Annotated in this window: 52 protein-coding genes (2 of these 52 cut by a window edge); 28 read left to right on the top strand and 24 right to left on the bottom strand. The window is 58.9% G+C overall.

Annotated features, from left to right (window positions below; translation table 11 throughout):
• A protein-coding gene (locus tag AC6I79_RS21360; protein WP_159377742.1) for a PfkB family carbohydrate kinase crosses the window boundary here: on the top strand, positions 1-564 show its 3' portion. Its footprint begins 300 nt before the window's first position; only the last 564 of its 864 coding nucleotides appear in the window; the start codon falls outside the window, past its left edge; the stop codon is at positions 562-564.
• Between the two features lie 35 nt (positions 565-599).
• Here AC6I79_RS21360 and AC6I79_RS21355 read toward each other — a convergent pair whose 3' ends face one another.
• The gene (locus AC6I79_RS21355; RefSeq protein WP_498027880.1) at positions 600-1,550 is read right to left on the bottom strand and encodes an ABC transporter substrate-binding protein; all 951 of its coding nucleotides are present in this window, start codon (positions 1,548-1,550) and stop codon (positions 600-602) included.
• 340 nt (positions 1,551-1,890) lie between these two features.
• Here AC6I79_RS21355 and AC6I79_RS21350 point away from each other — a divergent pair, with 340 nt between their 5' ends.
• The 7 genes from AC6I79_RS21350 (at position 1,891) to psrA (ending at position 9,058) form a co-directional block, all read left to right on the top strand.
• Positions 1,891-2,928, top strand: coding sequence for a LacI family DNA-binding transcriptional regulator (locus AC6I79_RS21350; RefSeq protein ID WP_031280100.1), 1,038 nt, complete (start codon positions 1,891-1,893; stop codon positions 2,926-2,928).
• A gap of 360 nt (positions 2,929-3,288) precedes the next feature.
• On the top strand, positions 3,289-4,035 hold the full coding sequence (locus AC6I79_RS21345; RefSeq protein WP_498027893.1) for an ATP-binding cassette domain-containing protein: 747 nt from the start codon (positions 3,289-3,291) through the stop codon (positions 4,033-4,035).
• Positions 4,036-4,053: 18 nt separating this feature from the next.
• Positions 4,054-5,055 (top strand): ABC transporter permease, encoded by a 1,002-nt coding sequence (locus AC6I79_RS21340; protein ID WP_164861075.1) that lies wholly within the window; start codon positions 4,054-4,056, stop codon positions 5,053-5,055.
• A gap of 3 nt (positions 5,056-5,058) precedes the next feature.
• The gene (locus tag AC6I79_RS21335) at positions 5,059-6,138 is read left to right on the top strand and encodes a phosphotriesterase family protein (protein ID WP_498027879.1); all 1,080 of its coding nucleotides are present in this window, start codon (positions 5,059-5,061) and stop codon (positions 6,136-6,138) included.
• Positions 6,139-6,152: 14 nt separating this feature from the next.
• Positions 6,153-6,908 carry a glutamine amidotransferase gene (locus AC6I79_RS21330; protein ID WP_498027878.1) on the top strand — a complete coding sequence of 252 codons (756 nt, stop codon included), beginning with the start codon at positions 6,153-6,155 and terminating at the stop codon, positions 6,906-6,908.
• Complete coding sequence (locus AC6I79_RS21325) at positions 6,908-8,023, top strand: M20 family metallopeptidase (RefSeq protein ID WP_498027877.1); 1,116 nt, start codon at positions 6,908-6,910, stop codon at positions 8,021-8,023. Before AC6I79_RS21330 ends, AC6I79_RS21325 begins: the two co-directional genes overlap by 1 nt.
• Positions 8,024-8,158: 135 nt before the next feature.
• The gene (psrA, locus tag AC6I79_RS21320; protein ID WP_059012271.1) at positions 8,159-9,058 is read left to right on the top strand and encodes an L-proline-binding transcription factor PsrA; all 900 of its coding nucleotides are present in this window, start codon (positions 8,159-8,161) and stop codon (positions 9,056-9,058) included.
• Here psrA and AC6I79_RS21315 read toward each other — a convergent pair.
• Positions 9,055-10,350, bottom strand: a complete 1,296-nt coding sequence (locus AC6I79_RS21315) for an MFS transporter (RefSeq protein ID WP_498027876.1) — start codon at positions 10,348-10,350, stop codon at positions 9,055-9,057. The two genes, psrA and AC6I79_RS21315, sit on opposite strands and share 4 nt — an antisense overlap.
• Before the next feature lie 348 nt (positions 10,351-10,698).
• On the opposite strand from AC6I79_RS21315, the gene AC6I79_RS21310 reads away from it, so the two are divergent.
• The 3 genes from AC6I79_RS21310 to arsC all read left to right on the top strand — a co-directional run bounded on the left by AC6I79_RS21310 (position 10,699) and on the right by arsC (position 12,851).
• The gene (locus AC6I79_RS21310) at positions 10,699-11,052 is read left to right on the top strand and encodes a metalloregulator ArsR/SmtB family transcription factor (protein ID WP_498027875.1); all 354 of its coding nucleotides are present in this window, start codon (positions 10,699-10,701) and stop codon (positions 11,050-11,052) included.
• 69 nt (positions 11,053-11,121) lie between these two features.
• Entirely contained in the window at positions 11,122-12,405 is a 1,284-nt protein-coding gene (locus AC6I79_RS21305) for an arsenic transporter (RefSeq protein WP_498027874.1), read from the top strand.
• Positions 12,406-12,422: 17 nt separating this feature from the next.
• Positions 12,423-12,851 carry an arsenate reductase (glutaredoxin) gene (gene arsC, locus AC6I79_RS21300; RefSeq protein ID WP_136547786.1) on the top strand — a complete coding sequence of 143 codons (429 nt, stop codon included), beginning with the start codon at positions 12,423-12,425 and terminating at the stop codon, positions 12,849-12,851.
• Here the strand turns inward: arsC and AC6I79_RS21295 are convergent.
• The 3 genes from AC6I79_RS21295 to AC6I79_RS21285 all read right to left on the bottom strand — a co-directional run bounded on the left by AC6I79_RS21295 (position 12,848) and on the right by AC6I79_RS21285 (position 20,454).
• Positions 12,848-13,273, bottom strand: coding sequence for a thiol-disulfide oxidoreductase DCC family protein (locus AC6I79_RS21295; protein WP_498027873.1), 426 nt, complete (start codon positions 13,271-13,273; stop codon positions 12,848-12,850). The genes arsC and AC6I79_RS21295 overlap by 4 nt on opposite strands.
• Positions 13,274-13,346: 73 nt before the next feature.
• Positions 13,347-16,793, bottom strand: a complete 3,447-nt coding sequence (locus AC6I79_RS21290; RefSeq protein WP_136547788.1) for an autotransporter outer membrane beta-barrel domain-containing protein — start codon at positions 16,791-16,793, stop codon at positions 13,347-13,349.
• 355 nt (positions 16,794-17,148) lie between these two features.
• Positions 17,149-20,454: an autotransporter outer membrane beta-barrel domain-containing protein gene (locus AC6I79_RS21285; protein ID WP_498027872.1), complete on the bottom strand. Its 3,306-nt coding sequence runs from the start codon at positions 20,452-20,454 to the stop codon at positions 17,149-17,151.
• Positions 20,455-21,270: 816 nt separating this feature from the next.
• On the opposite strand from AC6I79_RS21285, the gene AC6I79_RS21280 reads away from it, so the two are divergent.
• Positions 21,271-21,894, top strand: coding sequence for a response regulator (locus tag AC6I79_RS21280; protein WP_498027871.1), 624 nt, complete (start codon positions 21,271-21,273; stop codon positions 21,892-21,894).
• Positions 21,894-25,400, top strand: a complete 3,507-nt coding sequence (locus AC6I79_RS21275) for a response regulator (protein ID WP_104187260.1) — start codon at positions 21,894-21,896, stop codon at positions 25,398-25,400. The genes AC6I79_RS21280 and AC6I79_RS21275 overlap by 1 nt, the downstream gene beginning before the upstream one ends.
• A gap of 9 nt (positions 25,401-25,409) precedes the next feature.
• On the opposite strand, the gene AC6I79_RS21270 is transcribed toward AC6I79_RS21275, so the two are convergent.
• Positions 25,410-25,994 (bottom strand): TetR/AcrR family transcriptional regulator, encoded by a 585-nt coding sequence (locus tag AC6I79_RS21270; RefSeq protein WP_088517635.1) that lies wholly within the window; start codon positions 25,992-25,994, stop codon positions 25,410-25,412.
• Between the two features lie 173 nt (positions 25,995-26,167).
• Here AC6I79_RS21270 and AC6I79_RS21265 point away from each other — a divergent pair, with 173 nt between their 5' ends.
• A complete protein-coding gene (locus AC6I79_RS21265; RefSeq protein ID WP_031280103.1) occupies positions 26,168-26,614 on the top strand; it encodes a hypothetical protein in 447 nt (148 codons plus the stop codon).
• A gap of 5 nt (positions 26,615-26,619) precedes the next feature.
• On the top strand, positions 26,620-27,156 hold the full coding sequence (locus AC6I79_RS21260) for an RNA polymerase sigma factor (protein WP_088517637.1): 537 nt from the start codon (positions 26,620-26,622) through the stop codon (positions 27,154-27,156).
• A 41-nt stretch (positions 27,157-27,197) separates the two neighbouring features.
• On the opposite strand, the gene AC6I79_RS21255 is transcribed toward AC6I79_RS21260, so the two are convergent.
• Positions 27,198-28,217, bottom strand: a complete 1,020-nt coding sequence (locus tag AC6I79_RS21255) for an MBL fold metallo-hydrolase (protein ID WP_498027870.1) — start codon at positions 28,215-28,217, stop codon at positions 27,198-27,200.
• A gap of 214 nt (positions 28,218-28,431) precedes the next feature.
• Between AC6I79_RS21255 and AC6I79_RS21250 the strand changes: the two genes are divergently transcribed.
• From AC6I79_RS21250 to AC6I79_RS21230, 5 genes are all read left to right on the top strand, one after another.
• Complete coding sequence (locus AC6I79_RS21250) at positions 28,432-28,773, top strand: gamma-glutamylcyclotransferase family protein (protein WP_136547798.1); 342 nt, start codon at positions 28,432-28,434, stop codon at positions 28,771-28,773.
• 48 nt (positions 28,774-28,821) lie between these two features.
• Positions 28,822-29,625: an MBL fold metallo-hydrolase gene (locus AC6I79_RS21245; RefSeq protein WP_136547800.1), complete on the top strand. Its 804-nt coding sequence runs from the start codon at positions 28,822-28,824 to the stop codon at positions 29,623-29,625.
• A gap of 114 nt (positions 29,626-29,739) precedes the next feature.
• Positions 29,740-30,540 carry a MetQ/NlpA family ABC transporter substrate-binding protein gene (locus tag AC6I79_RS21240; protein ID WP_021509481.1) on the top strand — a complete coding sequence of 267 codons (801 nt, stop codon included), beginning with the start codon at positions 29,740-29,742 and terminating at the stop codon, positions 30,538-30,540.
• A 420-nt stretch (positions 30,541-30,960) separates the two neighbouring features.
• Positions 30,961-32,829, top strand: a complete 1,869-nt coding sequence (kup, locus tag AC6I79_RS21235; RefSeq protein ID WP_498027869.1) for a low affinity potassium transporter Kup — start codon at positions 30,961-30,963, stop codon at positions 32,827-32,829.
• 293 nt (positions 32,830-33,122) lie between these two features.
• Positions 33,123-33,428, top strand: a complete 306-nt coding sequence (locus AC6I79_RS21230) for a YdgH/BhsA/McbA family protein (protein WP_021509483.1) — start codon at positions 33,123-33,125, stop codon at positions 33,426-33,428.
• Positions 33,429-33,452: 24 nt separating this feature from the next.
• On the opposite strand, the gene AC6I79_RS21225 is transcribed toward AC6I79_RS21230, so the two are convergent.
• The 4 genes from AC6I79_RS21225 to leuC are packed head-to-tail and all read right to left on the bottom strand — an operon-like array spanning position 33,453 to position 37,403.
• Positions 33,453-34,415: a LysR family transcriptional regulator gene (locus AC6I79_RS21225; RefSeq protein WP_021509484.1), complete on the bottom strand. Its 963-nt coding sequence runs from the start codon at positions 34,413-34,415 to the stop codon at positions 33,453-33,455.
• Between the two features lie 30 nt (positions 34,416-34,445).
• Positions 34,446-35,360 carry an alpha/beta fold hydrolase gene (locus tag AC6I79_RS21220; RefSeq protein WP_498027868.1) on the bottom strand — a complete coding sequence of 305 codons (915 nt, stop codon included), beginning with the start codon at positions 35,358-35,360 and terminating at the stop codon, positions 34,446-34,448.
• Positions 35,357-35,980 carry a 3-isopropylmalate dehydratase small subunit gene (gene leuD, locus AC6I79_RS21215; protein ID WP_498027867.1) on the bottom strand — a complete coding sequence of 208 codons (624 nt, stop codon included), beginning with the start codon at positions 35,978-35,980 and terminating at the stop codon, positions 35,357-35,359. Before leuD ends, AC6I79_RS21220 begins: the two co-directional genes overlap by 4 nt.
• A gap of 1 nt (position 35,981) precedes the next feature.
• Positions 35,982-37,403 (bottom strand): 3-isopropylmalate dehydratase large subunit, encoded by a 1,422-nt coding sequence (gene leuC, locus AC6I79_RS21210; protein ID WP_498027892.1) that lies wholly within the window; start codon positions 37,401-37,403, stop codon positions 35,982-35,984.
• Between the two features lie 367 nt (positions 37,404-37,770).
• Here leuC and mqo point away from each other — a divergent pair, with 367 nt between their 5' ends.
• The 3 genes from mqo (at position 37,771) to AC6I79_RS21195 (ending at position 40,638) form a co-directional block, all read left to right on the top strand.
• A complete protein-coding gene (gene mqo, locus AC6I79_RS21205; protein WP_159377754.1) occupies positions 37,771-39,417 on the top strand; it encodes a malate dehydrogenase (quinone) in 1,647 nt (548 codons plus the stop codon).
• A gap of 199 nt (positions 39,418-39,616) precedes the next feature.
• Positions 39,617-39,880 carry a hypothetical protein gene (locus AC6I79_RS21200; protein WP_104187249.1) on the top strand — a complete coding sequence of 88 codons (264 nt, stop codon included), beginning with the start codon at positions 39,617-39,619 and terminating at the stop codon, positions 39,878-39,880.
• The gene (locus AC6I79_RS21195; RefSeq protein ID WP_136546541.1) at positions 39,877-40,638 is read left to right on the top strand and encodes a Fic/DOC family protein; all 762 of its coding nucleotides are present in this window, start codon (positions 39,877-39,879) and stop codon (positions 40,636-40,638) included. Before AC6I79_RS21200 ends, AC6I79_RS21195 begins: the two co-directional genes overlap by 4 nt.
• Before the next feature lie 109 nt (positions 40,639-40,747).
• On the opposite strand, the gene AC6I79_RS21190 is transcribed toward AC6I79_RS21195, so the two are convergent.
• The 4 genes from AC6I79_RS21190 to AC6I79_RS21175 all read right to left on the bottom strand — a co-directional run bounded on the left by AC6I79_RS21190 (position 40,748) and on the right by AC6I79_RS21175 (position 44,882).
• The gene (locus AC6I79_RS21190; protein WP_058775056.1) at positions 40,748-41,998 is read right to left on the bottom strand and encodes a flavin-containing monooxygenase; all 1,251 of its coding nucleotides are present in this window, start codon (positions 41,996-41,998) and stop codon (positions 40,748-40,750) included.
• A 108-nt stretch (positions 41,999-42,106) separates the two neighbouring features.
• Positions 42,107-42,925 carry an ABC transporter permease gene (locus tag AC6I79_RS21185; protein ID WP_058775057.1) on the bottom strand — a complete coding sequence of 273 codons (819 nt, stop codon included), beginning with the start codon at positions 42,923-42,925 and terminating at the stop codon, positions 42,107-42,109.
• Between the two features lies 1 nt (position 42,926).
• Positions 42,927-43,781, bottom strand: a complete 855-nt coding sequence (locus AC6I79_RS21180; protein WP_021509491.1) for an ABC transporter permease — start codon at positions 43,779-43,781, stop codon at positions 42,927-42,929.
• Positions 43,782-43,850: 69 nt separating this feature from the next.
• Positions 43,851-44,882 (bottom strand): polyamine ABC transporter substrate-binding protein, encoded by a 1,032-nt coding sequence (locus tag AC6I79_RS21175; protein WP_058758799.1) that lies wholly within the window; start codon positions 44,880-44,882, stop codon positions 43,851-43,853.
• A gap of 364 nt (positions 44,883-45,246) precedes the next feature.
• Here AC6I79_RS21175 and AC6I79_RS21170 point away from each other — a divergent pair, with 364 nt between their 5' ends.
• A complete protein-coding gene (locus AC6I79_RS21170) occupies positions 45,247-46,209 on the top strand; it encodes a LysR family transcriptional regulator (RefSeq protein ID WP_021509493.1) in 963 nt (320 codons plus the stop codon).
• A gap of 5 nt (positions 46,210-46,214) precedes the next feature.
• Here AC6I79_RS21170 and AC6I79_RS21165 read toward each other — a convergent pair whose 3' ends face one another.
• The 9 genes from AC6I79_RS21165 to AC6I79_RS21125 form a co-directional block, all read right to left on the bottom strand.
• Positions 46,215-47,144, bottom strand: coding sequence for a 2-hydroxyacid dehydrogenase (locus tag AC6I79_RS21165; protein ID WP_236569459.1), 930 nt, complete (start codon positions 47,142-47,144; stop codon positions 46,215-46,217).
• The gene (locus AC6I79_RS21160; protein ID WP_058758800.1) at positions 47,141-47,587 is read right to left on the bottom strand and encodes a type II 3-dehydroquinate dehydratase; all 447 of its coding nucleotides are present in this window, start codon (positions 47,585-47,587) and stop codon (positions 47,141-47,143) included. The genes AC6I79_RS21165 and AC6I79_RS21160 overlap by 4 nt, the downstream gene beginning before the upstream one ends.
• 10 nt (positions 47,588-47,597) lie before the next feature.
• Complete coding sequence (locus AC6I79_RS21155) at positions 47,598-48,212, bottom strand: glutathione S-transferase (RefSeq protein WP_058775058.1); 615 nt, start codon at positions 48,210-48,212, stop codon at positions 47,598-47,600.
• Complete coding sequence (locus tag AC6I79_RS21150) at positions 48,209-49,216, bottom strand: NAD(P)H-quinone oxidoreductase (protein ID WP_058775059.1); 1,008 nt, start codon at positions 49,214-49,216, stop codon at positions 48,209-48,211. Before AC6I79_RS21150 ends, AC6I79_RS21155 begins: the two co-directional genes overlap by 4 nt.
• Positions 49,217-49,219: 3 nt before the next feature.
• Positions 49,220-50,362 (bottom strand): ABC transporter ATP-binding protein, encoded by a 1,143-nt coding sequence (locus AC6I79_RS21145; protein ID WP_394521905.1) that lies wholly within the window; start codon positions 50,360-50,362, stop codon positions 49,220-49,222.
• A 38-nt stretch (positions 50,363-50,400) separates the two neighbouring features.
• A complete protein-coding gene (gene argE, locus AC6I79_RS21140) occupies positions 50,401-51,552 on the bottom strand; it encodes an acetylornithine deacetylase (protein WP_498027866.1) in 1,152 nt (383 codons plus the stop codon).
• Positions 51,553-51,567: 15 nt separating this feature from the next.
• Positions 51,568-52,242, bottom strand: a complete 675-nt coding sequence (locus tag AC6I79_RS21135) for a DUF1028 domain-containing protein (protein ID WP_058758805.1) — start codon at positions 52,240-52,242, stop codon at positions 51,568-51,570.
• Between the two features lie 13 nt (positions 52,243-52,255).
• Entirely contained in the window at positions 52,256-52,681 is a 426-nt protein-coding gene (locus tag AC6I79_RS21130; RefSeq protein ID WP_021509501.1) for a RidA family protein, read from the bottom strand.
• 147 nt (positions 52,682-52,828) lie between these two features.
• Entirely contained in the window at positions 52,829-53,542 is a 714-nt protein-coding gene (locus tag AC6I79_RS21125; RefSeq protein ID WP_021509502.1) for an IclR family transcriptional regulator, read from the bottom strand.
• A 170-nt stretch (positions 53,543-53,712) separates the two neighbouring features.
• Here AC6I79_RS21125 and AC6I79_RS21120 point away from each other — a divergent pair, with 170 nt between their 5' ends.
• The 4 genes in view from AC6I79_RS21120 to AC6I79_RS21105 are tightly spaced (at most 38 nt apart) and all read left to right on the top strand, a layout consistent with a single transcriptional unit that may run on beyond the window.
• Positions 53,713-54,405: an RraA family protein gene (locus AC6I79_RS21120; RefSeq protein WP_021509503.1), complete on the top strand. Its 693-nt coding sequence runs from the start codon at positions 53,713-53,715 to the stop codon at positions 54,403-54,405.
• Positions 54,405-55,343, top strand: coding sequence for a hydroxyacid dehydrogenase (locus AC6I79_RS21115; RefSeq protein ID WP_498027865.1), 939 nt, complete (start codon positions 54,405-54,407; stop codon positions 55,341-55,343). The genes AC6I79_RS21120 and AC6I79_RS21115 overlap by 1 nt, the downstream gene beginning before the upstream one ends.
• Complete coding sequence (locus AC6I79_RS21110; RefSeq protein ID WP_498027864.1) at positions 55,340-56,272, top strand: SMP-30/gluconolactonase/LRE family protein; 933 nt, start codon at positions 55,340-55,342, stop codon at positions 56,270-56,272. Before AC6I79_RS21115 ends, AC6I79_RS21110 begins: the two co-directional genes overlap by 4 nt.
• Positions 56,273-56,310: 38 nt before the next feature.
• Positions 56,311-57,127 carry the 5' portion of an MFS transporter gene (locus AC6I79_RS21105; RefSeq protein ID WP_058775064.1) on the top strand. 551 nt of this gene lie beyond the right edge of the window, so the window shows 817 of its 1,368 coding nt (coding positions 1-817); the start codon lies at positions 56,311-56,313; its stop codon lies beyond the right edge, outside the window.

Genomic DNA, 57,127 nt, shown 5'->3' with positions numbered 1-57,127 from the left:
GGCGATAATGCCATTATTACTACCACCGCCGCGGCCGACGCGCTGGCAGCCGATATTATCCTGGCTTACTTAGCCGATGCCGCTGCCGGCGATATTCTGCTGCAGCAGGGCAATTTTTCTGTGGATAAAACCCGCCGGTTATTTAACTGGGCAAAAGCGCACGGCTTAACCACGGTATTTAATCCTTCACCGGTCAATCCGGACTTCGCCGATCTCTGGCCGCTGATTGACATCGCGGTGGTCAATCAACCGGAAGCCGATCTGCTGCAACCCACCGGCGTTAACACGCTGGTGATTACCCAGGGTGCCGCCGGTGCGCTGCTGATGCGCGGCAATCAGCGCGTGTTCTGCCCGGCGAACACTGCCGCGGCCGTCGATACCACCGGCGCCGGTGACACTTTCCTCGCCGTGCTGCTGGCGTCTGCCCTGCTGCGCGGCGTCGCGCCCGACCTGCTGGCGCTGCAGCATGCCAGCGCGGCGGCGGCGATCACCGTCAGTCGCACTGGCACGCTGAACGCGTTTCCCGATGCTGATGAATTACAACGTATTCTGGCGCAGCGCTAAGCCTGGGCGCAGACGTTCGCGTCTGCGCCTGGCGGTTACTTAAACAGCGAACGGTAGCTGTCGACGTTGGCTTTGGTCACCACCGTGGCCGGAACCAGAATGGTTTTGCTCACGGTTTTACCGGCCGTCAGGCTATTCAGCGCTTTCAGTGCTTCTTCACCCATTTTCTTCGGATCCTGCTGCAGCACGGCGGTAACGTAGCCACCGTCAATGCCGCTGATGGCTTTTGCCGTCAGATCCCAGCCGAATACCTTGATGTCCTTCTGCCGCCCCTGGTTTTCTACTGCGGCAATGGCACCCAGCAGCGCCGGCTCGCCGGTGGCATAGATCGCGGTGAGATCCGGGTTGCCGGTAATCAGGTTTTCGGCAGCGGTCATGGCGTTGTCCTGAATATTCTGGCCATCGACCACATCGGCGACCGTTATCTGGCTGTTGCTTTTAATCGTCTCTTCAAAACCTTTCTGACGCTGGTTTTGGATGGCCGAATTGAGCGCGCCGACAATTCCCAGTCGCGCTTTGCCGCCCATCTCTTTCGCAACATACTCGACAAAGTATTTACCGAGGATTTTTCCGCCTTCGAGATTATCTACGCCCACCTGCGCCGCCTGCGGACCGGCAGGCAATACGGCATCAATCGCAATCACCGGAATATTCGCCGCTGCGGCTTCTTTTATCGCTGGCATAATACCGTTGACATCGATTGCATCCACCAGAATGCCTTTCACTCCCTGCTGAATATAGTTTTCAATCGCATCGTTTTGCGCCACAGGATTATCGTTGGCGTTATAAATCACCAGCTGTTTACCGCTGGCTTTAGCCGCTTCCTGCGCGCCCTGATTCATCAGGTTAAAAAACAGCGCCTGCTGATTAATCTGGACTAACGCATAAGTGGGTGCGGCTTTCGCCTGAATAAATAACGAACCTGCGGCGAGTAAACCACTCGCAATGAACAGTGAACGCAGTTTTCCGCTGAAAGATGACATCATTGAGTTCCTCGTCGGGAATAATAATAACCAGCGCTTCTCAGCGACGTACCGCTGAGCGTTTTTTTTGGCAGGTAAATATCAGTTCAATGATTCTGAGCACGGCGATAATGCCGTGTTTTGATGCCGCCGGCGTCGTCTTTTTCGGCATCCCATCCACTGGGAGTGCGGGGTGAAAAAAACAATGTCGGGTTGGGAAGTTAATCCCGGTACTGCGGTAAACGCTTTATACAATTCGCCCGACGAATTTTTTTGTCAAGTGTTTATTTCTCCAGCGACGCAATCGGGAAAGCGCTGTATTAGTCGCGCTTAACTGTGTTACAGATAAGCCACCCCGGCAAACATGGCGAAATGGATGAGTACAAAACGCGTGTTGTTATCTGACGTGGCAAAGCTAGCTGGCCTGTCAAAAGCCACGGTGTCACGCTATCTGAATCACAGTATTGTGCTGCCGCAGGACACCGTTGACCGCATTGAAAGCGCGATCCGCACGCTGGACTATCGCGGTAATTCTCTTGCGCGGCGTTTAAGCAAAGGCGGCAGCGAAACTCTGGGCCTGGTGCTGCCGGATATCACTAACCCGTTTTTTGCCGAACTGGCGGATGCCGCCGAAGAAGCGGCGTCGGCACACGGTTACAGTCTGGTGCTGTGCATCACGCGCAACAATCCGGACAAAGAGGCGCAGTTTATCCGCTGGCTGGATACGCGCCAGGTAGATGGCCTGCTGTTCACCACCAACCGGCCGGACAACGGCCTGCTGCGCGACGAGATCCAGCGCCAGCGCCATGTGGTACTGCTGGATGAAGACATTCCCGGCAGTAACGTGCCGAAGGTCTTTGCAGATAACGTGCAGGGTGGCCGCATGGCCACCGAGCAGCTGATCGCCGCCGGGCACACGCAAATTGCGTTTATCGGCGGCCCGGAGCAGCTGATGAGCGTGCGCGAACGCTATCTTGGCTTTTGCACCGCGATGCAGCAGGCCGGTTTAACCGTACCGCCGCAATGGGTGATGTATGGCAACTACGAGCGCGAATTTGGTCAGCAGGCGTTGCAGCACCTGTTCCGCTGCACGCCGCGCCCTACCGCCGTATTCGCCGCCAGTGACTATCTGGTGCTGGGACTGCTCGACGGTTTGCGCGCCATTGGCCTGCAGGCACCGGCGGCGCTGTCGCTGGTCGGCTTCGATGACGCCAACTACAGCGATCTGACCCAGCCGCGTATCTCCACCATCCGCCAGCCAGCGCGCCAGCTGGGCCACACGGCGGTAAGCATTATGCTGCGCCTGCTCAACAACGACAGCAGCATCCCGATGGAGACACGTTTACCGGTGGAATGGATCGGTCGCGATTCGGTGGGATTTGTTAGCGATGTCCCAAAATGAGGCAAAACTGCACAATCATGGCGCAAAAAGTGAGCGATTTTTTCCGTTAGCGGTATAGTGAGTAAACCGGTTTACTTGCTGATTACATAACATACGATGTATTACAACAAGTTAGCCGCGAGTGCAGTGCCTGTTATTCAGGCTGGCATGGATGCTGCAATGTCATACCTGGCGAGTAAATATCATTGTAGCGTTTACCCTGTTGCTGTGAATTAAGGGTTTATCTGACAGGTAAACCGGTTTACTAGATTGTAAATCGTGTCAGATAGCCTCTTTTTCCCGACCGGCTAAACATTTCCCACAGGCGTTGATGGGAGTGATCCAATGCAGCAATTACCAGCTCTTCCGGCCCGGGTGGAGATGATTAACATCACCAAAACCTACGGCTCAATTCGTTCTCTGCGCGGCGTCAATCTGCAGCTAGCCCCCGGTGAAGTGCTCGGTCTGGTGGGCGACAACGGCGCCGGCAAATCGACGCTGACCAAAGTGCTGTCCGGCGCGGTGATCCCTACCAGCGGCGCGATCCGCATTGATGGCGAACAGCAGTACTTCAGCAATCCGGCGGATTCGCGCCGTTGCCATATCGAAATGGTTTATCAGGATCTGTCGCTGTGCGACACGGTCGATGTGGCCGGTAACCTGTTCATGGGCCGCGAACCGACCAGACGCATCCTCGGCGTGCCGTTTCTCGATCAGGCCACAATGCATGCGCAGGCGCGTGAGATGCTGAAAGGCCTCGGCATCTCAATTCCCGATACCCGTCTGCTGGTGCGTAATCTCTCCGGCGGGCAACGTCAGGCGATTGCTATCGCCCGTGCCGCTGCGTTCGATCCTAAAGTGCTGATTATGGATGAACCCACTGCCGCGCTGGCGGTAGCGGAAGTCGAGGCGGTGCTGGAACTGATTCGCCGCGTGTCGGCGCGCGGCGTCAGCGTGATCCTCATCACCCATCGGCTGCAGGATCTGTTCCTGGTGTGCGATCGCATCATGGTGATGTACGAGGGCACTAACGTGGCCGATCGCCGCGTGGCGGACACCAGCCTGAGCGATATCGTCAACCTGATAGTGGGTGAGAAATTTACCGCGCAGTCCGCGGCAGCACACTGAGGTAACAGGATGAGCATCATGAATTTAGGCAGTTCACGCATGATCCAGCACTCTCTGCCGCGCCGTTTGTTGCATAACCATTCGGGTGTGGTGAGCATCGCGCTGTTTTTTGTCTTTTGCTGCGTGGTGTTTTCATTGATCACCAGCAACTTTCTTACCAGTACCAACTGGCTGAATATCATCCGGCAAAGCGCGCCGCTGCTGATCGTCGCCACCGCGATGACGCTGGTGATTACTACCGGCGGCATCGATTTGTCGGTCGGCTCGACGCTGGCGCTGGTGGGTGCGCTGTCGGCCATTGCGCTCAATAACTGGGGCTTGCCGTGGCCGGTGGTGCTGATTGGCGGGCTGCTGCTCGGTGCGCTGGTGGGCGCCATCAACGGCTTCTTTATCGCCTGGGAAGGGATACCGGCATTTATCGTTACGCTGGCCACGCTGGCGGTGGTGCGCGGCATTGCGCTGCTGGTGACGCAGGGCTATTCGATCCCGGTGCCGGCTGACAGCCTGTTCACCTTTATGGGTCGCGCCTGGGTGCTGGGGATTCCCATGCCGGCGCTGATCGGCATCGTGGTGTTGCTGGCCGGTCACATTGTGCTTAATCACCTGCGCTTTGGCCGCTACGTCACCGCCATCGGTGCCAACGCGGAAGGTGCACGCCGCAGCGGTATCAATACCAAAGCGGTGACCATGAAAGTGTACATTCTCAGCGGCATGGCGGCGGCGCTGGCTGGCATGATCATCACCGCGCGCCTCGGCAGCGGCTCCTCTAACCAGGGCGAAGGTTTTGAACTGCAGGTGATTGCGGCGGTGGTGCTGGGCAGCACCAGCCTGTTTGGCGGCTTTGGAACCGTGATCGGTACGCTGCTCGGCGCGCTGTCGATTGCCATCATCCAGAACGGCCTGATTTTGTCGCATATCTCGCCGTTTTATACCCAGATCGCCACCGGCACCATCATTCTGCTCGCCATCTGGCTCAACACCCGCATTCTCAACCCGAGCCGCGCGCCCGCCAAAGGATAGCCCATGAAAGGATCAATTTTTCGCCATGCGGATCCGTTGCCGCTCGGCGTCAGCAGCGGTCAGGTAATGACGGTACTCGGTCCGCTGCCGGTGGCGGAGATGGGCGTCACGCTGATGCACGAGCACATTTTACTGGATGCCTCCGGTAAATGGGTGCCGCCCTGCTGCTGTAGCGACCGCCACATTGCTGAAATGCCGGTGCGCATCGAGAATCTCGGCGAGCTGTCGCTTAACCCGCTGATGAGTCGCGACAACTGCCAGCTGTTTGACGTCGATACCGCGATTGACGAGCTGATGAAATACCGCGCGCTGGGCGGCGAAACGGTGATCGATCCGACCAATATCGGCATCGGCCGCGATGGTAAAGCACTGCAGCGCATCGCTCGTCTTACCGGCCTGAATATTGTGATGGGCACCGGCCTGTATCTGGAACCGTCGCATCCGGAGTGGGTAAAAACCATCAGCGTGGAACAGCTGACCGACAAGCTGATTTACGACCTCGGCGGACTGCCGGAGAAGCCGGAGGTCCTGGCCGGGCTGATCGGTGAAATCGGCATATCCAGCCGCTTCACGCCCGATGAAGAAAAATCGCTGCGTGCCGCCGGGCGCGCCAGCGCGGCCACCGGCGTACCGATTCAGGTGCATCTGCCGGGCTGGGAGCGGCTCGGCCATAAGGTGCTGGATATTCTGGCGCAGGAAGGCGCCGATCTGCGCCACACCGTGCTGTGTCACATGAACCCCAGCTTTGCCGACAAAACCTACCAGCGCGAGCTGGCGGATCGCGGCGTGTTCCTCGAATACGACATGATCGGCATGAGCTACTACTACGCCGATGAATCGGCGCAGTCGCCGTCCGATGAGGAAAACGCGCGCGCCATTTGCGAGCTGATCGACGACGGTTATTTGCAGCAGATTTTGCTGTCCCAGGACGTATTCCTGAAGACCATGCTGACGCGCTACGGCGGTCACGGCTATGGCTACATCCTCAAACATTTTGTGCCGCGCCTGAAACGTCATGGCGTCAGCGGCGAACAACTCGAAACCCTGATGATCACTAATCCGCAGCGGGTGTTTGGCGGATAAACGGAGAAGTTGGCATGCAAAAGAACGTCTTGCTGGTCGGTGAATCCTGGACCAGTACCGCAACGCACGTAAAAGGCTTTGATCAGTTTGCTACCGCCACCTGGCACAGCGGTGCGGCGGATTTTCTTGCCGCGCTGCAGGAGAGCGCCTATGCCGTCACGCATATGCCGGCCCACGCCGCCGCCACTGATTTTCCGCAGACGCTGGAGGATTTGCAGCGCTGGGACGTGATTATTCTGTCCGATATCGGTGCCAATACCCTGCTGCTGCATCCGGACACCTGGCTGAAAAGCCGGCGCACGCCCAATCGCCTGACGCTGATACACGACTATGTTGCCGCGGGTGGCGCATTAATGATGGTGGGCGGCTATTACAGTTTTCAGGGGATTAACGGCGGCGCACGCTATCGCAATACGCTGGTGGAGAAAGTGCTGCCGGTGCGCTGTCTGGCCTGGGATGACCGTATCGAAACGCCGGAAGGCAGTTACGCTGAGGTGACAACGTCACATAAAGTGGTTGCCGGTCTTCCCGGCGACTGGCCGTGGCTGCTCGGTTACAACGAAGTGGAGATGCAGCCGGAAGGCACACTGCTAGCCACCGTGGCGGGCACCGGTCATCCGCTGCTGGCGGTGCGCGAATATCAGCAAGGCCGCTCGCTGGTGTGGACCAGTGACATGTCAGCCCACTGGCTGCCGGAAGAGTTCAGCCGCTGGTCGGGCTATCGCCAGCTGTGGATCAACTGTCTCGACTGGCTGACGGAGCGTGACTGATGGCACCGCGCTCACTGCCTCTGGCGCAGCAGCTGCTGAGCTTTGACACCATCAATCCGCCGGGCAATGAGCTGGCCTGTGTGCAATTCCTCGCCGCGTGGCTACAAGAGCAGGGCTTCGTTGTCGAACTGACGGGGTTTGGCGAGCAGCGCGCCAACCTGATCGCCCGCCTGCCGGGCCAGATGCCGGGCAAACCGCTGGCCTTTACCGGCCATCTGGACACCGTGCCGCTGGGTAATCAGCCGTGGCAGTTTGATCCCTTTGGTCACGATATTGATGGCGACCGGCTGTACGGGCGCGGCGCCAGCGATATGAAAGCGGCGGTAGCGGCGTTTGTGCTGGCCTGCGTGCAGCACAAAGCTGCGATTATGGCCGGGCGCGGCGTGGTGCTGCTGCTGACCGGCGGTGAAGAGACCGGCTGTCACGGTGCCCAGGCGCTGATCGCGGCCGGGCAGTTGCCCGAGGTCGGCGCACTGATCGTGGGCGAGCCGACTGCTAACCAGCCGGTGATCGGCCACAAAGGCGCGCTGTGGCTGCGCTGCGAAACGCGTGGCAAAACCGCGCACGGTGCCATGCCGGAGCTGGGCATCAACGCCATCTACCTGGCGGGTGATGCGCTGGGTAAGATTCGGCACTTTTCACCGGGCGCGCCGCATCCGCTGATGAAACAGCCGACGCTGAACGTCGGGCGCATTGAGGGCGGTCTTAACATTAATTCGGTGCCGGACCGCGCCGCGTTTGATGTGGATATCCGTAGCGCGCCCAACCTGCAACACGCGGTGATTCGCCAGCAGCTGGCGACCTTTCTCGGTGACAGTGTGCACATCAGCACGCTGGTCGATCTGCCGGCGGTGCTGAGCCCGGAGCGGCACCAGTGGATTCAGTCGGTGTACCGTGCCTGCGAAGCCGTGACGCAGCAACCTGCGGAAGCGCGCATCGTGCCCTATTTTACCGATGCCTCGCTGCTGCTGCCGGCGCTCGGCGATCCGCCCTGCATTATTCTCGGTCCCGGTGATCCGACGCAGGCGCACCAGACTGATGAATACTGTCTGGTGAGCCGTCTGAGCGAGGCAGAGCAGATTTACGGGCAGCTCATCGCTGACTGGATGCGCTGAGTGCCGGCTAAAAACGGATTTTTTCCCGCTGCGCCGCCGGAAACGCGCAGCAGCCTGTTACACTCGTCGGCTATAACAACTTTTTAACGTTAGCGGCGCATTGTGCTGGCGTTATTACGCAGGATAGTCGCGGTTATGCCCGTCAATTTTGACCTCAACGATCTCTACGCCTTCCGCGCGCTGGTGGAGTACGGCAACTTTCGTCTGGCGGCGGAGTCGATCTGCCTGTCGCAGTCAGCGCTCAGCCGCAGAATTGAGAAGCTGGAAGCGGCGCTCGGCACCCGGCTGTTTGACCGCACCACGCGGCGCGTCACGCTAACGCTGTATGGCCAGAACTTTGCTCAGCGCTCGGAGCAGTTGCTGGATAATGTCGAATCGATGCTGGCCGACGTCGAGCGCGCCAGCCAGGATCGCACCGGCCTGATCACCGTCGCTACCGTGCCTTCGGGCGCTTACTATTTTATGCCGGAGGTGATCCGCCGCTTTCAGGCGCGTTACCCGCGCGTGCGCATCAAGCTGATAGACAGCAGCGTCGGCAACGTGATGGATGCAGTCAGCAGCGGACAGGCCGATTTCGGTATCTGCTTTGCGCGCAATCTTCCGTCGGAGCTCACCTTCACGCCGCTGGTGGAAGATGTTTACGTCGCCGCCTGTCGCCACGATCATCCGCTGGCGACGCGCCAGCAGCTCAGCTGGCAGGAGTATTTTGCGCAGGATTATGTGGCGCTGGATAAGGTGTCAGGTAACCGCAATCTGCTGGACAACGCGCTGGCGCACATTACGCCCGCCCGGCAAAGCATCTGCGAAACGCGCCATGTCACGACGCTGCTGGGGATGGTAGAAGCGGGCATCGGCATTGCTGCCGTGCCCGCGATGTCGATGCCGGCGAACGGGCATCCGCTGCTGCGCCAGCTGGCGCTGACCGATCCGCAGGTCACCCGTTCGGTGGGATTAATTCGCCGCAGCGGACGTATGCAATCTTACGTCGCTGCGGAACTGGAAAAGCTGATTATCGAACAGTCTCATCACGCTTAACGCGCGGTTTGCAACGTCAGCGCGCGGCGGCAATACAGGTACAGCGTCGCCAGCAGCGCACAAATCGCCGCAAAGCTCATCCAGTAACCCGGTGACGCTTTGTCGCCGGTGTATTCGATCAGCGCGGTAGACACCACCGGCGTGAAGCCGCCAAACAGCGCCGTTGCCAGGCTGTAGGCCAGCGAGAAACCGGCGACGCGCACTTCTGCCGGCATCACTTCGGTCAGCGCCGGGATCATCGCACCGTTATACAGGCCGTAAATAAACGACAGCCACAGCAGCACGCTCAGCATCATGCTGAAGGTCGGCGTCTGCGCCAGCAGCGTCAGTGCCGGATAGGCGGTCGCCAGCGCCAGCAGCGTCATCGCCAGCAGCACCGGTTTACGCCCAAAGCGGTCCGACAGCGCACCGCCAATTGGCAGCCAGATAAAGTTGGAGATCGCCACCAGCAGCGTCACCAGCAGGCTGTCCGAGGCGCTCAGCATCAGCACTTTTTTGCCGAAAGTAGGCGCATAGACGGTAATGAGGTAGAACGCGGTGGTGGTCATCGCCACCATCAGCATCCCGGCAATCACCACTGGCCAGTTCTGCAACAGCGTGCTAAATACCTGACGCATATCCAGATGATGACGGCGCGCGCTGAACTCCTGCGTCTCCTCCAGACGGCGGCGCAGAATAAAGATAAACGGCACGATCAGGCAGCCAAACAGGAACGGAATACGCCAGCCCCAGGCGCTTATGGCGCTCTGCTCCAGCGCAGCATTGAGCGCGAAGCCCATTGCGGCCGCGACCATGATGGCAACCTGCTGACTGCCGGATTGCCAGCTGGTGTAGAAACCTTTGCGCCCTGGCGTGGCAATCTCTGCCAGATAAACCGACACGCCACCCAGTTCAGCCCCGGCCGAGAAGCCCTGCAACAGACGACCAATCAGCACCAGCAGCGGCGCCCACAGGCCAATCGACTGGTACGACGGGATCAGCACAATCAGGAAGGTGCCCGCCGCCATGATCGACAGCGTGACGATCAGCCCTTTGCGCCGGCCAACCTTATCGATATAAGCGCCCAGCACAATCGCGCCAATCGGCCGCATCAGGAAGCCGGCACCGAACACCGCAAAGGTCATCATCAGCGACGCGAATTCGCTGCTGGCGGGGAAAAAGGTGTGCGCGATATAGGTGGCATAGAAACCGAACAGAAAGAAATCAAACTGTTCGAGGAAGTTGCCGGAGGTGACGCGGAAAATAGCGCCAACCCGGGCTCGGGTGGTCATCGGTAAGGCAGAGGAATGCATAAGTATCTCCAGTTTGTCCCTGGCGCTGTTATCAATCGCGCCTGCTTCGGAAGACTGGATCAGAACGTTAAGGTTAATAAGCGCAATAAACGCATGGCGTGATGCGTGCGGCGCATTAATCGCTGCCGGCAACGGGCCACCCTCAATATTAACAATGAGTTAACAAAGCCAGCCGCGTTTTTACTCCGCTCAGACCTGCGGGCACTACAATACAGATTTGTGACCAGCTTCAAGCCGCCCACCGTGAGCCTGGCGCATCACAGAATTAACACATCTCTTTTTTCGCATATGTAGTTGACTTCATCACGTCGCCGCACGACACTATCGGCTTTCCATTCAGGAGGGATTATGTCGCCGCTAACGCCACTGCAGCTGTTTAAAAACCTTTCCGACGAGACGCGTCTGACGCTGGTGCTGTTGCTGAAAGAACGTCAGGAGCTGTGCGTGTGCGAGCTGTCTGCCATCCTGCAACTGCCGCAGCCGAAGATTTCCCGCCATCTGGCGCTGTTACGCAACAGCGGTTTGCTGAGCGATCGCCGTGACGGCAAGTGGATCCACTATCGCCTATCGCCGCATATGCCGGTGTGGGCAGCGACGGTGATCGAACAGGCATGGCAATGTCAGCGCGATGCGACCCATGCCCTGCTGCTGCCGGTGCAGCGCGACCAGCTGACCACCGATGGCCGGGCGGTGTGTCTGTAAAAAATTTTATCCATACATATTCGATTTTCCATATATGAAACGAACACAACCTGACTTTCCGGAGGAAACATGCTGCTGTCAGGGACTATTTTCGCCATTACTTTATTGCTGGTGATCTGGCAACCGCGCGGGCTGGGCATTGGCTGGAGCGCCAGCGCCGGCGCGCTTCTGGCGCTGCTGACGGGCGTGGTGCATCCCGGCGATATCCCGGCGGTGTGGCAGATTGTCTGGAACGCCACCGCCACCTTTATTGCGGTGATCATCATTAGCCTGCTGCTTGATGAGGCCGGCTTTTTTGCCTGGGCGGCGCTGCACGTGGCGCGCTGGGGCGGTGGCAGCGGTAAAAAATTGTTCTCCTTTATTATCCTGCTGGGTGCCGCAGTCGCCGCGCTGTTTGCCAATGACGGCGCCGCGCTGATTCTGACGCCTATCGTGATCGCGATGCTGCTGGCGCTGGGTTTCAGCCGGGGGGCCACGCTGGCGTTTGTCATGGCGGCCGGGTTCATCGCCGATACCGCCAGCCTGCCGCTGGTGGTGTCCAATCTGGTTAACATCGTCTCGGCCGACTATTTCCGGCTCGGCTTTGGCGATTACGCCGCCGTGATGGTGCCGGTCACGCTCGCGGCAGTACTGGCGACATTGCTGATGCTGCATCTGTTTTTCCGCAAAGAGCTACCGCTCAGCTACGATTGCGCCCGGCTGACGTCGCCCGCGGCGGCAATTCGGGATCGAGCTACTTTCCGCGCGGGATGGCTGGTGCTGCTCTTATTGCTGGCTGGCTTTTTTGCCCTTGAGCCGCTGGGCGTACCGGTAAGTGCCGTGGCCGCCGCAGGTGCACTGATGCTGTGGCTGGTGGCGCGGCGGGGTCAGGTGATTGATACGCGTAAGGTGCTGCGCAGCGCGCCGTGGCAGATTGTGGTGTTTTCGCTCGGCATGTATCTGGTGGTGTATGGTTTGCGCAACGCCGGGCTAACCGTCTGGCTTACCGGCTTGCTGAATAGTTTTTCTGCGACCGGCCTGTGGGGCGCAACGTTTGCCACGGGCTTCTTCAGCGCCCTGCTCTCCTCCATCATGAACAATATGCCGACGGTGCTGGTGGGCGCCCTGGCGATTGATGCCAGCTCGGCGCACGGCGTGGTGCGCGAGGCGATGATTTACGCCAACATTATCGGCTGCGATCTGGGCCCGAAAATCACGCCGATTGGCAGTCTGGCAACGCTGCTGTGGCTGCACGTGCTGGCGCAAAAAGAGATTCGCATCAGCTGGGGCTACTATTTTCGCGTCGGCATCACCCTGACGTTACCGGTGCTGGCCGTGACGCTGGCAGCGCTGGCGCTGCGCCTTTCCCTTTGACCGTTAAGAGACTGACAATGACTAACATTACGATCTATCACAACCCGGACTGCGGCACCTCGCGCAATACGCTGGCACTGATTCGCAACAGCGGCGTCGAGCCCACCATTGTGCTTTATCTGGTTACGCCGCCCACGCGTGAAACGTTGCAGCAATTGATCGACGCCATGGGGATTGGCCTGCGCGCGCTGGTGCGCCAAAACACCGACGCCTGGCAGGCGCTGGGGCCCGCACGTGAAGCGCTGAGCGATGAGCAACTGCTGGATGCCATGCTGGCGCAGCCGATTCTCATCAACCGCCCGATTGTGGTGACGCCACTGGGAACGCGTCTGTGCCGTCCTTCTGAGCAGGTGCTGGATATCCTGCCCGATGCGCAGCGCGGTCCGTTTACTAAAGAGGATGGTGAGGTGGTGATTGATGCGCAGGGCCGGCGCGTCAGTCTTTAGTCGGTCAGAAATCGTCCGGGATAATCTGCTTCAATCGCGTGCACCTGGTCATAACGGCCAAACAGGCGATAGCGATTGCGGGCAATCAGGTTGTAGATCAGATTAGTGAGCCCGTCCGGCAGATAACGCAGAACGCCGCAGGCGCGCCACGGCCAGGGCAGCGAGTGCATAATGCGACAGATAGCCTGCGCGCGCAGCCAGTGCTGCCCATCGCGCAGTAACACGATGGTGCGGATGTTATCGTGCGGTAATCCGGCGCGCTGCAGCAGCTGTTTGCCGCGCTGGCTCTGGATCGCTGCAAAGTGATAATCGCGCGGCAGGCGGTGGCGCAGCAGAAAAATCACCCAGGCATTGCACAGCTTGCATTGTCCATCATAAAGGATGATCGGCTGGCCGGACTCGGGTTGCACGGATGATGACACCTGACCTCCGCATTGCAGATACAAAAAAACCGGTGAGGCGACACGCCCCACCGGTTCTATTATATGTCACTTATCAGAAGCTGACTTTCACGCCCGCCACCGCGCTGGTGTCGCTGTAGCTGTGATTGCCCAGCTGCTGCGCCACGCCGCCCCACAGATTGACGTTCGCGTTCAGCCGCGCGTCCACGCCCAGCTTCACCTCGGCGGCGTTACGCGTGCCCGCCTGCTGGATGTTCACGCCGTTCAGCGCGGTGCCGAACGCCCTGCTGTTGTGCAGCCAGTTGGCCTCGGCGTACGGCTCGATGGCGCTCTGCGCCTGCGGGTCCAGCAGCGTGCGCAGCGAGGCGCGCACGCCGAGGCGGCTCTGCAGGTTGTCCTGGCCGGTGGCCTGCACGCGGCTGCCGTTCTGCTCTTTCACGTCGTCCGCCTTCACGCCCTGCCAGTTCAGCTGCGCCTGCGGACGCAGCCACAGGCTGGTGCTGTCGCTCAGCGTTGCCACTTCGGCGCGGTAGCCGCCGGCCAGCGACGCGCTGATGCCTTTGGATTTATACGACTGCTGGCCGATGTCATCGCCCTTCACGCTGTTGTTGAACCAGCCGTAGCTCAGCGCGCTGTCGACGAACGCGCCGCTCTGCTCTGCCGCATTCTGCTGCCAGCTACCGTACACGCCCAGGCTGTAGCCGTTAACCTGGCCACGTGACTGGTAGCCGCTCACCGCCGAGCGCGACTTGCTCTGCGCGTTGCCGTAGCCGGCCATCGCGCCGAGGCGCAGGCTGTCGCTGCCGCTCAGCGTGCCGCTCGCCACGTCGCCGCCCAGCTGAATGGCGTAGCGGTTGGTGTCTGACTTCAGCTGGCCGCTGCTGTCTGTCACCCGGCTGTGGCCGGCGCTGTTGTGCAGCCACAGGCGCGTGCTCTGCTGCTGGCCGCTGGCGTCGGTGTAGAAGGTTTCCGCCGGACGGTCGTCCATGCTGGTGGTAAACAGCGTGTTGGCCGCCGCCAGGTTGGCGCTGTAGCTCGCCGCTTCCGGACGCACGATCATGTTGTGCTGATTTACCGGCGGCTCGACGATCTGGCCGCCCTCACCTTCGCCCGGCGTCACCACCGGATCGGGTTCGCTGCTGTTTTTATCGCTCACCAGATACCAGCCGTGCTGATCCGCGCCCTTCACCAGGCTGTAATCATAGGCACCGGCGACAATACGCCCTTTCTGACGGAACTCGCCGTTGTTAGCGCCATCCACCTGAATGATGTTCAGGCCCTGAAGGGTCTGCGCACCGCTGCCACCGGCGTTGTTGACCACCACGTCGGTGCTGCCGCTGCTGTCGCCGAGGATGTGCAGCTTATCGCTGGCGGAGTGGTCGTCGCCCAGCGCCGCGTTCATCACCAGCGTGCTGTTGTCGCCGCTGTAGTTGCCGTTGACCGTCAGGGTGCTGAAGCCGGCGCCGTCGTGGGTGAAGTTCAGCGTACTGTTGCTGGCGTTGAGCGTATCGACGCTGCTGTTGCCGGTGATGTTCCACTGGCTGTTGTCGCTGAGCGTCAGCGTATTCAGGCCGGAAGACGCACCGGTCCACGCCGAGCTGCCGCTCAGGTTGATCTGGCTGTCGGTGGTCTGGCTGCGGTCAATGTCTACGTTGCCTTCAAACAGCGAGTGGTTGCTGCCGTTCAGCACCACCGAGCCGGCGGTCGAACCTTCTGCTGTGTTATAGCCGGTTTTCAGCAACGTGCTGCCGCTCAGCAGCGAGTTGTCGGCGTCGATTTTCATGCTGGTGCCGGTCAGCACGTTAACGGCGGTGCCGCCGGTGGCGGTGATAGCGGTATTCGCCAGTTTAATATCCGCCAGCGTGGCCTGCGTCGGGGAGAGAATACCTGTAGCATTCTCGCCGGAAACCCTGATATTTGAATTAGTTAATGACAAGGCATTGGTTAAATCAAAAATATAATTATTCTGCAAGCTGATAGCGGCGTTATACCTTTCGGCATCGATACCGCTTTTATTAATAGTGATGTTATTTCCCGTGAATGTGCTGCCATCCTGTACAAGGATGCCATAGCCACCGCCGCGAGCCACTACGGAAACATCGCTCGCATTGGTCGTGGCAGAAAATGCGGTAAGCAGCGCTGATTTACTAGCATCAGTAACAATCTCAACATTCCTGAGATTAGCAATGCTGCCGTACGTGACATAAGCTACATATCCGGCTTCATGCCCCATCTCAATGCGGCTGTCTGTCAGGTTCAGTTCTGTACCGTCTGCGGACGCAGAGATACCTGAGCCGCTGCCAGTGACTGTAATATTAGTGTTAGCGGCAGTAAGCGTTGATTTCCCATCAGCTTTAAGACCATTGGCTCCGCCACCACTGGCAGCTATGGTCGTGTTATCGATATTTAACTGCGAACCCTCACCGCTTACATAGACAGCATCAGCATTTTGGCCGGAGGTCGTGATTTCTGCTCCTGAAACATCAAGATGTGCGCCGCTCGCGGTATATACACCATAAGCATGGTCGCCATTGGTGCTAACCTGCACATTGCTGGCGTTTAAAGCTGAAGCGCTGCCGGCATACAGACCAATCGCGCTGGCTCCGGCGGTTGTGAACGTACTGTTCTCCAGGTTCACTTTAGTACCGGTATTGTTAGCGGTCACGCCATTCGACTGGTCACCGCTGGTTCTCACCCGTACGCCGCTGGCACTGAGCTTGCTGCCGGAACCCGCGGCCAGGCCGTAGGCTTTCATCCCGGTCGTGGTCACGTTGCCGCCCGTCATCGTCAGTTCACTACCTTTGTCAGCGACCATCACAGCATAAGACTGGTCGCCGCTGGTGTTCACCTGCACATCGCTGGCATTGAGTAGGCCGCCAGATCCCGCCACCAGACCGTAGGCCCTGGTACCGTCGGTAGTAACGCTGCCGCCGGTTAAATCGATCAGCGAACCCGCCGCGCGCGAATAAGCACCATACGCGCCGTCGCCGTGAGTGACATAGTCGGTGTCAGTGCTGTTGATGATACCTGCTGAAGAGGCATACGCGGCGTGGGCGGTCTGGCCGGAAGTTTCCACCTTTGTGCCGTTGGTCTTCACAGCGCCGGTCAGGCTGGCCACGACGCCGTAGCCGCCGGTACCGGTAGTGGTCACGTTGCCGCGCGTCATCTCCGCAGAGGCAGCGCCGACGGTGGAAAACACACCGTAGCCGCTGGTGCCGGCATTCAGCACCGTCACGTCGGTGGCGCTTGCCTTGCCGCCATTCTGCACCAGTAGTCCATAAGCTTTGTCACCGGTCGCCTGCAGCGTCTGATTATTCAGTTCAACCGGCTGCGCCGGATCGCTGATGGTGGCACCGTTGGCCGCCAGCGCCGCCGGTGAACCGGCCAGCAGCAGCGCCGAGCCCAGCGCGCCGCCGATCAGTGCTGATTTATTCGCCGCTTTACCGGAGCAGGATGATTTGACTTTGCCGCGCGCCAGTTCCGAGGTGACGACATAACATTGCAGGGCATAATTCCAGATAACGCGATAGCTCTTGTTCATATTCTTTTCCTGATTCAGGTTAAAGCAATCCCTTCCGGCAATAAGCGGAATAAGCGGTTATTAACGGGCAGGCGCGGAATACACAGCCATCACGCTATTTACGGTGATGCGCTGTCTTACCGGCCTTAATTAATCTCTGCCAGAGCGGCTGATGGGAAAATATTCGCAAAATCGCGGAAGGGTGAATATGAGAGCACCGGCATACGGCTGTAGTCGCAGGACTACAAAAAGTAAGTCGCCGCGCTATGTTCCAGATCAATTAATTCTGTGTTAACACGTCAGGTGAGCAGTAAACAAAAGCGGAGAACGCGGGCGGGCATAAAAAAACGGCCCCCGTTGCGGGAGCCGTTGAGCATCAGAAGCTGACCTTCACGCCGGCGATGGCGCTGGTGTCGCTGTAGCTGTGGCTGCTCAGCTGCTGCGCTACGCCGCCCCACAGGTTGACGTTGGCATTCAGCGTGGCATCGACGCCCAGCTTCAGCTCACCGGCGTTGCGCGTGCCGGCCTGATGGATGGTAACGCCGTTCATTGAGGTGCCCAGCGCGCGGGTGTTGTGCACCCAGCTGGCCTCGACGTACGGCTCCACGCTGCGCCCCTGCTCCAGCCCGGAGCGCAGTGAGGCGCGCACGCCGACGTGGCTCTGCAGGTTATTTTCACCGGTGCCGCGTACGCGGGTGCCATTGCCTTCCGTCAGGTCATCGCCCTTCACGCCCTGCCAGTTCAGCATCGCCTGCGGACGCAGCCAGAAGCCGGTCGACTCGGAGAGCGTCGCCACTTCGGCGCTGTAGCCGCCGGCGAGCGACGCCAGGATGCCCTTCGACTTGTAGGACTCCTCGCCGATGTCCTCGCCCTTGATGCTGTTGTCGAACCAGCCGTAGCTCAGCGTGCTGTCGATAAACGCGCCGCTGCGCGCCGCCGCGTTCTGCTGCCAGGTGCCGTAAATGCCCAGGTTGTAGCCGTGCACCTGACCGCGCGACTGATAGCCGCTCACCGCCGAGCGCGATTTGCTCTGCGCGTTGCCGTAGCCGGCCATCGCGCCGAGGCGCAGGCTGTCCGCGCCGTGCAGCGTGCCGGTTGCCAGGTCACCGCCCAGCTGGATAGCATAGCGGTTGGTGTCGGTTTTCAGCTGGCCGCTGCTGTCTTTCTGATGGTTGTGACCGCCGCTGTTGCGCAGCCACAGGCGGGTGTGCTGCTGCCGGCCGTTCGCGTCCGTGTACTGCGTGACGCCCGGGCGATCGTCCATGCTGGTGGCGAACAGCGTGTTGGCCGCCGCGAGGTTGGCGCTGTAGCTCGCCGCTTCCGGGCGCACGATCATATTGTGCAGCTCCGCCGGCGGCGCGATGATGTCACCGCCGGTGCCTTCGCCCGGTGCGGTCACCGGATCGGTGTTAACCGGATCGGTTTCGCTGCCGTTTTTGTCGCTCACCAGATACCAGCCGTGCTGATCCGCGCCTTTTACCAGGTTGTAGTCATAGGCACCGGCGACAATACGCCCTTTCTGACGGAATTCGCCGTTGGTCGCGCCGTCCACCTGAATCAGTTGCAGGCCCTGAATGGTCTGCGCGCCGCTGCCGCCGGCGTTGTTCACCACCACGTCGGTGTTGCCATTGACGTCGCCCAGCACGTGCAGCCGGTCGGTGGCCGAGGTGTCGCCGCCCAGCGCCGCGTTCATCACCAGCGTGGCATTGTCCGCCGTGTAGTTGCCGTTGACGGTCAGCACCGTGAAGTTCGCGGTATTGTGCGCCACGTTGATCACGCTGTTGTTCGCGGTCAGCGCATCCACGCTGCTGTTGTCCATGATGTTCCACTGGCTGTTGTCGTTCAGCGTCAGCGTATTGAGGCCGGATGACGCACCGGTCCACACCGAGCTGCCGCTCAGGTTGATCTGGCTGTCCTGCGTCTGGCTGCGGTCGATGTCCACGTCACCGATGAACAGCGAGTGGTTGCTGCCGTTCAGTACCACTGACCCGGCGGTTGAACCTTCTGCTGTGTTATAGCCGGTTTTCAGCAGCGTGCTGCCGCTCAGCACCGAATTATTAGCGTCGATGTTCATGCTGGTGCCGGTCAGCACATTGACGGCGGTGCCGCCGGTGGCGGTGACGCGGGTATTGGCGAGTTTAGTGTCCGCCAGCATGGCCTGGCTCTGAGAAAGAATGCCGGTGGCATTTTCGCCTGTAATATTAATATTCGAATCAGCCAGATTAAGGTAATTGATTAGGTCCGGGTTATACACATTCTGGATGTTGAGCGCGGCGTTAAAGCCATCTTTATCGATACCACTTTTATCAATGGTGATATTCTGCCCGGTGAATGTACTTCCATCCTGCACCAGAATTCCGAAACCACCGCTGCGTGCCTGTACAGAAACATTTTCGGCATTGATATCGCCTGAAAATGCTGATAACAGCGCTGAATTGTTTGCATCAGTGACAATATCTACGTTCTTCAGATTTATAGTACTGTTGTCATAGCTAAACGCTGCATATCCGCCCTGCTGACCGACTTTTATCCGGCTGTCAGAGAGACTCAGCACCGTTCCGGAACCATTGGCGGCCACGCCTGAACCACTGCCGGTAACTTCTATTTCAGAGTTCGACGCATTCAGCGTCGATTTTGGATCTGCAAGCAGGCCATTAGCACCGGCGCCAGTAACCACAAATGTACTATTGTCCACGTTGAGCACAGAGCCCTCGCCGCTGGCGTAGCCGCCATGTGCATTCCGGCCAGAGGTGCTGACGTGGGCATCTGAGGCGGTCATCGTCCCCGAGCCACCGACGTACAGACCGTGGGCATCCTGCCCGCCGGTCGCAACCTGCACGCCGCTGGCGTTGAGTTTGCCACCGGAAATCGCTGCCAGACCGTAGGCATTGGTACCGCTGGTCGTTACTGCTCCGCCTGCCAGCGTAACTTCTGTCCCGGCCAGGTTAGCAAAAACACCAAAGGACTGGTCGCCATGGGTGACCACATTTACGCCATCCGCAGTCAGGCTGCCGCCGGAACCCGCCACCAAACCATAAGCCTTGGTGCCACTGGTGGTGACGCTGCCGCCTGTGATATCGATCAGCGAACCCGCAGCGCGCGAATAAACACCATAGGCACTGTCGCCGTGCGTTATATAGTCTGCGTTCTGGCTGTTAATGATACCGGCCGAAGAAGCGTAGGCGCCGTAGGCGGTTTTTCCGCTGGTTTCTACACGGGTGCCATCAAGTTTTAATGTGCCGGTCAGGCTGGCGACCACGCCGTAGCCGCCATCGCCCGTGGTTTGCACGCTGCCGCGCGTCATCTCAATCGCAGAAGACGCAAGGGTGGAGAATACACCGTAGCCGTTATTGCCATCATTGAGCACGATGACATCCGTGGCGCTGGCCTGCCCGCCATTCTGCACCAGCAGCCCATAACGATCGTTACCGGTCGCCTGCAGCGTCTGGTTGCTCAGTTCCAGCTTATCCTCAGGGCCGTTTACCATTGCGCCATGAGAAGAGGCCAGCGCCGCCGGTGAACCGGCCAGCAGCAGCGCCGAGCCCAGCGCGCCAATAATCAGTGATGATTTATTTGTCGCTGCACCAGAGCAGGAAGACTTCACTTTGCCGCGCGCCAGTTCCGAGGCCACGACATAACATTGCTGGGCATAATTCCAGATAACACGATAATTTTTGTTCATGCTTTTTCCTGATTCTGATTATGTCGAACCCGGACGGATACGACCTAACGGTTTAAACGGCGGCGATGCGATAAGAATTTTCTCCTCCACCTGATGCCGCAAAATAATTAAAGCTACGGGATTGGGCTGAATTCTAACGTTGAGACAGGTCTTGACCTCTTTAAGACCTGTCTCAAAACCAATCGCCAGACAAATAAAAACCATCAGGTTACGCTGTAGGCTGAGGACTACAGGTTTACTCACCTTGAAATTTAAATAATTCAAAAACAATGCATCAGCGCAACCTGAGTGCGCAGAGAATAAACGCCACGTCTCCCTTTGCAACCTGCAATGCAGCGTGGTTAATTCAGCGTTTATTCATTTACCCGAATTACTGCACGTCCGGCTTTTCACCTAAATACAACAACAACGGCTAATTTATTTATCAAATAATTCATCTGATGCAGATCTCATAACTTACCCATAACATCAAACATTTAAAGGGTTACGGTAAGTCGCTGTTATTAAAGCGCTAACCTTGCCACCCTCTGTTGCCATGTTAACTTTTTAAAAACTTACGAACCTTTAATCTTCAGCACTTAAGTTTAATAAATTCGCGCCGTTTATCCTTAGTGAATAATCTTTATGCTAAGCAGAAAAGTCGCAGGCGAGATTTTATCGTTGTAAATAAGACAGCCAGTAATCAGCTGTAAGTTATGGACTACATTTAAAAATAAATGCCCATGTACAGAATGATCTTGAGTTGATTAAGATGACATTATATAAGTGTGCTTTTGAACGAGCGTACTCAGTTTAATTAAGAGAAAGGCAGTGCGTATGGCTAACTTTGTTATTGTTGATGATCATCCCATTGTGCGCGTGGCGATAAGACTGGTGCTGGAAAATGCCGGGCATCGTGTTTCAGCAGAGGCTGTTGATGGCGACAATATATTTAGCCTGGTCAAAGAGAATGGCGCCGATGCGGCAATTATTGATATAGATCTGCCCGGCATTGATGGTATTGAAGCGGTCAGGAATCTTCGCACCGCGGGCTCATTAATTCCGGTGATTGTCATGAGCGGGAAAAACGCGGAATTTTACGCCTATAAGAGTAAAAAAGCCGGTGCCAATGGTTTTATCAGTAAAAAGAACAATCTGAACGACCTGGCACAAGCCGTTGACGCGGTGCTTTCCGGCTATAGTTTTTTCCCGCTGCGCCTGAGTCATCAGGCGGAGAGCGATCAGATGGTGCAGGATAGCGACAAGCTATTGCTGTTATCGCACCGCGAATATGAAGTGTTGCGCTATCTCGGCGAAGGCACCGAGATTGTTAAAATCGCCAGCCGCATGAAACTCAGCAATAAAACGGTCAGCACCTATAAAGCCAGACTGATGGAAAAGTTATCGCTGAAAAATCAAAAGGATTTACTCGATTTCACTCGCCGGAACCAGATTAACTGATGCGACTTTTTTCCCTGTGCACGCTGTGCTGCGCGCTGCTGCTGGTCGCCCCACTGCGCGCGGCGGTGCAGCAGCTTAACTATCAGCCCAACGATTTGCCGACGATGCCCGCGCCGATGCTCAATGACAGCGACTGGCACTGGCTGGGACAAAAGCGCGACAGCGTGATTGGCATCTATGGGCCGGATCGGCCACCGATGTTGCGCACCAATCCTGAGGGAAGAGTGTTTGGCTACATTCCCGATGCGGCTTACGCTGCGCTGCACAGCCTGGGTATCAGTTTTCGCGTCAAACATTACGACACCGCGCCCGAAGCCTTTGCCGCGCTGGCGCGCGAAGAGCTGGATATGATATTTGTGCCGGCCGGTGAAGCGGTCCCGGCGCATGTTAACGACACCATCAGCGTAACCGCGCTGAAAGCCAGTCCGGTTCGGGTGGTGCGCAGCAGCAGTAACCCGCTGGCCGGTCAGGAGTTTTTACCCGGCCCGGCGATAACATCTCCTTACAGCCAGCTGCCGCAGGTCGCGATGGGCACCCTGCCCTATGCCGATGTGCCGGCGGTGGAAGCCTATTACCTGATTGAACGCAACTATCTGAATACGCTAACCATCGATCACATTCTGCCCGATCTCAGTTCGCCGTATCGCTTTGTGGTCAACAGCAAAGAACACGTGCTGGCGCGGGCGATGCGCATTGCATTTGACGCCCTGCAGCGCCACGCGGCCGGTGAGATCATTGCCGCACGCTGGGATATCGCTAATATCACGCGTTTTGTCACCACGCCGCTGGCACTGACGCCCACCGAGCAGGCCTGGCTGCAGACGCACAGCCAAATCAACATGGCGGTCACGGACCTGGTGGCACCGTTCTTTATCAAAAACGCGCAGGGCGAAATCACCGGCATCGTGCCGGAGTTACTCAACCTGATTGAAATGCGCACCGGGCTGAGCTTCAACTTTGTTGAGATCAGCGACAGTCGCGATCTGACCGCGCGGATGAAACGCGGCGATGTGACGATTGCCGCACCGCTGATCTGGAGCCAGCAGCGCAGCCGTGACTTTTTGATGACCACACCGTTTATGTTCACGCCGGAAGTGCTGGTGACCAACACCGCCGCGCAGGATGCACCGCCAAAACGCGCCGCGCTGGTGCGCGAGCAGGATGCCTCCCACTGGTTCCTGAAAAAATATCCTGATGTGTCAGTCGATTATGTTGGCAATCCCAGCCTGGCGATGCAGTGGGTGGCGGATGGGCAAACCGACGCCACCATTAATACGCTGGTGGGCGCGCGCTATCTCTCCGAAGGTCTGTATCCCGGCAAACTTCGCTTAACCGAGCTGAAACCGGCGCAGGAAGCGGCTATCGCCTTTGGCATCAGCCGCAGCGAGCCGGAACTGCAGGACATCATGAACAAAGCGCTGGCAGCGATTCCGGCTGGCATGATGACCGATGTATTAACCCACTGGCAGGCCACGCCCGCCGCGCATTTCGACACCTGGAAGCTGTACCGCAAAGAATTTTATGTCGGCGCGCTGGGCGCAGCCACCATCATCGCCGTCACCTTTGTCTGGGCAGTGTTGCTGATGCGGCAGGTCAAACGCACGCGACGCACCAAAGCGCTGCTGCGCCAGGAAATTCAGCTGCGCGATCGCCTAATCAATGGTCCGCCGCGGCCGTTTTATGTGGCCTCGCTGGATGGGATGATCGTGCACACCAATCCGGCGTTTACCCAGTTTTTCACTCCGGAAGAGCAAACCCATCTGGGCTATTCGCTGTATGACTGTCGCCATCCGCTCTATCACGTATGGCAGCAGATCGACAAAAACATCCAGCCTGGCGACATTCCGGAAGAGGCGGAATTTGTTATCGATGACGGGCGGCAGAAGCGCCATATCCGTCACTGGATGACGTCGTACACCGGCGATGAAGTCGGCAGCGGCGGGCTGATTTGCGGCTGGCAGGACGTCACCGACTACCTGCAATTGCTGGAAGATCTTTCGCTGGCGCGCGAAGCCACTGAGCTGGCCAGCCAGAGCAAAAGCGACTTCCTCGCCACCATGAGCCATGAAATTCGCACGCCGCTCAGCGCGGTGATTGGCTTGCTGGAACTGCAGACGCAGGAAGGCCGCGCCGATACCGAACTGATTCGCGTAGCGCACGAAGCGGCGGTCAGCCTGATGGATATCGTCGGTGATATTCTGGATATGGCGAAAATTGAGTCGGGACGCATGACGCTGCAGCCGCAGTGGGTCAGCCTGCATGCGCTGGTGCGCCCGGTGATCTGTGCCTTCGACGGCCTGGCGCGGCAAAAAGGCATCAACCTGAACCTGATGCTGCCGGTCGGCGATGACGATCTGTTTTGCGATGCCAGTCGCGTACGCCAGGTGCTGTCTAACCTGGTCGGTAACGCCGTCAAGTTCACCGATCAGGGTGAAGTGAAGGTGACGGTGGGTCTGACGCCGCTGGAGAGCCATACCGAGCTGCGGATCCAGGTGGCCGATACCGGACGCGGCATCGATAAAGCGGCGCAAAATGCGCTGTTCCGCCCGTTCGAACAGGCGGGCCTGTCGGATAACGCTGGCACCGGACTGGGCCTGTTTATCTGCCAGGAGATTACCCGCCTGATGGGCGGCAGCATTTCTCTGGAGAGCGAACCCGGCGTCGGCACCGTGCTCAACGTCGCCGTGCCGGTCAGCGTGCGTGATATCGCTACCCCGCTGCCGTCTCCGGTCGCGGAACCGTTGCCCGCTGCGCCGCAGGTCGCGCTGAATGTGCTGATCATTGACGATCATCCGGCCAACCGCCTGCTGATTTCGCGTCAGCTGACGCTGTTAGGTCATAGTTTCCGCGAAGCGAACAACGGTGAAGAAGGCCTGGCGCAGTGGCGGCAGCAGAAGCCGGACGTGATCATTACCGATTGCAATATGCCGGTAATGAACGGTCTGGACATGACGCGCAACATCCGCCGGGAAGATAAACACACCTACATCATCGGTATCACCGCCAACGCGCAGCAGTCCGAGCGCCAGCGCTGCCTCGAAGCGGGCATGAACGAGTGCGTGTTCCGGCCGGTTAAGCTGGCGCAGTTAACCACGATTCTGAGCCAGATTCACAGCGCCAGCACGCTGTCGGTCGGTGATGATTTTTCTGACTGGGTGGATATTGCCGAAATCGAGAAATATATGCCCAACAGCCCCGGCGCGATCGCGGATTTTCTCGACATCGTGATTAATGAAGCACGCACCGATCTGACGCAGGCAATTGACGTGGTGCAAAGCGGCGATCTCGCGGCTGCCGCCAGCCTGTTTCATCGCATCACCGGATCGCTGCGCGTCACCGGCATCCGTCAGCTGACGGAGCAGTGCGAAATGCTGGAAGAGCTGGCGGAAATGCAGGAAGACAGGGAAATTATCCTGCTGCATTTACGGGAAGCGCTAACGCTGGTGGACAGGATGGAAGCCTCGTTGCGTCAGCAAACCACATCCGCCCAGGCCGGCACGCACTGATGCGCGCCGTCAGGCGTTTTTGATCAGCTTATGCAGCAGCGGATGAGTAATCTGCTCAAACATCCCGGCGTTATTAAATGCCCGCGCCGCCAGCATCGCGCCGTGCACGCTGGCCATCAGCGTTTTGGCTTCGTTTTCAGCGCTGTCGCTGAGCTGGAAAACGCCGCTGGCGGCGCCTTTGCTCAGCTGGCGCGCTAACCAGCCGGAGAGATCGCTGAAGTGGCCGCTGACTTCCGTGGCGACATCCGGCGGCAGCGTGGGCATTTCCGCCGCCAGCATCGCGCAGATGCAGAAAGGCGAAGTTCCCTCTTTAATGCAGTGCGCCCAGTAATCGACGTAGGCTTTCACTTCGTTCAGCGGATCGTTGATCTGTTCATCCATCGCCTGCATGCCCGCCTGCGCCTCAGCACGATATTCCTCCACCACCGCTTTCACCAAATCGGCTTTGCCGGGAAAATGGTGGTGGATGCTGGCCTTGCGGATATCCACCTGGGCGGCAATATCGGCATAGCTAAAGCTTTTATAGCCGCCGGCGGTGAGCAGCTGGCGGGTGCAGGCCATGATTTCGCGGGCTTTAGAGGAACGGGCAGTCATAACGCAATCCGGTAGAACAACAGAGATCGGTCAACCTACTGGCAGGCAGGGAAGAAGTCAAGCCAGCGGCCTGGCGTGCAGCGCGCACTTTTTTCATTTTTTCAGCAATATTTTCATCGCTGATTCGTCTACCTCATCACCAACCCTGTTTATCACCGTAATGAGGAACCCCAATGAGAGATTTTGACAGGCATCAGCATCCCCGTGGTCACCGCTTTGTTCATCACCGTATGGCGAAACCGCTGCTGCTCGGCGTGGTGCTGTTTGCTGCCCTTGGCCTGCTGGTGATGTCGCTGTGGAATGCGCTACTGCCGGAACTGACCGGCGTAAAAAGTATTGGCTTCTGGCAGGCGCTGGGACTGCTGGTGCTTTGTCGCATCCTGTTTGGCGGGCTGGGCTTCCATCCCGGTATGTTTGGCATGGCGCGTCGCCGCATGCATGAACGCTGGATGCAGATGACGCCGGAGCAGCGTGAAGCCTTTATGCAGCAGCGGCGCGAGCGGTTTGGCGGCCGTGGTCATCATGGCGGACGCTGTGACTGGCACGATCGCCGCAGCCAGCGTGACGATCCGCGCCCGCCCGCTGACGATGCGCCCGCCAAATCCCCGGATGCAGAGTAAACAGCATGGCGCAGGATTCGCGGCTGCTGGCGGCCCTCAGCGCCTGCCGCACTAAGCTCAGCGCCTTTATTCGCGGCCGCAGCGAGCGGCACGATGAGGCCGAAGATATCCTGCAGGAGATCAGCTGGAAACTGCTGCAGGTGGAACAGCCGGTGGAGAACGTCAGCGCCTGGCTGTTTCGCGCCGCGCGCAACGAGATCACCGATCGGTCACGAAAAAAACGCGAGCTCTCGCTGTTTAACGCCGCCGGAGACGAAGACTTTCCCGAGGATGAAATTGCCGAAACGCTGTTTGGCGTGGCGCAGACGCCGGAGGATGAGTATCTGAAGACGCTGCTGTGGGAAGAGCTGGACGATGCGCTCGCGGAACTGCCTGCTGCGCAGCGCGAGGTATTTGAAAAGACCGAACTGCTCGGCTTCAGCTATCAGGATCTGGCCGCTGAAAGCGGCGACAGCGTGCAGGCGCTGCTGTCGCGCAAACATAAAGCGGTTCTGTTTCTGCGCACCCGGCTGCGCAGCCTGTACGACGAACTCACGGCATGACCAGCGCAACCCGTAGCCAAACGGCCATCGGGTTGCGTGCTTTACCACCAGGCCGCGGTGGGCTGCGGCTGTAACAGATCAATGCCCTCGCCCAGCATCGGCAGACACAGTGCAACCTGATGCTCCGCCGCCAGCTGGACGATTTGGGTAAACGGATCGTCCCAGCGGTGAAAAGCTAAATCAAAAGCCGCGTTGTGAATCGGAAACAGCCAGCGCGCGTTGAGGTCCTGAAACGCGCGCAGCGTGTCCTGCGGCAGCATATGAATGTCGGCCCAGCGCGCATCGTAAGCGCCGTTTTCCAGAAACGCCGCATCAAACGGACCGTATTTTCGGCCAATCGCTTTGAAACCGTCGAAGTAACCGGAGTCACCGCCAAAAAACAGGCGGAACTGGTCAGAGATCAGCGTCCACGAACACCACAACCGTTTGTTGCTGTCGAACAGGCCACGGCCGGAAAAGTGCTGCGACGGCGTCGCGACAAAATGGATGCCGCCGATATCCCGCGACTGCCACCAGTCGAGCTGGATGACTTTCTCTGGCGCAACACCCCACTTAATCAGCAAATCGCCGACGCCGAGCGGCGTGAGAAAGTGCTTCACCCGATCTTTCAGCTGCATGATGGTGTGGTAATCGAGATGATCGTAATGATCGTGCGACAAAATAATGCCTTCGATCGGCGGCAGATCGGCCACGGCAATCGGCGCTGGCTGAAAGCGCTTTGGTCCCAGTCGCTTAAAGGGCGACGCGCGCTCGGCGAATACCGGATCGGTCAGCCAGAACTGGCCATTGAGCTTCAGCAACAGCGAAGAGTGGCCGAGGCGAAAGACGCTGTTCGGCGCGGCCTGTGCCAGCGCGGCGGCCGTGATGGGCTGCACCGGCAGCGCGGCCGGCGGCTGGGTATCTTTCGGTTTATTGAACAGGAAATCCCACAGCATTTTGCGGTAGTCGCCAAAGCTCAGCGACTGACGCGGCTGGACATTGCGAAACCTTTTGCCATCAAACTGAGCGGAGTGCGGATACTCCCTGATTGCACCCCGGCAGAGGCTGGAACCCTTCAACATAGCGCGGATACCTCGAAAAAGAGAAAGCTGGCTGGCAGCAGCGGTAAACATCTGCGGCTACGTTAACCGTTTTATGCCGCGCGCGTCCTCACATTACGAGCCATCGCACAACCGGTAACGCAGAATTTCGCTGCCGGTGTGGCCTTTCCCTGGCGGATGACACGGCGGCAGCAGGCAGGTAAAGTAGCGCTTTTGCATGATTTTACGAGGGAAAATGAACACGCTTTTCGTTTACGGCACGCTGCAGCCGGGCCAGTGCAATGCGCATATCCTGGAAAACATCGGCGGTGAGTGGCTGGCAGGGACGGTCGCCGGCACTTACTATGCCAACGGCTGGGGCGCGGCGGCCGATTTTCCCGGCATCGTACTTGATGAGCACGGCCCGCGCGTGCCGGGTTATCTGTTCATCTCGGACCGGCTAGCGCTGCACTGGCCGATGCTGGATGAGTTTGAGGATGGTTACGAACGGGTGCCGGTTGAGGTCACCACGGCCGACGGCCAGCAGCGGACGGCGTGGATTTATCAGCTGCAGCCACAGCAGGACGCCGCGCGCTAACCTCGCACCTTGCCTAAACTGATCCTCACCGGACTGTGAGGAGAAGCCATGATCACCATTTGTACCGCCTGCGGCACGTCTTATCAGCAGCAGCAACCTGCCCTTACGCAGTGTCGCATTTGTCAGGATGAACGCCAGTTTGTGCCGCCCGGCGGGCAGCAGTGGATCGATCAGTCTGCGCTGCGCGCCTCGCATCAAAACCAGTGGCAACAGCTGGAGTCCGGGCTGCTCAGCCTGCAAACCGTGCCGGATTTTGCCATCAACCAGCGCGCCTTTGTGCTGCAAACGCCGCACGGCAATATCCTGTGGGATTGCATCGCCCATCTGGATGACGCCACCGTCACGCTGCTGCGCGCGCTCGGCGGCCTGCACGCCATCGCCATCTCCCATCCCCACTATTACAGCACCATGCAGGACTGGGCCGACGCCTTCGACGCGCCGGTGTACCTGCACGCCAGCGACAGCGAGTGGATCATGCGCGCATCGCCCCGTCTGCAGCCCTGGCACGGCGACAGCTGTGATCTGCTGCCGGGCGTGCGGCTGTTACGTCTCGGCGGCCACTTTGCCGGCGGCACGGTGCTGCACTGGGCGCACGACGGCGGCGTGCTGCTGAGCGGCGATATTTTACAGGTAACGCCCGGTGCCAGTGCGGTTTCGTTTATGTGGAGCTATCCCAATATGTTACCGCTGGCCGGCGTCACGGTGACGGCCATGCTGCAGCGGTTGCAGGGCGTGACGTTTACGCGCCTGTACGGCGCGTTTGCCGGCCGCGAAATTCTCGCGCGTGCCGATGAGGCAGTGCAGCAGTCGGGCCGTCGCTATCTGGCCTGTCTGCAGCATCCACAGCCGTAGCGCTTACACAGACCCGCTGGATAAATACCAGGCGATCGCACTGCGCACGGATGTACAGACGTCTGGACGTATACTATAGTCGGTTTCCTGCAAACATAAGGAAACCTGCAAACAATGAAAAAAACATGGCTTACCGCCCTGCTGGCGGCCTCTGTCACCCTGCTCAGCGCCTGTGACAACCACAACGACAACAAAATTAAAGTGGCGATCAATACCGGACCGGATGAGGCGCTGTGGCAGACCGTGAAGCAGGTGGCACACGATAAATATCAGCTCGATGTTGATGTGGTGGCGTTTAACGATTACGTGCAGCCGAACGAAGCGCTATTCAATAAAGATGTGGACGCCAACGCGTTCCAGAGCCTGCCTTATCTGGAGATGCAGTCCAAAGAGCGCGGGTATAAATTTGCCGTCGTGACCAATACCTTCGTGTTCCCGATTGCCGGTTATTCACGCAAGATTAAATCACTGCAGGATCTGCCGGATGGCGCTACCGTGACCGTGTCTAACGAAGCGACCACCCTGGGGCGTAGCCTGCTGCTGTTGCAGGCGCAGGGCCTGCTGAAGGTGAAACCCGAAGCCGGTCTGCTGCCGACCACGCTGGATATTACCGACAACCCGAAAAAGCTGAAGATTGTGGAAGTGGATACGCCGCAGCTGGCGCGCACGCTGGACGATCCGCAGGTTTATCTGTCGATCATTAATAATAACTTTGCCGCGCTGGTGAATTTATCCGCCTCGCGTGACGGGATGTTTATGGAAGGCAAAGCGTCGCCATACGTGAATGCGATTGTGGCGCGCGAAGATAATAAAGACAGCCCGAACGTGCAGAAGCTGAAAGAAGCGTTCCAGTCCCAGCCGGTGCTGGATAAAGCCAACGAGATTTATAAAGGCGATATTATTAAGGGTTGGTAAGCGTATGCGGTCGCTATTAATCGCAACCCTGCGGCAATTACGGTCGCCATAAATGGCGACCCTACATCAATCGCGGTCATCATTAATCGCGAACCCACCACAATATTGTAGGGTGCGCATTCATGCGCACCTGGACCTGTCCCACCACCGCAACGCCCCCGCTACCCATCCCATTTTCTGCCAGCCAGCCCGCTTCTGCTGCTGTCTGAATCGTCTACACTTCAGGTTGAAAAAGCCGCAGCGGTGTAAAAATGGCGTAAAAATTTGGCCGATTGGTATAAAAATCGCGTACAAAAAAACGCCACCCCCTACCGATTACGCCGCTGAAACGCTATCTTCGCCAGCATAAAAGTGGGTGATTGCGACACGCCAGTGCGGTTGATGGCGCTCGCCCTTTCTCCCTGAAAAAACAGGAAATGTATGAGTCAATCAGAGAAACAGTCTCTGCCTGCTGGCATGCTGGCCGCCGCCGGCATCGTGTTTGGTGATATCGGTACCAGCCCGCTGTATACACTGAAAGAATGCCTGTCGATTTTGCCGGACGGCGCGCCGTCGGCGCTGGCGGTGATGGGCTTTTTGTCACTCATCTTCTGGGCGCTGACGCTCATCGTCACGCTGAAATATGTCTGCTTCGTGATGCGCGCCGACCACGACGGCGAAGGCGGCATTCTCACCCTGATGTCACTGGCACGCCGCAACGTTGGCCGCAAAGCCGGTCATATCATCGTGCTGGCCGGTCTGATTGGTGGCGCATTTTTCTACGGTGATGGCGTGATCACCCCGGCCATCTCGGTGCTGTCGGCCATTGAAGGCATTCAGGTGGTCTCGCCCGGGCTGGAAAAATATGTGGTGCCGCTGGCGCTCACCATTCTCGCGCTGCTGTTCATTATTCAGAAACACGGCACGGAAAAGGTCAGCCGGGTGTTTGGCCCGGTGATGTTTGTCTGGTTTGTGGCCATCGGCGCACTTGGCATACGCGGTATTCTGCTCAACCCGGAAGTGCTGCACGCGCTCAGTCCGTCCTATGCGCTGACCTTCCTGCTCAGCCACAAAGCGCTCTCGCTCGCGGCAATGGGCATGGTGGTGCTGGCGGTGACCGGCGCGGAAGCGCTGTATGCCGACATGGGCCATCTGGGCAAAGCACCCATTCGCCTCGCCTGGCTGGTGATTGCCATGCCGGCGCTGGTGCTGAACTATTTCGGCCAGGGCGCGCTGGTGATCGCCGATGCGCAGGCGCTGAACAATCCGTTCTTTAATCTGGCTCCCGGCTGGGCGCAGATTCCGCTGATTGTGCTGTCAACGCTGGCCACGGTCATCGCGGCGCAGGCGGTGATTTCCGGCGTCTATACCCTGACGCATCAGGCCATTCGCCAGGGCTTTTTACCGCCGATGCGCATCATTTTTACCTCGCATACCGAGTCCGGGCAGATTTACATTCCGGTGGTTAACTGGCTGCTGTTCACCGCCGTGATGCTGATTGTGCTGGCTTTCCGTCAGTCGTCGGCGTTGTCCTCGGCATACGGCATCGTAGTGACCGGCACCATGGTGATCACTGCGTGTCTGGCGGGCGTGGTGGCGCTGCGTAACTGGCGCTGGCCGCTGCCGCTGGCGCTATTGTTCCTGCTGTGTATGCTGGTGGTCGACGTGCCGCTGTTCATCGCCAACCTGATGAAGCTGCTGTCCGGCGGCTGGGTGCCGGTGCTGCTGGCGCTGACCATGATGGGATTGATGCTGATCTGGAGCAGCGAGCGTAACCGCCTGATTCGCCGTTTGAATAACGATCATGACGGTTTACTGGCGCTGGTGAAATCGCTGGAGAGCAATCCGCCGAACCGCGTCGAGGGCACCGCCATCTTCCTCGCGCGCAAGGAGTTTGAAATTCCCCAGGCACTGTTGCACAACCTCAAGCACAACCGCGTGCTGCACCGCCGCGTGGTGCTGTTGCATATCCGCACCACTGACACGCCGCGCGTCTATAACCAGCAGCGCATCAGCATTACGCAATTGTCGCCGTCGTTCTGGCAGGTCACTGCCGCTTACGGCTGGCGTGAAGTGCCGTCGATGGCCGAGATTCTGCATCTGTGCGGACTGGAAGGTTTTGGCTGCACGGTGAACGAAGCGTCATTTTTTACCGCACACGATACGCTGGTGATGAAAAAACGCCGCGGTCTGGCGCGGGTGCGCGGCGGGATTTTTCACTTCTGCCAGCGCAACGCGCTGCGCGCCCATGAACAATTTCATATTCCGCCCAATCGGGTGATCGAACTGGGCGGCCAGCGCGAGTTTTAAGCCGCAGGGCCACGGATGGCCGGATTTACCTGCACACAATGCACCGACTTTTTTAATGGCAAATGTAAGCAGATGAAAAAATATTAGCGAAACATTACCGGAGTTGTGGCGGAACTTTTCTTAACATCTAATTAGCAATTAAAGCTAAAACGCATAACCTCGAAAGGTGTTTATTAACCCTACCGGCATGATGATTCACCGTGCGCTTTGCCGGAATGTATAAACCAATAAACAACGATCTCAGGATCGGTTAATTCACTTCCGGCTCTGTTGTTATTTTGAGGAGTAAGACCATGAAAGCGTTAATTAACGATGTAATTTCCATTTTTACGCCGCAAAATGTTAAACCGGTTTTAATTCGCGCCGATTTAACGCACCGCGAATTATCTTCAATCCATCCGGCGGGTGTGACCTCAGTAAGCTGGGCCACGTCAATGGAAGAGTTAACAGACGCCATTGTGAAAAAAGCCCAGGCGGCCGGAGCCGTCGGTTATCACATCACAGACGTTGAATCGCATGAGCCGGGCCACGACGGCCAGCACGTGATGGCCGCCACCGCCACGCTGTATCACATCAATGACAAGGTGGCTTACGGCTGATGCTGGGATTAACACGTTTTTCTGTTATGGCCTGCCCGTCATTTCCGGCAGGCTTTTTTCATTAAAATAGGCGGCGAGAAAATCGAGAAAAACTTTAATACGCTGCGATTCTGCGGCGCGTTGCGTATAAACCGCCCAGATATTGGCTTCCTGATACCACTGCGGTAATACTGCCACCAGCTCGCCCGTCGCCAGATAGGGCGCCACATCCCACGCTGAACGCAGCGCAATACCATGCCCCTGCAATGCCCAGTGCAGAATCACCTTGCCGCTATTGGAAGAGTAATGGCTGTTCAGGCGACACAATACCTGCTGCTCGCCATTGGTCAATGCCCAGTTACCAAATGAATTATCGCGTTCATTAATGATCAGACAGCTGTGATGAATTAACGCATCCAGCGAGGCTGGCATACCGGCGCGGGATAAATACGCCGGCGCGGCACATAAAATGCGCCGGTTAGCAATCAGCCGGCGGGCAATATAGGAAGGATTGAGATCGTCGCCAACGCAGATTTCCACATCCGTGCCGCTCTGTAGCAGGTCGAATGCCCGATCGCTTAGCATCAGTTTAATATTCAGCGACGGATGCTGGTGAATAAATGCCGAAACCGCATCCGACAAATAGTCCTGACCGAAACCAAACGAGCAGCCGACGGTAATTTCCCCGGTCAGCTCGCCGCGCCACTGACGGAAATTATTGAGAAAGCCATCCATTTCCTGCACTACCTGCAGCGCGCCCTCCAGCGCTTTTTCACCTTCCGGCGTCAGGCGCATCACGCGGTTAGTGCGGAAAAACAGCCGCGTCTCCAGCTGTTTTTCCAGAATGGCGATGCGTTTACTGATGTAAGACGGTGACTGACCCAGCTCAATCGCCGCGCGGCCGAAACCGTCATGCCGCGCCACGCTGATAAACACGTACAGGTCTTCAATCGACGGCCAACCCTGTAACGGCTTCTGATAACTTTTTCCGGCAAGCAGTATTTTCATAACAGCACATGGTGAGTGAACGCCACGTGGTTATAACACAGATCCCAGGAAGCGCTGAAGCGAGTGCAGAAACCGCTCTGGCACCTCTTCCTGCGGTGAATGGCCGCACGGTAACGCCTCGCCCTGCACCTGCAGCGCCTTGTCCTGCCAGGTGTGCACCACATCATACAGCTGACCGACCGTGCCCTTTTCGCCCCACAACAGTAACAGCGGGCAGGCAATGCGCCGGTCGCTGTCAGCGGCATCGTGTTGCAAATCGATGCTGGCGGCGGCGCGATAATCTTCACACACCGCGTGGATCATCGCCGGATCCCGATAGCAGCGCAGATAATCTTCGAATATCGCCGGTTCGGTCGCATCCGGCGTTTTCAGCTGGCCATCAATGTGTTTACGCAAAAAGAACGCCGGATCGTGACCAATCATGGTTTCCGGCAGCGGATGCGGCTGAATCAGGAAGAACCACCAGAAGTAGCGCGTGGCGAACGCCTGATCGGTCAGCGCGTACATGGTGGCAGTCGGTGCGATATCGACAAACACGCAGCAGCTGACTTTCTCCGGATGATCGAGCGCCAGCCGGTGCCCGACGCGCCCGCCGCGATCGTGGCCGACAAACGCCACGCGCTGCAGGCCGAGCGCGTCGATCAGCTGACTGATATCCTGCGCCATGCTGCGTTTGGCATACGGCAGATGTTCAGCGTCACTGGCGGGCTTGTCGCTGTCACCGTAGCCGCGCAAATCCGGCAGGATCACCTGATATTGCTGCGCCAGCTGTGGTGCGATTTTACGCCAGGCCAGATGATTTTGCGGATGACCGTGCAGCATCAGTAAAGGCGAGCCCTTGCCGCCGCTGGCCACGCGTAGCGTAACGCCATTATCCAGCGTCACATCCTGCAGGGTAAAACCGGCGATAAACGGCGACGGGCCGCGGTCGATAATCTTACTCATGGTTGCTCCCTGGTGCGCTGCAGCCACGGACGCTGCGCAAAGTGCTGCGCTTCAAACTGGCTGATATCCGCTTCATATTGCAGCGTCCAGTCCACCGCGCTGCCGCCACCGATCAGCATTTCGCGCTTCAGGGCACTTACCGTAAAGTGAATCACTTCATCCGCGAACTGAATGGTTTGCTGCTCCAGCGACACGCTGATGGTGTTGCGCTGCGCATCGGTGGCCACCGCGCTCAGACGCTGATAATCTGCCTCGCTCAGGCTCAGCGTCAGCACACCGTTACGCTGGCAGTTATCGTCAAAAATGCCGGCGAAGCTGGTGCCGATAATCGCGCGGATGCCCAGCTGATTCAGCCCCCATACCGCATGTTCGCGGCTGGAGCCGCAGCCAAAATTGGCGCCGACCAGCAAAAACGTCGCGTTCTGCCAGCCCGGCTGATTAAGGATGAAATCAGGGTTTGGTGCACCGTCGGCCAGAAAGCGCAGGTCAAAGAACACGCCGCGGTCCAGCCCCTGCCGGTCAATGCCTTTGAGAAACTGCTTGGGCATAATCACGTCGGTATCGATGTTAGCAGCCGGCAGCGGTGCCAGCTTGCCGGTGATGGTAGTGAAAGCTTGCATGTTAAACCCCGGATTGCAGATAGTGACGAACATCAACCAGATGGCCCGCCAGCGCAGCGGCGGCGACCATAGCCGGACTCATTAAGTGAGTGCGCGCGCCCGCGCCCTGACGGCCGGCAAAGTTACGATTGGTGCCCGATGCGCAGCGATCGCCCGGTGCCAGCACATCCTCGTTCATCGCCAGACACATCGAACAGCCCGACTGACGCCATTCGAAGCCAGCGTCGATAAAGATCGCCGCCAGCCCTTCCGCCTCCGCCTGCTGCCGTACCTGGGTTGAGCCCGGCACGATGATGCCGCGCACGTGCGGCGCGATTTTGCGGGTGCCAATCACCGCTGCCGCAGCGCGCAAATCTTCAATGCGCCCATTGGTGCAGGAGCCGATAAACGCGTGGGTGATGGCAATGTCGGCCAGCGGCGTGCCGGCTTGCAGCCCCATGTAGTGCAGCGCATTTTTCATCGCCTGCTGTTTCACCAGATCGGGTTCGTCTGCCGGATTAGGCACGTGGCCGCTAATGGCGCAGGCCTGATCCGGGCTGATGCCCCAGGTGACCTTCGGTTCCAGATCGCTGCAATCAATGGTCAGTTGCCGGTCAAATACCGCATCATCATCGCTGCGCAACGTGTGCCACTCGGCCAGCGCCTGCTGCCACAGCTCGCCCACCGGCATTTGCGGTTTGCCGGCAATGTAAGCGTAGACCTTGTCATCCGGCGCGATAATCGCTCCGCGCGCACCGGCTTCCACCGCCATGTTACATAGCGTCATACGCCCTTCCATGCTCAGCGCATCGATCGCGCTGCCGGTAAACTCAATCGCATACCCCGTGGCGCCGGAAGCGCCAATCTGTTCGATCAACGCCAGCACGATGTCTTTGGCGGCGCAGCCAAACGGCAGCTCGCCGGTGACTTCAACGCGCATGGTTTTCAGCGTGCGATAAATCAATGTCTGTGTCGCCAGCAGGTGCTCGATTTCCGAGGTGCCGATGCCGAACCCCAGCGCGCCAAACGCCCCGTAAGTGGTGGTATGGCTGTCGCCGGCGGCAATCACCATCCCCGGCATCACCAGCCCCTGCTCGTGCGCCACCACATGTTCAATGCCCTGTCGCGGGTCGAGCACGTCAAACAGCTCGATGCCAAAGTGCTCCGCATTTTTGCGGAAGTAATCGACCTGCAGCTGACCGCCAGCGTCGGTCATCGCCGCATCGCGCACTGGCCGCGTCGGGTTCACGTGGTCGACGTTGAGTAGAATAGTGGCCGGATGGCGCACGCGCCGCGACCGGTCGCGCAGACCGCTAAACGCCTGCGGGCTGGTGTATTCATTGAGGATTGACCGGTCGATATAGAGCAGCACGTGCCCCTCATCGTCCAGGTGACGTACCACATGCTGTTCGATCAGCTTTTCATACAGGGTTTTGCCCGCCATGCTCATGTCCACGCGAAAGTTAAACAAGTCATCAGAGACCTTAGGGTAAACCCATTCGGCGTCAGATCATCAACACGCTCCGTGCAGTGATAGTGCATGATTTGTCATCGCTGCAGCGGATTTAATTTGACCTAAGTCGTGCCCGTCGTTATAAATAATAACCGCGCTCCGTTAGCGGATATATTGTTGCTTTTTCCCGCATTTCTGCTGTATTCCTGCCGTTTATTTCGCCATCCCGCTTTTATGAAAGTTAATTAATTGCCATCAATAGTTAATTAACTAAAAACAAGTTAATCTTTTCGTAACAATCTTTTAATTTGCCAACCGAATTTTTAACGTTCATCTGCAAAGAATAAACAGGACTGGCATGACTCAGACCAAAAAACTTGTGTCCGCGCTTTCGCTGACGGCACTGCTTGTCTCTTCAGCGGTTCACGCTGAGAACGCACCAGAAAAAACCGACGTGCTGCTGATTGGCGGCGGTATCATGAGCGCCTCGCTCGGTACCTGGCTGCAGGAGCTGCAACCGGGCTGGAAACAACTGATGGTTGAGCGTCTCGACGGCGTCGCGCTGGAATCCTCTAACGGCTGGAATAACGCCGGTACTGGCCACTCTGCCAACATGGAGCTGAACTACACGCCAGAGCGTGCAGACGGTTCCATCGATGTGAGCAAAGCGCTGGAAATCAATGAATCGTTCATGATTACCCGCCAGTTCCTGACCAGCCAGGTACAGCGCGGCGTGCTGCACGATCCGCGTTCGTTTATCAACTCCACCCCGCACATGAGCTTTGTCTGGGGCGACAAAAATGTCGAATACCTGACCAAACGTTACGCGGCGCTGCAGAAAACGACCCTGTTCCAGGGCATGAAGTTCTCTACCGATCACAAGCAGATCGAGCAGTGGGCACCGCTGGTGATGGAAGGTCGCGATCCGAATCAGAAAGTGGCCGCCACCTGGACGCCAGTGGGTACCGACGTCAACTACGGTGAAATCACCCGTCAGCTGATCGGCAGCCTGCAGAAAGATCAGAACTTCAAGCTGGAAACCTCCTCTGAAGTCACTGATTTCAAACGCAACAGCGACAACTCCTGGCACGTCACCATCAAAGACGTGAAGAGCGGCGCAAACCGTGAAGTGGATGCGAAATACGTATTCATCGGCGCGGGCGGTGCGGCGATCAAGCTGCTGCAGAAAACCGGTATTCCTGAAGCCGATAACTACGGCGGTTTCCCGGTGGGCGGTTCGTTCCTGATGACCGAAAACCCGGAAATCACCAGCCGTCACCTGCAGAAAGTGTATGGTCAGGCTTCCGTAGGCGCACCGCCAATGTCGGTACCGCACATCGATGCCCGTAACCTCGACGGTAAAAAAGTGGTACTGTTTGGACCGTTCGCCACGTTCTCGACCAAATACCTGAAGAACGGTTCGCTGTTCGATCTGCTGAGCGCCACCACCACCAGCAACCTCATGCCGATGACGCACGTGGGCATCGATAACTTTGACCTGGTGAAATACCTGATTGGTCAGGTGATGCTGAACGATGACGACCGTTTTGCCGCGCTGAAAGAGTACTACCCGAACGCGCGTAAAGAGGACTGGAAACTGATTCAGGCCGGCCAGCGTGTGCAGATCATCAAGAAAGATGCTGAGAAAGGCGGCGTGCTGAAGCTGGGTACCGAAATCGTGACCGATCAGCAGAAAACCGTGGCGGCCCTGCTGGGTGCTTCACCGGGTGCATCTACCGCGGCACCGATCACCCTGAACGTGATGCAGAAGCTGTTCCCACAGCAGTTCGCGTCACCGGAGTGGCAGCAGAAGATCCGCGCTATCGTGCCAAGCTTCGGCCAGAAGCTGAACGGCAACACCGCGCTGACCCAGCAGGTATGGGATAATACCGCATCCGTGCTGCAACTGACCAAACCGCCAGTGATTAACATGGACGATCAGCAGTCGGCACCTGCGCAGGCCAAACCGCGCGAAGAGTTCGCGAAGCAGGATATGGCGCTGTAATACGCCATCGCTGAGTCAATCGAACCGATGCCGGTGCGCGAGCAATCGCCCACCGGCATTTTTTTATCTGGAATCTGATGATTGCTATGTCAGACTTCACCAGTGTTACCGCTGAGAGATGCCCTGTGGTTCAGCGACTCTTCCCACTGACTTTGACGATGCAGCGTGCTAAAATTGAACTTCTGACGGGAGATTAATTATGAGCAGAAATGCATCTCTGAGTATTGCCAGCCAGATCCAGAATTTAGCGAAGGCTAACCATATCACCGCAGAGCGTGACGGTGTCAGCCTGATGGCTGCTGCGATTACTCATCTGGCAGGCGACAGAGTAGAACTGGATTACGTTGAACAATTGCTGGTTAATCTCAAAAGAAAAGGTGTGCTGACTAAAGCAGAAACGCTGAAGCTTCAGGGTTCTTATCTGCAGGAAAAACGTGAGCACAAGCAGAACTTCAGCGCATGACGTTTGATCCTTTCAGCGATTTTTCTACTTCTGGCTACCTGAGAAACGCGTTGGGGCTTAAAGATGCGGATGAGGTAAAAAAAGCTGAGCATCTGGCCTTTGAATCGAGCGCCGAAGATGCGCTTCATTTCCTGGCACTTCAACCTGCAATCACTTACAGCACTTTTTTGTCAGTTCATAAAATTCTGTTTTCTGACTTTTATCCCTGGGCGGGTAAAGATCGCAACGAGTTAGTTCCTCATCTTGCTGTGTTTAAAGGCATGCCAGAAGATGCTCATTTTACCATGTTTGAGCAGCCCCACTCGATTCAGCTCGCCGTTGATTATGCTCTGCGCCTTGCCAGCGACTCATCGCGGTTCAGAAAAAAACCGGGTGAGGTTATGGGACAACTGGCTTTTGCTCATCCTTTTCTGGATGGTAATGGTCGAACGTTGCTGTTGCTATTTATGGAAATGACCTACCGTGCTGGCTTTGCCATTGAATGGGCTAGAACCAAAAAAGATGCGTATCTTAGCGCACTCAGCGCTGAGATTCGTGAACCCGCTAAAGGCCATCTGGATAACTATTTACTCCCCTGCGTTGTTGATATTGCCAGTCGAAGCGAATGGCCGGCAATGATTAGTGGCATAAAAGGGTTGGACGGTTTAGATAAAGAAGACATTTACTACGGTGCGGTTGACGATCCCGATATCAAAGCGCTCTATCACAGCTATACGTCATCTTCCCGATTGCCTCATCCACCTGCAGAGTCAGAATAAATACGATTCAGTCACTATAGCGGGTCGCTATTAATAGCGACCCTACATGATACAATTTAAGGGTGAACTTTCTTCGTAGGGTGCGCATTCATGCGCACCTGGAAAATAATTACGACTTTACGTAATCCGAATAGGCATTTTGCAGCGCGATGTGGTCGGCAATATATTTCGCATCGTGCCACACGCCGTAAATAAACGACGACGCCCGGTTGACCAGATTGGGCAGGCCAAGGAAATAAATACCGCGCTCGGCAGAAATACCGCGCTTGTGGAATGGCAGGCCCTGTTCATCAAACGCATCCACCTGCAGCCAGCTGAAATCAAATTTAAACCCGGTAGCCCAGATAATGGTGCTGATGCCCGCCGCCTGCACGTCCAACTGCATCAGCGGATTTAACAGGCAGTCCGGATCCGGCAACAGCTCCCACGCCTGCGGCTCGGCCGGTAAATCCAGCCCGTTGCGCTCAATGTACGCATCCGCATCGCGCAGCACCTCGAAATAGGCTCTGTCACCTTCGGCGATATTCTCTGCCAGCCCCGGCGCAAAGCGCAGCACGCCGTTATCCCAGCGCTCGGTGATGCCGACCAGCGTAATGCCCATATGGGCCAGCCGGCGGAAATCCACGGTTTTACCGCCTTCATAGCCGCTGACGGCAAAGGCCACGTGCTGTTTCTTCGGCTTGATTTTCACTTCGTCCCACAGTCCCAGCGCGCCAAGCCACCAGCAGTAATCACGGTCGCGATAGGCGCGTGGCGGGCGGTAGTGCTCACCGACCGACAGAAACACCTCGCGGCCGGCCTGACGCAGCTCCTCGGCAATCTGGGTGCCGGACGCACCCGCACCCACCACCAGCACCGCACCGGGCGCCAGCTGCTGTGGATTCTTGTACGCCGATGAGTGGATCTGCTGCGGCACCGCGCCTTCAGGCACGATGGCCGGGAACGCGGGCTTCTGAAACGGCCCGGTGGCAGCCACCACGTTGTCCGCGTCGAATTCTCCCACCGACGTCACCACCCGGAAGCCGCTGCGTCCGGGCAGCCGCGTTACCTGCTGTACTTCAACCCCGGTGCGCACCGGCGCGTTGAGCATCTTTGCGTAATCCTCGAAATACTGCGCCATGCGCTCTTTCGGCGGAAACGCCTCCGGTGAAATGTTATCAAACTTCAGCGAAGGAAAGCGGTCGTGCCACGCCGGACCGTTGGCCACCAGCGAATCCCAGCGTTCGGAACGCCAGCGCTCGGCAATGCGGCTGCGCTCCAGCACCACATGCGGGATCTGCATCTGCGCCAGATGTTCGCTCATGGCGATACCCGCCTGGCCCGCTCCGACGATCACGGTATTGATTTTTTCTACTGACATAGGTCATCCCCGAATAGTTGGCATGCCACCAGCGCGGCGCAAATATTGCGCCGCTGGCGATTAACACCAGGTTGTCATGTTTAACGGCGGCTTAATGGCACAGCGAAATTAATGCCCGGCCTCAACGTTTAATATTTTTCCCAACCCGAAAAATTTATTGGCGATAATTAACATCGCGGCGGTCACCACAATATAAATAACCGACAGCGCCGCCAGCGTCGGGTCGGCAAATTCGCGCACGTAGTTGTACATCGCCACCGGCAGCGTCTGCGTCGCCTGGGTGGTAATAAACAGCGAGGCGGTGAATTCATTGAAAGAGAGAATCGCCGCGAACAGCCAGCCACCAAACAGGCCTGGCAGAATCAGCGGCACGGTAATGGTCCATACCACGCGCAGCGGCGATGCGCCGAGGCTGGCCGCCGCCAGTTCTATCCGCTGCTCAAGATTTTTCAGCGATACATAGACGCTACGCAGCACGAACGGCAGCACCAGCACCACATGGCAGAAAATCACCAGCGCGTAGCCGCGTCCCAGATTGAGCTGCGACACCAGCATTAGCAGGCCGAGGCCAATGGTGAAATGCGGAATAAACAGCGGCGACAGCAGAATACTCTCCAGCACCTGTTTGCAGGGAAAGCGATAGCGCTCGATGGCAATCGCCAGCGTGGCGCCGATGACCACCGCCAGCGTTGACGCCCATGCTGTGACAATCAATCCGGACCAGAAGCCGTGACGAAAATCGTCGTAGCTCAGCGCCCGCTCAAACCAGCGCAGCGACCAGCCTTTCGGCGGGAAGAACAGCACGGAGGTGCTGCTGAACGACGAGATAAACACCACGACGGTGGGCAACATGACAAACGTCAGAATGGCGATCACCAGCAGTTTACCCAGCAGCGCGATCAGTTTGTCGTTGTGAGAACGGGTCATATCAGTGCCCTCCCATGGCGTGCAGGAAGCGCGTCATGCGCTTCAGCGCCAGCAGCAGCAGAATGGTCAGCAGCAGGCCAGCAATGCTCAGCGCTGCGGCAAACGGGAAGTTCATCGAGGAGAAGCCCAGCTGATACACCAGCGTAGCCACGGTACTGACGCGCCCGCCGCCAATCAGTTGTGGCGTCGCGAAAGCGCTAAAGGTCCAGGCAAACGCGGTGGTGAGGCTGGCGATGATGCCGGGAATCGACAGCGGAATGGTCACCGTCAGCAGCGCGCGTACCGGCCCGGCACCAAGGCTGGTGGCGGCTTTTTCGTAGTCCGGATTGATGTGTGACAGCGCCGTCGCCAGCATCAGCACCATGATCGGCATGGTGACATGCACCAGCGCGACCACCACGCCGGTCTGGGTAAACATAAACTGGATCGGCTGGCTGATGATCCCCAGCGCCAGCAGCAGGCTATTAAGAAAGCCGCTGTTACCCAGCACGATAATCCACGAATAGGTGCGCACCACTTCCCCCAGAAACAGCGGGGTAATCGCGATGATCAGAATGGTGGATTTGATCCACGCAGTGCGGGTGCGCACCAGCGCATAGGCCAGTGGGTAACTCATCAGCAAACCAAATAAAGCCGTTTTGGCGCTGAGCAGCACGGTATTGAGAAACGCGTCGCCGTAGATGCGTTTGAACAGGCCACTGAAATTGGCCAGCGTAAAGCCGCCGACATCCAGCGAGCCGGGGATGTATGCACGCACACTGAACTGCATCACCGCAAACATCGCGACGACCAGCCCCATCGCGGTCAGCGTGGCGGGAAGAATGAACCAGGGTAAAAATGTCGGTTTTTTCGTCATGGACGTTACTGCCTGCATAGGTGGTACCGGCTACGGCGAGGCACCCGCCCCGCCGCAGCACCAGGACAATCAGTGAGACATGATGTTTTCAGAGAACCACTGACGCCACTCGGCGGTTTTCTCCGCACGCAGTTGGGGATCGGTATTGATGGTGGCATTCCACTGCGCCGGCGTGGTCAGCATGCCTGGCAGCTTCGCCAGCTCCGGATCGATATGCGCGTTGGTCACCGTCGGGCTACCGCGATAGATCTTCGCCACCTGCTGCTGAATTTCCGGTTTCAGTGCGATGTTGATGAACTTGTACGCCAGATCGGCATGTTTGCTGCCTTTATTAATGCCGACGGTATCCACGCCGAGGATCGCGCCCTCTTTCGGTATCGCCAGCTTAATGTTGACCCCTTCCGCAATCATGCTGTAGGCGTTCATTGACAGCATCACCTGCACCGGCGTTTCTCCGGTGGAGATCAGCTGCTGACTGTTGGCATCATCGGTGTAGAACGATTTGATGTTAGGAATCAGCGCTTTCAGCTTCGCCTGGCCCTGCTGCCAGTGCGCCGCATCGCTGCCGGAGAGTTTGGCGGCCACGGCGATGATGTGGCTCGGATCCCAGTCGGGCAGCGCCAGCGTGCCTTTCAGCTCCGGCTTCCACAGGTCGTTCCAGCTGGTGAAGGTTTCCCCTTTCGGCACCAAATCCGGACGGTAGCCAATGGTGTAGACGTAGCCCCACACGCCAAGATGATACGGGCTGACTTTCGCCTGCTGCACCAGGTTGACCGCGTTAGGGATTTTGCTCATGTCGAGCTTCTCGAACAGGCCGCTGTTGGCATACAGATAGCCGACGTGCGCGGTGGTAAAGGTCACGTCAGTTTCCGGCGAACCGCCCGCCAGTTTGGCTTTGTTGAGGCGATCGATGGTGCCGCCGGTGACGAACTGCACTTCGACGCCGGTCTCTTTGGTGAACTCTTTAGCGATGGTTTGATCGATCAGATCTTTAAAGCTGCCGCCCCAGGTGCTGACAATCAGCTTGTCGGCGGCCATGGCATTCCCTGCGCTCAGAATTCCCGTGGTTAACAACGTTAAGGCACACATCTTACGCAACATATTTTTGTCCCCAGTGAATGAAAAGGCTGTTATCGCTGCTCTGAACCACCGTTGATTCGCCACGGCGCGCTGCGCCAAAACAGTGCGAAAGTGAAAAGCAGGTGTCACAGCGATTCTGCCGCTGGCCGCTGCTGCGGTAAAACAGCCTTTTCCTCGCCGTTGCATCGGAATTTCTGACGCTAAAAAAGTCGCTGCTTTGCAACGGATTTTCTTAAGCCTTAGTGAGGCAGAAGCGAATGGGCGTGAAGGCTCAGGCAGGGGATTATGCTGCCATTCGCTGTCCGGCATGATAAATGCATGGAAACAGGGGTAAATAGAAAAGCCGGCGCGACAAGATCGCGCTGGCGACACCAGGAGAATCTGCATGCTCAGTCGCATCACCCAGCGCCAGCTGGAATACTTCGTCGCGTCCGGCGAAGCCGGCAGCATTATTGGCGCATCCGAACGTATTCACGTGTCGTCACCGTCGATCTCGGCCGCCATTACCCACATCGAATCCGAGCTGGGGGTACAGCTGTTTGTGCGCCACCACGCGCAGGGCGTGTCGCTCACCGCCATTGGCCATCAGGTATTAAAAGAGGCGAAGCTGATTCTGGAACAGATGTCGAATCTGTATACCATCGCCTCAGAGTCGCTGAATAACGTGCGCGGCCCGCTGCGCGTCGGCTGTCTCGACACGCTGGCCCCGATGCTGACGCCGGAGCTGGTGTTTGGCTTTGGCCGTGCCTTCCCCGGCGTGCGCATCACGCTGGTGGAGGGCAATCATGAACAGCTGCTGAAACAGCTGCGCGCCGCCGATATCGATATCGCGCTGACCTACGATCTGGTGCCGGCCAGCGACATCGCGTTTCAGTCGCTGGCGCAGCTGCCACCGTATGTGATGGTCGGCGAACATCATCCGTTTGCCAGTCAGTCTGCGGTGACCATTCAGGATCTCGCTACGGTGCCGATGGTGCTGCTGGATATGCCGTGGAGCCGCGAATATTTTCTCAGCCTGTTTAGCGAAGCGGGCGTGACGCCCAACATTGTGATGCGCTCCGGCAATATGGAAGTGGTACGCGCGATGGTGGCCAACGGCGTGGGATTTGGCATCGCCAATGTGCGGCCCAAAGCCAATCTGTCGCAGGATGGCAAACGGGTGATCCGCGTGCGCCTTGCCGGCGTGAACCGGCCGATGTTGCTGGGATACGCCACGGTGGCCCACGTGCAGCAGTCAATGGTGGTCAACGCCTTCGCCGAACGCTGCCGCATGTTCATCTCCGATCAATACATTCCCGGTATGGCCGCGCCAAGCTACTTCGACCCGCAGGTGGTGCGCGTCGCCTGACGCGCTCAGTAACCCCGCGCGGGAAACACCTGGTTGAGCACCGGCTCGCCGCGCATCACCCGCTGGATGTTATCAGCCACCTGACGCGCGGCGCTGGCCGGGATCGCTACCGACGCCAGATGCGGCGTGATCAGCACATTCTCCATGCCCCACAGCGCATCGTCGGGCGGCAGCGGCTCACGATCGAACACGTCTAATGTGGCGTGGGCGATCTGTCCGCTCTGCAGCGCCGCGGTCAGCGCGGGCTGATCGACAATCGCGCCGCGCGACACGTTGATCAGCGCGCAACCCGGTGGCAACCGCGCCAGACGCTGCGCATCCAGCAAACCGTGGGTTTCCGGCGTGAGCGGCAGCATCACCACCAGAATGTCGCTGCTGCCCAGAAACGCATCCAGCGCCTGCATACCGCTGACGCAGTGAATGCCGTCCAGCGCTTTGGGCGACCGCGACCAGCCGCGCACGTCAAAGCCCTGACGCGCCAGCTCGCGCGCCGCATACGCACCCAGTTCGCCCAGTCCCAACACGCCCACGCGAATCGACGCCGGCTCGCGCGGATGCAGATAATGCCAGCGACGTTCACGCTGTGCGCGCTCAAATGCCGGTATGTCACGCGCGTAACGCAGCACGGCAAACAGCACGTAACCGGCCATCATGCGCGCCATATCCGGGTCCGATAGCCGGACGATCGGGATGTCAGGCAGGTCGTCGCGCCCTACCAGCGAGTCGACGCCCGCGCCCAGATTCACCAGCAGTTTCAGCTGGCGATACGGGGCAAAAAAACCGCGCGGCGGCTTCCACGCCAGCGCAAACTGCACGCTATCGGCATCCTCGACCTGGTCGGCACGGCAGATAGTGACATCCGGTAATTGCGGTGCCAGCAGCGCCGACCACGCCTCGAAGCTGTCGAACTCGCTATAAAACACCAGCGTCGTCATGCGCTGGGCTCCTGTAGCAGCGTCGCCAACGCATCGATAGCCAGTTCATAACCCAGCGCGCCCAGCCCGGCGATCACGCCGGTGGCGGCTTTCGACACCAGCGACTGATGACGAAACGGCTCGCGCTGCCAGATATTGCTCATGTGCGCTTCGATGATCGGGCCATCGAACATCAGCAGCGCATCCAGAATCGGTACTGATCGGTACGACAACCCGGCGGCATTGATGATCAGCCCGTCCGCCTGCTGGCGCGCTTCCTGAATCCAGTCCACCAGCACCCCTTCATGGTTGCTCTGACGAAACTGCAGCCTGAGGCCGTGCGCGTCGGCGCGCCGCTGACAGCGCTCGCCGATGCTGGCGAAACTGTCGCTGCCGTAAGTACCGTGGCGATCCATGCCGTACAGATTGGCATTGGGCCCATTGAGAAAGAAAATCTGAGACATGGCGGCTCCGTTACAGGTGTGGGCGCGTCGCGGCCATCGCCGGGTGCGCGTCAAAGAGGGCAAACCAGGCGGCGCTCTGCGGATGCGTGGCGCGCCAGTTGAGTTCAGCAAAACGGAAGTCGAGGTAGCCCAATCCGCAGCCGATGGCGATCAACCCGAGATCGTCGGGCGTGCGGCTGAACGCCTCCGCCTGCTGCTCAATGGCCGCCAGCGCAGCCGCCACTTTGGTCAGCTGCGCATCGCGCCACGCTGACCACTGCTTTTCCAGCGGACGAGCGCTGGTTTCGTAGCGCGCCAGCAGCGCGGCGTCCAGCAGCCCATCACCCAGCGCCTGGCGCGTGAGGCACAGCCAGCGTGCCTCGCCGTCTGCCGGCAGCAACTGGCCCGCGGCGCGCTGGTTAAGGTATTCGCAGATCACCCGGCTGTCGTATAAACATAGTCCCTGTTCGGTGCGCAGCGCCGGCACTTTAGCCAGCGGATTAAACGCGGCAATGCGCGCATCGCGCTCGATGGGGTGCGCCGCCGACGCCAGCAGGGTGATCTCCGGCGCCAGACCCAGCAGCTGGGCGCACACCATTACTTTTCGCACGTAAGGCGAGGTAGAGGCGTAATAGAGTTCCATCATGGCATAGCCTCCGCATCTGGCAGCAGCAGCACTTTGCCGATATTGGCATTGGCTTCAAGGATGCGGTGCGCCTGCGCGGCGGTCATCAGCGGCAATCGCTGATGCACGCGCGGCGTGATGCGCCCGGCAGCCAGTAAAGGCAGCAGATGGGCGCGCACGCACTGCGCCAGACGCGCTTTTTCCGCCGCGCTTTTCGGTCGCAACGTGGAAGAGGTCAGGCTTAAGCCTTTGCGCATGATCAACTGTAAATCGATCTCCACCGTGGCCCGCTGCATAAAGGCGAGGCTGACGTGCCGCCCGCCCGCTGCCAGCACGCTGAGGTTGCGCGCAATGTAGTCACCGCCGACGTTATCCAGCACCACATCCACACCGCGTTCCCGGGTCAGCGTTCGAATCACCGCCACAAAATCTTCGCTATGGCGATCGATGGCGCGCCACACGCCCAGCTGCTGCAGCGCGGCAATTTTTTCCGCACCGCCGGCGGTGGCAATCACCCGCGCGCCACAAGCCTGGGCGCACTGGATCGCCAGCGTGCCCACGCCGCTGGCCGCGCCGTGAATCAGCACGCTGTCGCCCGGCATCAGACGCCCCAGCTCAAACAGGTTGTGCCAGACGGTAAACGCGGCTTCGGGAAACCCCGCCGCGTGGCTGAGCGGCAGCGTGTCCGGCACCGGCAGGCACAGGTCGGCGCGCGCCACGCAGTATTGTGCATAACCGCCGCCGCTCAGCAGCGCCATCACCGCCATGCCCGGCTGCAGTTCGCTGACGCCTGCGCCGAGCGCAACGATGACGCCCGCCGCTTCCAGCCCGAGAATATCGCTGCAGCCTGGCGGCGGTGGCATGCCGTTGCGCTGCAGAATATCGGGCCGGTTAACCCCTGCACTGACGACGCGCAGCAGCACTTCGCCCGGTCCCGGCTGCGGCACCGGGCGCTGCACCGCAGTCAGTACGTCTGCGTCACCCGGCTGCGCGGCGATGATCGCCGTCATGGTTTCCGTTGCCATGCGTTATCCCTGTGCGTCACTGGCGAAGGCGCAAACGCCCTCGTCATCAAACGTCAGCCCCACCACGCTGCCGACCGGCCAGCGCGTCAGCGCCTCCAGTCCGGACTGACGGGCAAACAGCGACGCACTGCCGAGCGCCGGAATATCAAGATGCACGTCAACGTGATCGCCCTGAAACACGTGCGTCAGCACCGTGGCGCTGAGCAGCGCCTGCGGACCGAGCGGCGCCAGCTGCACATTTTCCGGACGCACATACACATCCAGCCGGTCGCCGACGCTGGCCTGCACCCGTTTGGCCGGCAGGCGCAGCGTGTTGCCGCCCAGCTCCAGCAGCGCGCTGGTGTCACGGCCGGCGTAGCGGCCCGGCAGTATGTTGACGTCACCGACGAAGCCGGCGACAAACGGATCCTGCGGGCGGCGATAGATCTCATCCGGCGGCCCAATCTGGCGCACGTGACCGGCCGACATCACTACCACGCGGTCGCTCATGCTCAGCGCTTCACCCTGATCGTGGGTGACGAAGACCGTGGTCACGCCGAGTTTGCGCTGAATCGCTTTCAGCTCGACCTGCATGGATAACCGCAAATTTTTGTCCAGTGCGGAGAACGGCTCATCCAGCAGCAACACTTTCGGGCGAATCACCAGCGCACGCGCCAGCGCCACGCGCTGCTGCTGCCCACCGGACAGTTCACGCGGCTTGCGCTGGCCGTAACCTGCCAGCTTCACCAATGCCAGCGCCTGCCCGACCCGCTCGGCGATTTCCGCTTTCGGCACGCCGCGCATACGCAAGCCGTAGCCGACGTTTTTCTCCACCGTCATGTGCGGAAACAGCGCGTAGTTCTGAAACACGATGCCGATCTCGCGCTGATAAGGCGGGATTTCCGTTACCAGGTCGCCATCGATAAAAATCTCACCGCCGTCGGCTTCGGCAAAGCCGGCCATCAGGTTCAGCAGCGTGGTTTTGCCGCAGCCGGACGGGCCGAGCAGCGTAATGAACTCACCTTCATGGATGGTGAGAGAAATTTTATGCAGCGCGATGGCATCACCAAAGCGCTTCAGGACGCCATCCAGCTGCACCGCCACGTTGGCCTTATGCGGCGCCGATGACAGCGGCTGCGGAAACGGGGTTACTTCTGCACTGACCATACAATCTCCGGATTCGGACGGGGTGGCTCGTCGCGGGTTCATTCGCACATCCAGGTCGCCAGCCGGCGTAACAGGCTGTCACAGGCGTCCAGCTGTGCGAGGGTGATAAATTCGTCGGGCTTATGGCCCTGCTCCATACTGCCGGGACCGCACACCACGCAGGGGATGCCGGCGGCGGCAAACAGTCCGCCTTCAGTGCCAAACGCCACGGTGCTGAAGCTGTCGCTGCCGCTCAGCCGGGCAATCAGCTGTGCCGCGGCACTGTGCGCGGCGGTATCCAGCCCGGGATAGGCGCTGAGCGGCGAGAAGCGGATGGCGCTGGCGGGCTGCACCGCGCGCATCTGCGGCTCCAGCGTCTGCTGCGCATACGCCACCAGCTCCTCTGCCACCTGCTGCGCATCCTCCTGCGGCAGCGTGCGTACTTCGAAATCAAAACTGCAGGCGTCAGGCACGATGTTCAGCGCGCGTCCGCCGTGGATCACCCCGGTTTGCACGGTGGTAAACGGCGGATCGAAGCGCGCATCCTGTCGTTCCGGCGTCGCCAGACGTTCACCGATGACGGTCAAGCGCTGGATCAGCTTCGCGGCGTATTCAATCGCATTGACGCCCTGCGGCGCGTACGCCGAGTGGCAGGCCGCGCCCTGCACTTCGCAGCGCATCGCCAGCTTGCCTTTGTGGCCCAGCACCGGACGCAGTTCTGTCGGCTCACCAATCAGGCAGATCGCCGGTCGATCGCTGCGCTGCGCCAGCGCCTCCACCAGCGAGCGCACGCCGAGGCAACCCACCTCTTCGTCATAGGAGATAGCCAGATGCAGCGGCTGACGCAGCGGCTGGGCGATAAAATGCGGCACGGCGGCCAGCATGCAGGCGAGGAAGCCTTTCATGTCTGCCGTGCCGCGTCCGTACAGCTTGCCGTCGCGTTCGGTGAGCGCAAACGGCGGCACCGTCCACGTCTGGCCATCAACCGGCACCACATCGCTGTGGCCCGATAGCATCACCCCGCCGCTGCCGGCTGGCCCGAGCCGCGCATAGAGATTGGCCTTGCTGCGTTCTGCGTTGTGCATCAGTTCACAGGTCACGCCGAGCCCGCTGAGGTAGCGCCAGCAGAAATCGATCAGCGCGAGATTGGATTCGCGGCTGGTGGTGTCGAAAGCCACCAGATGTTCGAGCAGGTTACGGCTGGTCAGCATCGCGTCTCCTCACGCTTATTCATCACCCGGCACGCCGTAACGGGGTGCCAGCGTGGGATTGAGCGCGCGCGTCAGGTAATCCTGCATCTGCGGCTGATAGGCCAGCCACAGCTGATGAAGTTCTGCGATGGGATCGCCCTCCGTCCAGTCAACGCGCAGATCAACCAGCGGCCACGACGGTTCGCCCACCACTGCCAGCGCCGCCGAATGAACCGGCCCGGCTTCACCTCCGGCGGCCATCCCGGCCTGCATGGCTGCGATTAACCGTGCGGCCAGTTCGCCCGGCTGCTGCGTAAACGCGCTGACCATCGCCGCAATCACCTCGGGATTCGCCAGCAAATTACCGGCCGCTACGCAGTCGCTGCCGCACAGCGCGTGATTCACCCCCAGCGTGTGCGTTCCGCTGAAGCAGGCACTGCTGCCGTCGGCCGCCAGCACCGTAAGCTGGCGATAATCAAAAAAGTCATCGCTGGCAAGGCCGCTCTGCAGCGCCTGCTGCGCCGTCTCGCCCTGACTCAGCCGATCAAGAATGCGCGGGCCCAGCGCCGGCAGCGTGATGTTCTGCGTGGAGACCGCGCCGACACCGGCGCGCAGCCACGGACAGCGTGCGCCGACCGCAATACTCGACGAGCTGACCGCAATGCCCAGCTGGCCGGTTTTCGCACAGCGTCCAACAATCGATAACGTCATGATGCGGCGCTCCTTATTGCGGCTGCCAGTCGTCGGGGATCACCGCAATCACGTCGATCTCCATCAGCCACTGCGGCTGGCCCAGTCCCGAGATCACCAGACCGGTGGAGATGGGAAACACGCCTTTCAGCCACTTGCCCACCACCTGATACACCGGCTCGCGATAGCGCGGGTCGATGATGTAGGTGGTGGTTTTCACGATGTGCGACAGGTCGCTGCCCGCTTCTTCGAGCAGTTGCTTCACGTTTTTCATCGCCTGCTCGGCCTGCGCTGCCGGATCGCCCAGCCCCACCAGGTTGCCTTCGAAGTCGGTGCCAATCTGGCCACGCACGTAAACGGTGTTGCCGGCGCGCACTGCCTGACACAGGTCGTTGTCCAGCGACTGATTAGGATAGGTATCTTTGGTGTTGAATTTGCGGATGCGGGTATGGGTGCTCATGATGCCTGCCAGCGTTTAATTGGTTTCCGCAAGGTATACCGGGCTTAGCGCAGCAGGGAAAACAGCATTAACTGAGGTGTTGCTTTGAAAAATCCGAAGGAGTGCGGCAGGCCTGCTGGCCCGCCGGTGAGTGATTAATGCGCAGCCTTACTTAGCCGCATAAACCGCATCACAAAATGCTTTGCGCGCGCCCAGTTTGGCTGACAGGCGTGCAGCCGCTTCGCGCATCAACACACCTAACTCTTCATCTTTGCGATTCAGCGTCAGACGCGAAACCGGGCCGGTCAGCGCCAGCGCAGCGGTCAGCCGATCATTTTCGGCGAATACCGGCACGGCAAAGGCCGCGATGTGCGGATCGCGCGCGCCTGAGCTAAATATTGGCAGCGACGGCAGCGCATCGAAGAGATTTTCATTCATGCCCCAGAAACGCAGCACCTTACTGATGGCTGAGTTATCGAGCGGAAAAATTGTCCCCGGCAGGCGCGTATGACGCAGGCCATCAGACGATTCAGCACGAAACAGGCACAGACGCTGGCCGTTATCCAGTACGTACCAGCTGGCGCTCTCGTTGGTCGCCGTTGCCAGCGCCTGCAATTCCGGCTGCACCACGCTGGCCAGATGGAATGATTGCTCATAAAGCTTGCCGAGGTATAACAGACGCGGGCCGAGCGTGTAGACACCGCTGTCACTGCGCACCACATAGCCCATCCTTTCCAGCGAGTTCATCAGACGATAGACAGTGGTTTTGTGATAGCCGGAAAGCTGCGACAGCGCAGTCAGCGACAGGCTCTCTTCGCCCGGCTTAAAACAATCCAGCAGCGACAACGCCTTCTCCACCGCATTAACGCCTTCATTTCCCATTTTTTCCTCCTGATTTGTGCCGTCCTGAGTGTACCTGAAAACTGTGAGTCACATCGTGTTTACATCACAAACACCTTCGTAACACTGGCATGCGGCGTCAGATCGTCGATATAGTTGTTTTATATTGTACAACATTGTTGTACCAGGTAAAACAAACCACGAGGTGAATTATGTCTGTGTCTGCAAATAACCTGATCAACCGCAACATCGAGCGCGTCAGCGCCCTGTCCGTCAGCCAGGCCGCCGCATTCCAGGCGGCGATTCTGGCCGATGTCGCCGGTCGTCGCGGCACCCTGCATGGCCGCGTTAAACCGCTGTCGCCGCAGATGAAAGTCGCCGGGCCGGCCATCACAGTGGAAGTGCGTCCGGGCGATAACCTGGCGATTCACGCGGCGCTGGCTATCGCCCAGCCGGGCGATGTGCTGGTGGTGGACGGCAAAGGCGACATCAGTTGCGCGCTGCTGGGTGAAATCATGGCAACCCAGGCCGAAGCGTCCGGCATCGCCGGCATCATCATTGATGGCGCGGTGCGTGATGCTGACGCCCTCGCGCAGGGCAGCTATCCGGTGTTTGCGGCCGGCCTCAACCCAAGCGGCCCCACCAAAAGTATTCCCGGACGCGTTAACCATCCGGTGTCGGTGGCCGGTGCGTCGATTGAGCCGGGCGACCTGGTGGTCGGCGATGCCGATGGCGTGGTGGTGATCGCTAAACAGGATGTGGAACGCATCATTGCCCTGGCGGCGAAGAAGCTGGACGCCGAAACGCGCCGCATCGCGGGTATTAAGCAGGGCGATTTACGTCCGGGCTGGCTGGAAGGTGCCCTGCGCGCGGCGGGTATGTTAGCAGAAGGAGAATCGCTGTAATGAGCAACGTAAAAACTATCCTCATCACCGGCAGCGACCTGGCTGCTGAAGCCGTCGAGCTGCTGCAGGACTATCAGCTGATTTATGCCGGACGCCAGCCGCAGGAAGCCGATTTGATCGCGCTGTGCGAGCGCCATAATCCTCAGGCGATCATTGTGCGCTACGGCAAAATCAACGGGCGCATCATGGACGCCGCGCCGGCGCTGCGCGTGATCTCCAAGCACGGCAGCGGTATTGACGTTATCGATCAGCAGGCAGCGGCGGAACGCCAGATTGCGGTCCGCGCGGCAGTGGGTGCCAATGCCGCTGCCGTGTCGGAGCATGCCTGGGCGCTGATCCTCGCCTGTGCTAAATCCGTGCCGCAGCTGGACCGCCGGATGCGCGACGGACACTGGGATAAAGCGCAGCATAAATCGCTGGAGCTGGAAGGACGCACGCTCGGCCTGGTCGGTCTGGGTGCCATCGGCAGCCGCGTGGCGCGCATCGGCCAGGCCTTCGGTATGCAGGTGCTGGCCTACGATCCTTATGCGCAAACCTTGCCGGCTGGCTGTGAAGTGGTTGAATCACTGGATGAACTGTACAGCCGTGCCGATGTGGTGTCGCTGCACTGTCCGCTGACGGACAGCAATCACCAGATGATCAACGCGGCCGCCCTCGCCCGTTTTAAGCCTGGCGCGATTCTGGTCAACACCGCGCGCGGCGGACTGATTGACGATCAGGCGGTGGCGACCGCGCTGCAAAACGGCACGCTGCGTGCCGCCGGGCTGGACAGCTTCACCAGCGAGCCGCTGACTGCACCGCATCTGTGGCAGTCGCTCAACAACGTGATTATTACGCCGCACATTGGTGGCGTGAGCGACGATGCTTACGTGCGCATGGGCACCGGTGCCGCGCGCAACGCGTTGCAGGTTCTGCAGGAGCAGGAGGCGGTATCATGACCGTGCTCACCGTACCGGAGGTGCGCGAGTTAACGCTGTTTTCGCGCCTGCCGGAAGCGTTTCGCCGGCCGGACGCCGGCAATGTCTGGGCTGCCGCCAATCGCGGCGGTCAGCTTACCGACTCCTTTCTCGAAGGCCCGGTGTGGCATCCCTCCGGCTGTCTGTATGTCACCGACATTCCCTATGGCCGCATCTTTCGCGTTGATATGAGCGGCAACTGGGAGCTGGTGGTGCAGTATGACGGTGAGCCCAACGGCATGAAGCTGACCGATCCGGACACGCTGATCATCACCGATTACCGTAACGGCCTGATGAAGCTGTCAATCAGCAGCGCCACTATCACGCCGTGGCTGACGCGGCGTAATAGCGAAAGCTTTCGCGGCGTCAACGATTTAACGCCTGACAGTCGCGGCAATCTCTATTTTACCGATCAGGGCCAGACCGGGCTGCACGATGCCAGCGGACGCGTCTATCGGCTCATTCCGGATGGCCGGCTGGATCTGCTGCTGGATAACTGCCCGAGCCCGAACGGCCTGGTGCTGTCGCCGGATGAGAAAATCCTCTACGTGGCGATGACGCGCGGCAACTGCGTGTGGCGCGTGCCGCTGCTGGCGGATGGTTCGGTGAGCAAAGTCGGACTGTTCTTTACCTCGCACGGACCCAGCGGGCCGGACGGGCTGACCATCAATCAGCGCGGTGAACTGCTGATCGCCAATCCCGGCCTGGGGCGCGTCTGGCGTCTTAACGATCTGGCTGAACCGGAAGAAATTCTGCTCAGTCCGCTGGGTCGCTCCACCACCAACCTGTGCTTCGGCGGGGCCGGCCTTAACCAGCTGTTTATCACCGAATCGGTCAGCGGCAGCATCCTGACCTGCACCCAGAACACGCCAGGCCGCGCGTTGCCGGCCATCGATACCTCGTTTCTCTGACTACAACTCTGCGTCATCCGAACGCACCGGAGATTACTATGACCCTGCACTCAACATCCAGCCCTGCGCCGGCTCAGCCGGCTGCGGTGCCACCCCGCCATGAAACGCTCAGCGAACAGGATTTCCAGGACAGTGAGCAGGCGGCCGCCAAAGCCTTTCGTCGCATTCTGCCGTTTATCTTTATCTGTTACGTGGTCAGCTACCTTGACCGCACCAACGTCAGCTTTGCCGCGCTGGGCATGAACGCCGATCTCGGCATCACCGCCGAACAGTTTGGCTTCGGCGCAGGCATGTTTTTTATCGGCTATTTCCTGTTTGAAATTCCCAGCAACCTGATCATGCAAAAAGTGGGAGCGCGCATCTGGATCGCGCGCATCATGATTTCGTGGGGGTTGATTTCGATGGCGACCGCGTTCATCAGCGGCCCCGTCAGCTTTGCCGTTGCGCGCTTCTGTCTCGGCGTAGCAGAGGCCGGCTTTACCCCCGGCATCTATCTGTTCTTTACCTACTGGTTCCCCGGCAGCTGGCGCGCCAAAATCACCGCCGCGTTCCTGGTCGGCATTCCGGTGGCCAATATCATCGGCTCACCGATTTCCGGCGCGCTGATGCAGATCACCGGCCATGAGCATATCCGTAACTGGCAGTGGCTGCTGTTGATTGAGGGCTTACCGGCGGTGATCCTCGGTGTTATGTGCCTGTTTGTGCTGAGCGACCGGCCGGAGAAAGCGCGCTGGCTGGCGCCGCGTGAACAGCAGTTGCTGAGCCGGCGACTGGCCGATGAGCAACAGCAAATCGCGGCAACGCACGGTTCCCAGATGCGCGACGCGCTGCGCAATCCACTGCTGTATCTGCTGG

The sequence above is a fragment of the gamma proteobacterium symbiont of Scutellera amethystina genome, assembly GCF_059730845.1.
The sequence above is the reverse complement of the archived record's forward strand: the minus strand, read 5'-3'. Positions and strand labels throughout refer to the sequence as shown.

Excerpts from the sequence above, each read along its gene's own strand:
- AC6I79_RS21290 (WP_136547788.1), bottom strand. The coding sequence starts at position 16,793 with ATGAACAAGAGCTATCGCGTTATCTGGAATTATGCCCTGCAATGTTAT.
- AC6I79_RS21195 (WP_136546541.1), top strand. The coding sequence starts at position 39,877 with ATGACGTTTGATCCTTTCAGCGATTTTTCTACTTCTGGCTACCTGAGA.
- AC6I79_RS21175 (WP_058758799.1), bottom strand. The coding sequence starts at position 44,882 with ATGTTGCGTAAGATGTGTGCCTTAACGTTGTTAACCACGGGAATTCTG.
- AC6I79_RS21170 (WP_021509493.1), top strand. The coding sequence starts at position 45,247 with ATGCTCAGTCGCATCACCCAGCGCCAGCTGGAATACTTCGTCGCGTCC.
- AC6I79_RS21220 (WP_498027868.1), bottom strand. The coding sequence starts at position 35,360 with ATGAGTAAGATTATCGACCGCGGCCCGTCGCCGTTTATCGCCGGTTTT.
- argE (WP_498027866.1), bottom strand. The coding sequence starts at position 51,552 with ATGCTGACCAGCCGTAACCTGCTCGAACATCTGGTGGCTTTCGACACC.
- AC6I79_RS21115 (WP_498027865.1), top strand. The coding sequence starts at position 54,405 with ATGAGCAACGTAAAAACTATCCTCATCACCGGCAGCGACCTGGCTGCT.
- AC6I79_RS21150 (WP_058775059.1), bottom strand. The coding sequence starts at position 49,216 with ATGGCAACGGAAACCATGACGGCGATCATCGCCGCGCAGCCGGGTGAC.
- AC6I79_RS21200 (WP_104187249.1), top strand. The coding sequence starts at position 39,617 with ATGAGCAGAAATGCATCTCTGAGTATTGCCAGCCAGATCCAGAATTTA.
- AC6I79_RS21325 (WP_498027877.1), top strand. The coding sequence starts at position 6,908 with ATGGCACCGCGCTCACTGCCTCTGGCGCAGCAGCTGCTGAGCTTTGAC.
- AC6I79_RS21125 (WP_021509502.1), bottom strand. The coding sequence starts at position 53,542 with ATGGGAAATGAAGGCGTTAATGCGGTGGAGAAGGCGTTGTCGCTGCTG.
- leuC (WP_498027892.1), bottom strand. The coding sequence starts at position 37,403 with ATGGCGGGCAAAACCCTGTATGAAAAGCTGATCGAACAGCATGTGGTA.
- leuD (WP_498027867.1), bottom strand. The coding sequence starts at position 35,980 with ATGCAAGCTTTCACTACCATCACCGGCAAGCTGGCACCGCTGCCGGCT.
- AC6I79_RS21230 (WP_021509483.1), top strand. The coding sequence starts at position 33,123 with ATGAAAGCGTTAATTAACGATGTAATTTCCATTTTTACGCCGCAAAAT.
- AC6I79_RS21345 (WP_498027893.1), top strand. The coding sequence starts at position 3,289 with ATGATTAACATCACCAAAACCTACGGCTCAATTCGTTCTCTGCGCGGC.
- mqo (WP_159377754.1), top strand. The coding sequence starts at position 37,771 with ATGACTCAGACCAAAAAACTTGTGTCCGCGCTTTCGCTGACGGCACTG.
- AC6I79_RS21240 (WP_021509481.1), top strand. The coding sequence starts at position 29,740 with ATGAAAAAAACATGGCTTACCGCCCTGCTGGCGGCCTCTGTCACCCTG.
- AC6I79_RS21135 (WP_058758805.1), bottom strand. The coding sequence starts at position 52,242 with ATGACGTTATCGATTGTTGGACGCTGTGCGAAAACCGGCCAGCTGGGC.
- AC6I79_RS21225 (WP_021509484.1), bottom strand. The coding sequence starts at position 34,415 with ATGAAAATACTGCTTGCCGGAAAAAGTTATCAGAAGCCGTTACAGGGT.
- AC6I79_RS21310 (WP_498027875.1), top strand. The coding sequence starts at position 10,699 with ATGTCGCCGCTAACGCCACTGCAGCTGTTTAAAAACCTTTCCGACGAG.
- AC6I79_RS21110 (WP_498027864.1), top strand. The coding sequence starts at position 55,340 with ATGACCGTGCTCACCGTACCGGAGGTGCGCGAGTTAACGCTGTTTTCG.
- AC6I79_RS21120 (WP_021509503.1), top strand. The coding sequence starts at position 53,713 with ATGTCTGTGTCTGCAAATAACCTGATCAACCGCAACATCGAGCGCGTC.
- AC6I79_RS21255 (WP_498027870.1), bottom strand. The coding sequence starts at position 28,217 with ATGTTGAAGGGTTCCAGCCTCTGCCGGGGTGCAATCAGGGAGTATCCG.
- psrA (WP_059012271.1), top strand. The coding sequence starts at position 8,159 with ATGCCCGTCAATTTTGACCTCAACGATCTCTACGCCTTCCGCGCGCTG.
- AC6I79_RS21275 (WP_104187260.1), top strand. The coding sequence starts at position 21,894 with ATGCGACTTTTTTCCCTGTGCACGCTGTGCTGCGCGCTGCTGCTGGTC.
- AC6I79_RS21355 (WP_498027880.1), bottom strand. The coding sequence starts at position 1,550 with ATGATGTCATCTTTCAGCGGAAAACTGCGTTCACTGTTCATTGCGAGT.
- AC6I79_RS21270 (WP_088517635.1), bottom strand. The coding sequence starts at position 25,994 with ATGACTGCCCGTTCCTCTAAAGCCCGCGAAATCATGGCCTGCACCCGC.
- AC6I79_RS21250 (WP_136547798.1), top strand. The coding sequence starts at position 28,432 with ATGAACACGCTTTTCGTTTACGGCACGCTGCAGCCGGGCCAGTGCAAT.
- AC6I79_RS21280 (WP_498027871.1), top strand. The coding sequence starts at position 21,271 with ATGGCTAACTTTGTTATTGTTGATGATCATCCCATTGTGCGCGTGGCG.
- AC6I79_RS21245 (WP_136547800.1), top strand. The coding sequence starts at position 28,822 with ATGATCACCATTTGTACCGCCTGCGGCACGTCTTATCAGCAGCAGCAA.
- AC6I79_RS21185 (WP_058775057.1), bottom strand. The coding sequence starts at position 42,925 with ATGACCCGTTCTCACAACGACAAACTGATCGCGCTGCTGGGTAAACTG.
- AC6I79_RS21305 (WP_498027874.1), top strand. The coding sequence starts at position 11,122 with ATGCTGCTGTCAGGGACTATTTTCGCCATTACTTTATTGCTGGTGATC.
- AC6I79_RS21190 (WP_058775056.1), bottom strand. The coding sequence starts at position 41,998 with ATGTCAGTAGAAAAAATCAATACCGTGATCGTCGGAGCGGGCCAGGCG.
- AC6I79_RS21130 (WP_021509501.1), bottom strand. The coding sequence starts at position 52,681 with ATGAGCACCCATACCCGCATCCGCAAATTCAACACCAAAGATACCTAT.
- AC6I79_RS21260 (WP_088517637.1), top strand. The coding sequence starts at position 26,620 with ATGGCGCAGGATTCGCGGCTGCTGGCGGCCCTCAGCGCCTGCCGCACT.
- AC6I79_RS21350 (WP_031280100.1), top strand. The coding sequence starts at position 1,891 with ATGGCGAAATGGATGAGTACAAAACGCGTGTTGTTATCTGACGTGGCA.
- kup (WP_498027869.1), top strand. The coding sequence starts at position 30,961 with ATGAGTCAATCAGAGAAACAGTCTCTGCCTGCTGGCATGCTGGCCGCC.
- AC6I79_RS21330 (WP_498027878.1), top strand. The coding sequence starts at position 6,153 with ATGCAAAAGAACGTCTTGCTGGTCGGTGAATCCTGGACCAGTACCGCA.
- AC6I79_RS21165 (WP_236569459.1), bottom strand. The coding sequence starts at position 47,144 with ATGACGACGCTGGTGTTTTATAGCGAGTTCGACAGCTTCGAGGCGTGG.
- AC6I79_RS21265 (WP_031280103.1), top strand. The coding sequence starts at position 26,168 with ATGAGAGATTTTGACAGGCATCAGCATCCCCGTGGTCACCGCTTTGTT.
- AC6I79_RS21335 (WP_498027879.1), top strand. The coding sequence starts at position 5,059 with ATGAAAGGATCAATTTTTCGCCATGCGGATCCGTTGCCGCTCGGCGTC.
- AC6I79_RS21285 (WP_498027872.1), bottom strand. The coding sequence starts at position 20,454 with ATGAACAAAAATTATCGTGTTATCTGGAATTATGCCCAGCAATGTTAT.
- AC6I79_RS21160 (WP_058758800.1), bottom strand. The coding sequence starts at position 47,587 with ATGTCTCAGATTTTCTTTCTCAATGGGCCCAATGCCAATCTGTACGGC.
- AC6I79_RS21340 (WP_164861075.1), top strand. The coding sequence starts at position 4,054 with ATGAATTTAGGCAGTTCACGCATGATCCAGCACTCTCTGCCGCGCCGT.
- arsC (WP_136547786.1), top strand. The coding sequence starts at position 12,423 with ATGACTAACATTACGATCTATCACAACCCGGACTGCGGCACCTCGCGC.
- AC6I79_RS21180 (WP_021509491.1), bottom strand. The coding sequence starts at position 43,781 with ATGACGAAAAAACCGACATTTTTACCCTGGTTCATTCTTCCCGCCACG.
- AC6I79_RS21315 (WP_498027876.1), bottom strand. The coding sequence starts at position 10,350 with ATGCATTCCTCTGCCTTACCGATGACCACCCGAGCCCGGGTTGGCGCT.
- AC6I79_RS21155 (WP_058775058.1), bottom strand. The coding sequence starts at position 48,212 with ATGATGGAACTCTATTACGCCTCTACCTCGCCTTACGTGCGAAAAGTA.
- AC6I79_RS21145 (WP_394521905.1), bottom strand. The coding sequence starts at position 50,362 with ATGGTCAGTGCAGAAGTAACCCCGTTTCCGCAGCCGCTGTCATCGGCG.